The organism is Vibrio sp. C8 (assembly GCF_054051265.1).
In genome coordinates this window covers 1-56,853 of the sequence record NZ_JBPAOE010000016.1, presented here as the reverse complement: position 1 = coordinate 56,853, position 56,853 = coordinate 1, and the positions used below count along the sequence as shown (strand labels likewise).

57 protein-coding genes are annotated in these 56,853 nt (G+C 41.7%); 38 read left to right on the top strand and 19 right to left on the bottom strand.

Features of this window, described 5'->3' with window-relative positions; translation table 11 throughout:
* Positions 1–286 precede the first annotated feature (286 nt).
* A complete protein-coding gene (locus ACRQQK_RS10630; RefSeq protein WP_457511350.1) occupies positions 287–763 on the top strand; it encodes a LabA-like NYN domain-containing protein in 477 nt (158 codons plus the stop codon).
* On the opposite strand, the gene ACRQQK_RS10625 is transcribed toward ACRQQK_RS10630, so the two are convergent.
* Positions 752–925, bottom strand: coding sequence for a DUF2986 domain-containing protein (locus ACRQQK_RS10625; protein ID WP_081878729.1), 174 nt, complete (start codon positions 923–925; stop codon positions 752–754). The genes ACRQQK_RS10630 and ACRQQK_RS10625 overlap by 12 nt on opposite strands.
* Before the next feature lie 107 nt (positions 926–1,032).
* On the opposite strand from ACRQQK_RS10625, the gene ACRQQK_RS10620 reads away from it, so the two are divergent.
* A complete protein-coding gene (locus ACRQQK_RS10620) occupies positions 1,033–1,428 on the top strand; it encodes a nitrous oxide-stimulated promoter family protein (protein ID WP_457511352.1) in 396 nt (131 codons plus the stop codon).
* A 42-nt stretch (positions 1,429–1,470) separates the two neighbouring features.
* Here the strand turns inward: ACRQQK_RS10620 and ACRQQK_RS10615 are convergent, their stop codons facing one another.
* Both ACRQQK_RS10615 and trxC read right to left on the bottom strand, forming a co-directional pair.
* The gene (locus ACRQQK_RS10615; protein ID WP_457511349.1) at positions 1,471–2,631 is read right to left on the bottom strand and encodes an MFS transporter; all 1,161 of its coding nucleotides are present in this window, start codon (positions 2,629–2,631) and stop codon (positions 1,471–1,473) included.
* A 196-nt stretch (positions 2,632–2,827) separates the two neighbouring features.
* Positions 2,828–3,262, bottom strand: coding sequence for a thioredoxin TrxC (gene trxC / locus ACRQQK_RS10610; RefSeq protein WP_457511348.1), 435 nt, complete (start codon positions 3,260–3,262; stop codon positions 2,828–2,830).
* 213 nt (positions 3,263–3,475) lie between these two features.
* Here trxC and ACRQQK_RS10605 point away from each other — a divergent pair, with 213 nt between their 5' ends.
* From ACRQQK_RS10605 to ACRQQK_RS10550, 12 genes are all read left to right on the top strand, one after another.
* Positions 3,476–4,561, top strand: coding sequence for a beta-ketoacyl-ACP synthase 3 (locus ACRQQK_RS10605; protein WP_457511347.1), 1,086 nt, complete (start codon positions 3,476–3,478; stop codon positions 4,559–4,561).
* 451 nt (positions 4,562–5,012) lie between these two features.
* Positions 5,013–6,428 (top strand): undecaprenyl-phosphate glucose phosphotransferase, encoded by a 1,416-nt coding sequence (locus tag ACRQQK_RS10600; RefSeq protein ID WP_457511346.1) that lies wholly within the window; start codon positions 5,013–5,015, stop codon positions 6,426–6,428.
* Positions 6,412–7,710, top strand: coding sequence for a capsular biosynthesis protein (locus ACRQQK_RS10595; RefSeq protein ID WP_457511345.1), 1,299 nt, complete (start codon positions 6,412–6,414; stop codon positions 7,708–7,710). Before ACRQQK_RS10600 ends, ACRQQK_RS10595 begins: the two co-directional genes overlap by 17 nt.
* Entirely contained in the window at positions 7,711–8,310 is a 600-nt protein-coding gene (locus tag ACRQQK_RS10590; RefSeq protein ID WP_457511344.1) for a polysaccharide biosynthesis/export family protein, read from the top strand.
* A 1-nt stretch (position 8,311) separates the two neighbouring features.
* Positions 8,312–10,480, top strand: a complete 2,169-nt coding sequence (locus ACRQQK_RS10585) for a GumC family protein (protein WP_457511343.1) — start codon at positions 8,312–8,314, stop codon at positions 10,478–10,480.
* Between the two features lie 4 nt (positions 10,481–10,484).
* Positions 10,485–11,711: a lipopolysaccharide biosynthesis protein gene (locus tag ACRQQK_RS10580; protein WP_457511342.1), complete on the top strand. Its 1,227-nt coding sequence runs from the start codon at positions 10,485–10,487 to the stop codon at positions 11,709–11,711.
* Positions 11,708–13,099, top strand: a complete 1,392-nt coding sequence (locus tag ACRQQK_RS10575) for a capsular biosynthesis protein (RefSeq protein WP_457511341.1) — start codon at positions 11,708–11,710, stop codon at positions 13,097–13,099. Before ACRQQK_RS10580 ends, ACRQQK_RS10575 begins: the two co-directional genes overlap by 4 nt.
* Positions 13,092–14,090: a glycosyltransferase gene (locus tag ACRQQK_RS10570; RefSeq protein ID WP_457511340.1), complete on the top strand. Its 999-nt coding sequence runs from the start codon at positions 13,092–13,094 to the stop codon at positions 14,088–14,090. The genes ACRQQK_RS10575 and ACRQQK_RS10570 overlap by 8 nt, the downstream gene beginning before the upstream one ends.
* Positions 14,087–15,298 (top strand): glycosyltransferase family 4 protein, encoded by a 1,212-nt coding sequence (locus ACRQQK_RS10565; RefSeq protein ID WP_457511339.1) that lies wholly within the window; start codon positions 14,087–14,089, stop codon positions 15,296–15,298. The genes ACRQQK_RS10570 and ACRQQK_RS10565 overlap by 4 nt, the downstream gene beginning before the upstream one ends.
* Position 15,299: 1 nt before the next feature.
* On the top strand, positions 15,300–16,409 hold the full coding sequence (locus ACRQQK_RS10560) for a glycosyltransferase family 4 protein (RefSeq protein ID WP_457511338.1): 1,110 nt from the start codon (positions 15,300–15,302) through the stop codon (positions 16,407–16,409).
* Between the two features lie 18 nt (positions 16,410–16,427).
* Complete coding sequence (locus tag ACRQQK_RS10555; protein ID WP_457511337.1) at positions 16,428–16,832, top strand: hypothetical protein; 405 nt, start codon at positions 16,428–16,430, stop codon at positions 16,830–16,832.
* Between the two features lie 18 nt (positions 16,833–16,850).
* On the top strand, positions 16,851–18,359 hold the full coding sequence (locus ACRQQK_RS10550) for a DUF4832 domain-containing protein (protein ID WP_457511336.1): 1,509 nt from the start codon (positions 16,851–16,853) through the stop codon (positions 18,357–18,359).
* Between the two features lie 107 nt (positions 18,360–18,466).
* Here ACRQQK_RS10550 and ACRQQK_RS10545 read toward each other — a convergent pair whose 3' ends face one another.
* Both ACRQQK_RS10545 and ACRQQK_RS10540 read right to left on the bottom strand, forming a co-directional pair.
* Positions 18,467–18,727: a hypothetical protein gene (locus tag ACRQQK_RS10545; protein ID WP_457511335.1), complete on the bottom strand. Its 261-nt coding sequence runs from the start codon at positions 18,725–18,727 to the stop codon at positions 18,467–18,469.
* A 304-nt stretch (positions 18,728–19,031) separates the two neighbouring features.
* Positions 19,032–19,448: a VOC family protein gene (locus tag ACRQQK_RS10540; RefSeq protein WP_457511334.1), complete on the bottom strand. Its 417-nt coding sequence runs from the start codon at positions 19,446–19,448 to the stop codon at positions 19,032–19,034.
* Between the two features lie 287 nt (positions 19,449–19,735).
* On the opposite strand from ACRQQK_RS10540, the gene ACRQQK_RS10535 reads away from it, so the two are divergent.
* Positions 19,736–20,266, top strand: a complete 531-nt coding sequence (locus tag ACRQQK_RS10535; RefSeq protein ID WP_457511333.1) for a hypothetical protein — start codon at positions 19,736–19,738, stop codon at positions 20,264–20,266.
* Positions 20,267–20,545: 279 nt separating this feature from the next.
* Here ACRQQK_RS10535 and ACRQQK_RS10530 read toward each other — a convergent pair whose 3' ends face one another.
* Complete coding sequence (locus ACRQQK_RS10530; protein ID WP_042487222.1) at positions 20,546–20,863, bottom strand: DUF496 family protein; 318 nt, start codon at positions 20,861–20,863, stop codon at positions 20,546–20,548.
* 188 nt (positions 20,864–21,051) lie between these two features.
* On the opposite strand from ACRQQK_RS10530, the gene ACRQQK_RS10525 reads away from it, so the two are divergent.
* The 6 genes from ACRQQK_RS10525 to luxQ all read left to right on the top strand — a co-directional run bounded on the left by ACRQQK_RS10525 (position 21,052) and on the right by luxQ (position 27,497).
* Positions 21,052–21,249, top strand: coding sequence for a hypothetical protein (locus ACRQQK_RS10525; protein ID WP_102966905.1), 198 nt, complete (start codon positions 21,052–21,054; stop codon positions 21,247–21,249).
* Between the two features lie 45 nt (positions 21,250–21,294).
* A complete protein-coding gene (locus ACRQQK_RS10520; protein WP_457511332.1) occupies positions 21,295–21,945 on the top strand; it encodes a YceH family protein in 651 nt (216 codons plus the stop codon).
* The gene (locus ACRQQK_RS10515; RefSeq protein WP_457511331.1) at positions 21,945–22,244 is read left to right on the top strand and encodes a GIY-YIG nuclease family protein; all 300 of its coding nucleotides are present in this window, start codon (positions 21,945–21,947) and stop codon (positions 22,242–22,244) included. Before ACRQQK_RS10520 ends, ACRQQK_RS10515 begins: the two co-directional genes overlap by 1 nt.
* 150 nt (positions 22,245–22,394) lie before the next feature.
* Positions 22,395–23,546 carry a conjugal transfer protein TraF gene (locus ACRQQK_RS10510; protein ID WP_457511330.1) on the top strand — a complete coding sequence of 384 codons (1,152 nt, stop codon included), beginning with the start codon at positions 22,395–22,397 and terminating at the stop codon, positions 23,544–23,546.
* A gap of 295 nt (positions 23,547–23,841) precedes the next feature.
* Entirely contained in the window at positions 23,842–24,930 is a 1,089-nt protein-coding gene (locus ACRQQK_RS10505; protein WP_457511329.1) for an autoinducer 2-binding periplasmic protein LuxP, read from the top strand.
* Positions 24,931–24,944: 14 nt separating this feature from the next.
* Positions 24,945–27,497, top strand: a complete 2,553-nt coding sequence (gene luxQ / locus ACRQQK_RS10500; protein WP_457511328.1) for a quorum-sensing autoinducer 2 sensor kinase/phosphatase LuxQ — start codon at positions 24,945–24,947, stop codon at positions 27,495–27,497.
* A 31-nt stretch (positions 27,498–27,528) separates the two neighbouring features.
* On the opposite strand, the gene ACRQQK_RS10495 is transcribed toward luxQ, so the two are convergent.
* Positions 27,529–28,197 carry a PilZ domain-containing protein gene (locus tag ACRQQK_RS10495; protein ID WP_457511327.1) on the bottom strand — a complete coding sequence of 223 codons (669 nt, stop codon included), beginning with the start codon at positions 28,195–28,197 and terminating at the stop codon, positions 27,529–27,531.
* Positions 28,198–28,334: 137 nt separating this feature from the next.
* Entirely contained in the window at positions 28,335–28,859 is a 525-nt protein-coding gene (locus ACRQQK_RS10490; protein ID WP_457511326.1) for a hypothetical protein, read from the bottom strand.
* Between the two features lie 227 nt (positions 28,860–29,086).
* Here ACRQQK_RS10490 and ACRQQK_RS10485 point away from each other — a divergent pair, with 227 nt between their 5' ends.
* The 4 genes from ACRQQK_RS10485 to modC are packed head-to-tail and all read left to right on the top strand — an operon-like array spanning position 29,087 to position 33,158.
* Positions 29,087–30,562, top strand: coding sequence for a cobyric acid synthase (locus tag ACRQQK_RS10485; protein ID WP_457511325.1), 1,476 nt, complete (start codon positions 29,087–29,089; stop codon positions 30,560–30,562).
* 1 nt (position 30,563) lies between these two features.
* On the top strand, positions 30,564–31,337 hold the full coding sequence (modA, locus tag ACRQQK_RS10480) for a molybdate ABC transporter substrate-binding protein (protein WP_102963946.1): 774 nt from the start codon (positions 30,564–30,566) through the stop codon (positions 31,335–31,337).
* Between the two features lie 19 nt (positions 31,338–31,356).
* Positions 31,357–32,049 carry a molybdate ABC transporter permease subunit gene (gene modB, locus ACRQQK_RS10475; RefSeq protein WP_457511324.1) on the top strand — a complete coding sequence of 231 codons (693 nt, stop codon included), beginning with the start codon at positions 31,357–31,359 and terminating at the stop codon, positions 32,047–32,049.
* Entirely contained in the window at positions 32,046–33,158 is a 1,113-nt protein-coding gene (gene modC / locus ACRQQK_RS10470; protein WP_457511323.1) for a molybdenum ABC transporter ATP-binding protein ModC, read from the top strand. The genes modB and modC overlap by 4 nt, the downstream gene beginning before the upstream one ends.
* Before the next feature lie 14 nt (positions 33,159–33,172).
* Here modC and ACRQQK_RS10465 read toward each other — a convergent pair whose 3' ends face one another.
* Complete coding sequence (locus ACRQQK_RS10465) at positions 33,173–33,463, bottom strand: hypothetical protein (protein ID WP_457511322.1); 291 nt, start codon at positions 33,461–33,463, stop codon at positions 33,173–33,175.
* Positions 33,464–33,902: 439 nt separating this feature from the next.
* Positions 33,903–36,077, bottom strand: a complete 2,175-nt coding sequence (gene yccS, locus ACRQQK_RS10460; RefSeq protein WP_457511321.1) for a YccS family putative transporter — start codon at positions 36,075–36,077, stop codon at positions 33,903–33,905.
* Positions 36,078–36,263: 186 nt separating this feature from the next.
* On the opposite strand from yccS, the gene helD reads away from it, so the two are divergent.
* Together helD and pncA are read left to right on the top strand one after the other, a co-directional pair.
* Complete coding sequence (helD, locus tag ACRQQK_RS10455; RefSeq protein ID WP_457511351.1) at positions 36,264–38,327, top strand: DNA helicase IV; 2,064 nt, start codon at positions 36,264–36,266, stop codon at positions 38,325–38,327.
* An 11-nt stretch (positions 38,328–38,338) separates the two neighbouring features.
* Positions 38,339–38,956, top strand: coding sequence for a bifunctional nicotinamidase/pyrazinamidase (gene pncA, locus ACRQQK_RS10450; RefSeq protein ID WP_457511320.1), 618 nt, complete (start codon positions 38,339–38,341; stop codon positions 38,954–38,956).
* 80 nt (positions 38,957–39,036) lie between these two features.
* Here pncA and ACRQQK_RS10445 read toward each other — a convergent pair whose 3' ends face one another.
* From ACRQQK_RS10445 to ACRQQK_RS10435, 3 genes are all read right to left on the bottom strand, one after another.
* Positions 39,037–39,492 carry a methylglyoxal synthase gene (locus tag ACRQQK_RS10445; RefSeq protein WP_457511319.1) on the bottom strand — a complete coding sequence of 152 codons (456 nt, stop codon included), beginning with the start codon at positions 39,490–39,492 and terminating at the stop codon, positions 39,037–39,039.
* A gap of 278 nt (positions 39,493–39,770) precedes the next feature.
* Positions 39,771–41,024: a glucose-1-phosphate adenylyltransferase gene (glgC, locus tag ACRQQK_RS10440; RefSeq protein WP_457511318.1), complete on the bottom strand. Its 1,254-nt coding sequence runs from the start codon at positions 41,022–41,024 to the stop codon at positions 39,771–39,773.
* 230 nt (positions 41,025–41,254) lie between these two features.
* Positions 41,255–41,824 carry a hypothetical protein gene (locus tag ACRQQK_RS10435; RefSeq protein WP_457511317.1) on the bottom strand — a complete coding sequence of 190 codons (570 nt, stop codon included), beginning with the start codon at positions 41,822–41,824 and terminating at the stop codon, positions 41,255–41,257.
* A gap of 138 nt (positions 41,825–41,962) precedes the next feature.
* On the opposite strand from ACRQQK_RS10435, the gene ACRQQK_RS10430 reads away from it, so the two are divergent.
* The 5 genes from ACRQQK_RS10430 to ACRQQK_RS10410 all read left to right on the top strand — a co-directional run bounded on the left by ACRQQK_RS10430 (position 41,963) and on the right by ACRQQK_RS10410 (position 44,871).
* Positions 41,963–42,625 (top strand): hypothetical protein, encoded by a 663-nt coding sequence (locus tag ACRQQK_RS10430; RefSeq protein ID WP_457511316.1) that lies wholly within the window; start codon positions 41,963–41,965, stop codon positions 42,623–42,625.
* 235 nt (positions 42,626–42,860) lie between these two features.
* Positions 42,861–43,241: an STAS/SEC14 domain-containing protein gene (locus ACRQQK_RS10425; RefSeq protein ID WP_457511315.1), complete on the top strand. Its 381-nt coding sequence runs from the start codon at positions 42,861–42,863 to the stop codon at positions 43,239–43,241.
* A 69-nt stretch (positions 43,242–43,310) separates the two neighbouring features.
* Positions 43,311–43,742 (top strand): MazG nucleotide pyrophosphohydrolase domain-containing protein, encoded by a 432-nt coding sequence (locus tag ACRQQK_RS10420; protein WP_457511314.1) that lies wholly within the window; start codon positions 43,311–43,313, stop codon positions 43,740–43,742.
* A 73-nt stretch (positions 43,743–43,815) separates the two neighbouring features.
* Positions 43,816–44,283 carry an OsmC family protein gene (locus ACRQQK_RS10415; RefSeq protein WP_457511313.1) on the top strand — a complete coding sequence of 156 codons (468 nt, stop codon included), beginning with the start codon at positions 43,816–43,818 and terminating at the stop codon, positions 44,281–44,283.
* Between the two features lie 9 nt (positions 44,284–44,292).
* Positions 44,293–44,871 (top strand): DJ-1/PfpI family protein, encoded by a 579-nt coding sequence (locus ACRQQK_RS10410; RefSeq protein WP_457511312.1) that lies wholly within the window; start codon positions 44,293–44,295, stop codon positions 44,869–44,871.
* 31 nt (positions 44,872–44,902) lie between these two features.
* Here the strand turns inward: ACRQQK_RS10410 and ACRQQK_RS10405 are convergent, their stop codons facing one another.
* The 3 genes from ACRQQK_RS10405 to ACRQQK_RS10395 form a co-directional block, all read right to left on the bottom strand.
* The gene (locus ACRQQK_RS10405; RefSeq protein WP_457511311.1) at positions 44,903–45,739 is read right to left on the bottom strand and encodes an EAL domain-containing protein; all 837 of its coding nucleotides are present in this window, start codon (positions 45,737–45,739) and stop codon (positions 44,903–44,905) included.
* Between the two features lie 302 nt (positions 45,740–46,041).
* Entirely contained in the window at positions 46,042–46,830 is a 789-nt protein-coding gene (locus tag ACRQQK_RS10400; RefSeq protein WP_457511310.1) for a lipase family protein, read from the bottom strand.
* A 107-nt stretch (positions 46,831–46,937) separates the two neighbouring features.
* Positions 46,938–47,573, bottom strand: coding sequence for a hypothetical protein (locus tag ACRQQK_RS10395; protein WP_457511309.1), 636 nt, complete (start codon positions 47,571–47,573; stop codon positions 46,938–46,940).
* 201 nt (positions 47,574–47,774) lie between these two features.
* On the opposite strand from ACRQQK_RS10395, the gene ACRQQK_RS10390 reads away from it, so the two are divergent.
* The 3 genes from ACRQQK_RS10390 (at position 47,775) to ACRQQK_RS10380 (ending at position 49,301) form a co-directional block, all read left to right on the top strand.
* The gene (locus ACRQQK_RS10390; RefSeq protein WP_457511308.1) at positions 47,775–48,023 is read left to right on the top strand and encodes a DUF2164 domain-containing protein; all 249 of its coding nucleotides are present in this window, start codon (positions 47,775–47,777) and stop codon (positions 48,021–48,023) included.
* Between the two features lie 172 nt (positions 48,024–48,195).
* Positions 48,196–48,732, top strand: a complete 537-nt coding sequence (locus ACRQQK_RS10385; protein ID WP_457511307.1) for a cytochrome b — start codon at positions 48,196–48,198, stop codon at positions 48,730–48,732.
* Entirely contained in the window at positions 48,732–49,301 is a 570-nt protein-coding gene (locus tag ACRQQK_RS10380) for a YceI family protein (protein ID WP_457511306.1), read from the top strand. Before ACRQQK_RS10385 ends, ACRQQK_RS10380 begins: the two co-directional genes overlap by 1 nt.
* Positions 49,302–49,384: 83 nt before the next feature.
* On the opposite strand, the gene focA is transcribed toward ACRQQK_RS10380, so the two are convergent.
* Positions 49,385–50,836, bottom strand: a complete 1,452-nt coding sequence (focA, locus tag ACRQQK_RS10375) for a formate transporter FocA (protein WP_457511305.1) — start codon at positions 50,834–50,836, stop codon at positions 49,385–49,387.
* A 218-nt stretch (positions 50,837–51,054) separates the two neighbouring features.
* Between focA and ACRQQK_RS10370 the strand changes: the two genes are divergently transcribed.
* Both ACRQQK_RS10370 and ACRQQK_RS10365 read left to right on the top strand, forming a co-directional pair.
* Complete coding sequence (locus tag ACRQQK_RS10370) at positions 51,055–51,960, top strand: LysR substrate-binding domain-containing protein (protein WP_457511304.1); 906 nt, start codon at positions 51,055–51,057, stop codon at positions 51,958–51,960.
* Positions 51,961–52,194: 234 nt separating this feature from the next.
* Entirely contained in the window at positions 52,195–52,689 is a 495-nt protein-coding gene (locus tag ACRQQK_RS10365; RefSeq protein WP_457511303.1) for a DUF1097 domain-containing protein, read from the top strand.
* A 130-nt stretch (positions 52,690–52,819) separates the two neighbouring features.
* Here the strand turns inward: ACRQQK_RS10365 and ACRQQK_RS10360 are convergent, their stop codons facing one another.
* Positions 52,820–54,451 carry an ATP-dependent endonuclease gene (locus ACRQQK_RS10360; RefSeq protein WP_457511302.1) on the bottom strand — a complete coding sequence of 544 codons (1,632 nt, stop codon included), beginning with the start codon at positions 54,449–54,451 and terminating at the stop codon, positions 52,820–52,822.
* A gap of 249 nt (positions 54,452–54,700) precedes the next feature.
* On the opposite strand from ACRQQK_RS10360, the gene ACRQQK_RS10355 reads away from it, so the two are divergent.
* Positions 54,701–56,446 (top strand): bifunctional metallophosphatase/5'-nucleotidase, encoded by a 1,746-nt coding sequence (locus tag ACRQQK_RS10355; protein WP_457511301.1) that lies wholly within the window; start codon positions 54,701–54,703, stop codon positions 56,444–56,446.
* Between the two features lie 207 nt (positions 56,447–56,653).
* On the opposite strand, the gene ACRQQK_RS10350 is transcribed toward ACRQQK_RS10355, so the two are convergent.
* The coding region (locus ACRQQK_RS10350; protein ID WP_457511300.1) for a hypothetical protein at positions 56,654–56,853 on the bottom strand (200 nt) is incomplete at its 5' end.

The following is a 56,853-nucleotide window of genomic DNA, read 5'->3' as shown; positions in this document are numbered from 1 at the left end:
CGCGTTAGCAGAGTGGTTATGCACCGGATTGCAAATCCGTGTACATCGGTTCGATTCCGGTACGCGCCTCCATTTTCTCCTAGTTATCTCTCCACTATCTCTTAAGACTTTTCTTCCCTTAATCATTTGGATAAACGTCTTCGCAATGTCGTGACAGATTCTCAATAAACGATAATCGTGTAACTTTCAGCTTTAGCCTGTGGTATGGTTTCGTTTGTTTCTAGGCCACCATTTGGCCCTCATTTCGCGATCAAAAAGTACATTCTATAAAGGTACCAATATCAATATGGAAAAAATCGCCATTCTCGTAGATGTGCAGAATGTCTACTACACCTGCAAAGAGCGTTATCAACTTAACTTTAACTACAATCAGTTTTGGCAAAAAGTGACTCACGGTCGCACGGTAGTGAAAGCTAATGCCTACGCCATCGCCAGCAAAGACAACGGCCAACGTCAGTTTCACCATATACTGCGTGGTATTGGTTTTGAAGTGATGCTAAAGCCGTTTATTCAACGTCGTGATGGCAGTGCGAAAGGCGATTGGGATGTGGGTATTACGCTTGATGCCATTGAGCTGGCTGAAGAAGTAGATGTGGTTGTACTGGTTTCTGGTGATGGTGATTTTGACTTGCTCGCCAAACGCATTCAACAAAGGTTCGGCAAGCAAGTAGAAGTTTATGGTGTACCCGGTTTAACAGCGAACAGTCTAGTAGAAGCCGCCGACAGATACATTGCTATTGATGACGAGTTACTACTCTGGTGATTGAGTCTCACTTTGTTCAATAGCTTGTGAAGCTTCTTCTGCTTCCATTTTAGCGCGCTCTGCTTTAGATACGTAGCGAGGCTTGTTGCTTTTATTCAGCTTCGCATTTTGTTGCTTAATCTTCTTTTTTAAAATTTGGTTAATCTTCTTTTTGCGGTTCATGATTTTCACATCTGAGGAACATGAGGGTGGGGAGCTTAATGGTTTTAGACACTAAGCTCAATAGCATGTAAGAAATTAACCTAGCCACTATTCAGCAGGGTTTGATGATGACAAAAACCAGTTCAATTTTAATCGGTTCATTACAAACAGAATATAAGACTGTAGCTGCGATGGTGGACATCTATTGTCAAAACCATCACAACAGAAAGAATGGATTGTGTGAAACGTGCCAGGTACTGCTCGATTACGCGGAATTACGTTTAGACCGATGCCCTTACGGCCAAAATAAACCGACTTGCAATCGATGTCCAATCCACTGTTATAAGCCAGAACCAAAAGAAAATATGAGATTAGTGATGCGATATTCTGGCCCAAGAATGCTATTACCACATCCTATTCTTGCGGTTCGACATTTGTTACATGAGAGAAAAGAACCGCCCGTCAAAATAGAAAAAGACGCTTCAAATCGCCATCAACGACTTAAAGCGTCTAATAATCAGTAAACTCAATTTCTGAGCGTAGCAGGTGTATTCAGTGTAAACGGATTATTCACCCGCAACCCATTGGCGCTTGGTTTTAATACTTGCCAGTAGCATGTATAGACAAGTCGCCATTTGAACCACGAATAGATAGCCCAACAAACCTTGACCATTTTGTAAGAACCAGTCAGCAATGACAGGACCAATCACAGAACCTACGCTATAGCTGAATAGCATCACTTGAGTTGCAGAAACAATGTAGCTGGCATCGAGCTTATCGCATCCCAAATTGATAGCGATTGGGTAAAGTGCAAATGTCGCCATGCCCAATACAAACAAGCTGGTCGCAAGCACTGTTAAGCCAGATTCGAGGAATGGCAGCATAACAGCACCAGAACCGATCAAACAGAATAATGCCATCAATAGAGTTCGACCTAAATATTTCGAAAGCCAAGGGACGCTTGGTTGAATAGCCATTCCACCCAAAATAACTAGAGCGAGCAGCGCACCCATGTTGGAATGATCTAAACCTCTCTTTTCCAGCTCTACAGGCATCAAACCATAAATAGCTCCTAGGGTTAGACCTGATACGATGCATCCCATAATAGCGGCATGATTTAATTTGGTCATTTGACGCAAGGATAGACTAGCCGCTTGTTGTGAGGCTGGTTGTGTTGACTTACCAAAAATCAACACAACAGATGCAATTAGTAATAACGCTGAAATGGCTAAAAATGGAAGTGTACCATTAATGCCTATGTAGCTAATGCCTAGCTGGCCTATTGCGGATCCACCATATAACGCAGCCATATAAATGCCAAGTCGCTTTGCTCGACCTGATTCATCCCCATGCAGTAACCACGATTCAACGACAACGAATATACCTGCTACTGTAATGCCAGCGATAAAACGTGAAATCAACCATACGGTTGAATTCGCGATTAAAGGTAAGGTGACAATAGAGATCAGCAGAATCATCAAAAATGCAATGAAAGCATTTTTGTGACCAAGGCGGTTTACAACAGGATCGACGATCATTGCACCGATTAACAATCCTGCGTAAAACACACTCGCGAGCCAACTCGCTAAGCTGGTTTCCAACTGATAATGAGGCAACATAAGGGGGATCAGACTCATTAAGTAGCCCGATGCCACTGCATAGAAAGTTAACGCAATTACTGGAACAGAAATGCGTTGAGAAGAAGTTGATACCAACAAGCTGTCCAACGACGTCGCCTCAAAGTTTATAGGGGGAAAGAGAAAATTTGCGGCGAATATGGGACTTATGAGAGGAAAGGTAAAACTAAAATTTATAATCTTTACGATTAACAAATTTTATTAAATGACTAATCTACAAAATAGTAAGTTAAGTCGGCATTTTATCCTGATAATAGCCAACTTAACTAGAAATATTTTACATGGCTTATTTTGTTAAAGCTTGGTTCAACCATTGATTAAACTGAGACTTAGGAAGAGCGCCATTAATAACATCAACTCTTTGTCCGTGCTTGAACACCATAATGGTTGGAATGCTACGAATTTGGAACTTAGCAGCGAGGTTTTGCTGGCTTTCGGTGTCTATTTTTACGAAGCGAACCGAACCATTTCTTTCATTTGCTACATCTAAAAAAACAGGCGCGAAACCAACACATGGGTTACACCAAGGTGCCCAAAAATCGACCACAACTGGCTGAGAGCTTTGCAAGATAGCCTCAAAGTTAGCGTCGGTTCCTTCTATCGGAGAACCATCTAGTAATGGAGTTTGGCATTTTCCGCATTTAGGACTCTCTGATACTCGCTCATTGGGAACACGGTTTAATCCATGGCAAGAAGGGCAGCGTGTATTGAAGGTAGACATAGTTTTCCTCTCAAATCGTGATTTGTATTTATGGTCTTTACCGTTCTTTATGGCAAATAGCGCTATAGGGTAAATGAGCGTATAATCCGCCCTTATGCCTAATGTTGGGGCAATTGATATAAATACAATAGACAATATCGGTACAGAATTAATCATAGCCACAGGTTAATTCAACGCTGGTATTGGCATAACAATAATAGATTTGGAACGAGTATGACCAAGTTTTACGCTGAAATTACAGGTTGGGGTAAATGTTTGCCTCCAGCAACCCTGACAAACGAAGATCTGAGTACTTTTTTAGACACCAATGATGAGTGGATTCGTACCCGTACTGGTATCGAGAATCGTCGTATTAGCCACGTTAATACATCTGACTTAGCCACTGTTGCCGCTAAGCAAGCTTTGGCTTGTGCGGGATTAGAATCCAGTGATCTCGATTTGATTATTGTCGCCACCTGTTCTCCAGATACCTTGATTCCAAATATTGCCTCGAAAGTTCAACTGAATTTGGATAACAAAGGCGCGGCTGCGTTTGATATGAATGCAGCTTGTACTGGCTTCCTTTATGGGTTAGAAACCGCGACTCGTTTAATTCAAGCGGGTAACTACAAGCATGCTTTGGTGATTGGTGCTGAACGCCTTTCTTTCTACCTAGATTGGACCAAGCGTGATACTGCGGTTTTATTTGGCGATGGTGCTGGTGCAGCGATCTTAAGCCGCACTGAAGAGCCTCTCGGTTTACAAGATGCGCAAATCGGCTGTGATGCTGAAGGTCGTGACATCTTAGCTGTGCCTAAGTTTGGTACCGCTATGGATCGTTTCGCCGCTGACAATGGTCACTGGGATTTTAACTTCATCGGTAAAGACATCTTTAAACGCGCAGTGCGTGGTATGGGTGCAGCTTCTCAGCAAGTACTACAAAGAAGTGGATTATCCAATGACGATGTTGATGTTGTGATCCCTCACCAGGCAAATATTCGAATCATCCAAACCTTGTGTGATGTGTCTGGTATCAGCCAAGAGAAAGCCTTCGTCAATATTCACAAATACGGCAATACTTCTGCGGCGACGGTTCCAATTGCACTTTGTGAAGCGCTAGAACAAGGAAAGGTAAATCCAAACGACAATATTCTTGTTGCAGCATTTGGTGCGGGACTGACTTGGGGTGCAGGTCATATCCGATGGGGTCAACGTGTTACTCCTGTCAACACAAGTGACGCTGCTTTACCTGAATGCGATAAATCGGCATTAGAGCTACTGCATGACGCTATAGAGCATTGCAAAAGCAAAGTCGTGTAAATCCTCAACAAACAATCAAATCTGAATAGGAGCTCATCGAGCTCCTTTTTTGTCTCAAAAATGAATCATCATTCTTTTATCGCACATTTGTTTCAAATATAAGAAAAATCCTACCAGCGTCGGCGTGGCAATGTGGGGCTTAAATAGGGATAATCTCTGCAAACGATTGAATGCTCAGCGAAATATATCTATATTTATATGCAACTCATGGCAAATTGACTTTTGTAACTGTTACATTGAAGTCTCTAAACGAATAAATGATGGTTATAAGTTGTCTCATTGGATAAACACAAGCAATAAAAACAGTAATTTAGTCACGTTTAACCATTCTTCTTCTAGAATTACTTACAGTTGATGTAGAAGTTATTAATTTACTTTAAAACAATGAGATGGCGCCATCGTTGTGTCAAACATAGGGCAATAAATTTGTGACGGTAAAGGCGGTTGGAGTATGACACCAAGAAAAGTATTGAAGTTGGCAGATGACGGTTATGCGACGCTGTTAAAGATGGTTGATTTCCTTCTTATTAACCTCATGCTAACAAGCGTTATTGAATCGCTTGGTGATCATGAAACGGCAATAGACATACTGGCCGCATTCATTTTTTCAGTTATCTTTCTGCTCGTCGGTGAGTACTGCAAACTCTACAGCTATCGAACTTTGCGTCGAATTAGAGCTTCGTTTTTTCAATTGCTTGCAACGTTAATCATTTCGGTTTTAGCCATGGAAGTAGTGAAGTACTTCTTCAAGAATGTGGATGGTGTGACCATCACAAACCTAAACCCAACGGTCTTTGCTTTTTGGTATGTATTTGTATTTGCCGTACTAGTGGCAGCTAGGGTTTTGCCTATCGTCACGGTAAGAACCTTCCGTCAGAAAATGAACCAGAAGCAGCGTATAGCGATCATAGGTATGACCCCGGCTGGTATTGCCATTTCACGCTCGTTGCTCAATGACTACCATCTCAATGATATTGACCTCGCTTATTATGATGACCGAGGTGAGCAGCGATTCGGTTATCTGACCAAAATCCCTTACAAGGGCAAAGTTGATGTACTGTTGGAAAAAGCTCGCATAGGCGAGATTGATGAAGTGTATGTGGCTTTACCTATGGTGGCAAAAGACCGCATTCGTCACTATTTAGAGCAACTGTCTGACAGTACCGTAGATACCTATCTTGTTCCTGATTTGTATACCTACAACATCAGCATTTCGAAAGTGAAGTCTGTCAATGGTGTGCAGACTTTTAGTGTCTTTGGTTCACCCTTTGATGGTGTGGGTGCTGCGATCAAGCGTATCGAAGACATTATTATCGGTTCAATGATTACACTGATGATCTCTCCCGTTCTTCTGGCTGTTGCCATAGGCGTAAAAATGAGTTCGCCAGGCCCTGTGCTCTTTAAACAAGATCGCTATGGTTTGGGTGGTAAGAAAATCAAAGTGTGGAAGTTCCGCTCCATGAAAGTGATGGAAAACAGCGATGTTGTTACACAGGCGACCAAAAACGACCCTAGGGTCACTAAGTTCGGTGCCTTTATTCGCAAAACGTCATTAGACGAGTTGCCTCAGTTCATTAATGTGCTTCAAGGATCTATGTCGATTGTTGGTCCGAGGCCACATGCTGTTGCCCACAACGAAGAGTACAGAAAAATAGTCGATAACTACATGATTCGACACAAAATTAAGCCTGGTATTACTGGTTGGGCGCAGATAAACGGCTATCGTGGTGAAACAGAAACTGTCGATAAGATGGAAAAACGCATTCAATACGACATCCAATACATGCAGAACTGGACGTTGTGGCTTGATATTAAAATTATCTTTTTGACCATTTTCAAAGGCTTTGTGAGTGAAACGGCATACTAGCTTATTACTGTGTGTTGGCACGTTATTGATTAGCGCTTCTGTTTATGCAGATTTGAAACCCAAATCGCATATTGGAATAGCAGGTATCGATTTTCAGAGTCGGGTTGGTACTGCTTATGGCGTTGATGACAACGTCACGTTTCAAGTCGATGATGAAGACAAAATAGAGTCTAACTATTTGACTGTTTCGCCTGAGTTGAAAGCTATCGGACAAAGAGGAGAAGACCAGTATCTCCTAATGTATAAGGGCGACTACAACCGTTATCAAGATTCCCATGAAGATGACTCTGACAGCCACTTCATGATGTTCGATGGATACTGGCGCTACGGGCTAAGACACGGGCTAAAGTGGAATATCCAACAGGGTTATGGAGAAGAGAAAAGAGGGCTTGGTTTAACTGAAGGATTCGATGAGTCTCAGATGGAACAATATGGCTTTGGTGACTCTGGTCTGGACTATTCACAATTTAATACCAGTCTTCGCTATAGCTACGGTGCGCCAAAAGGGCGTGGAAAACTGGATGTCATGCTACAGACTAAGTCTTTTAGTTATGATGACAAAGACCATATTCAAGGCGCAGATAATGATTTTTATCAATATGTTTTGGAACAAGAGTGGGAAGAAACCACAGCTCTGATTGAGTTATTTGACCAATACAGTGACGACAGTCGATTTCGCTACAGTTTGATTACCAATCGTCGCCACTATCATGCCAACAAGCGCAAGGACAGTAACGAATATTATCTGTTGTTTGGCATTAAAAGTGTTAGAAGCGGTAAAACGACCATAGAAGCGGATATTGCCGCTTTGTACAAAGCGTTTCCCGAAAATGACCGCTCTGAAAGTTTCACGGGCGCCAACTGGAATATCGCGTTGGAGTGGAAGCCACTAAAGCAAGATATTTGGTCTCTGCACACATCTCAACGTGTTAAAGACCCAAGGCAAGAAGGTGGTTATATCCTAGATGGTATTTACGGTATTTCTTGGCAACATTTTTGGTGGGTAGATCGTTTTTCTACCACCATAAGCTATGAATATGAGACGGAAGATTATCGTGTTGAAGACAACAATCGATACGACAAGACCAAAACGGCGAAGTTCGCGATTGGTTATGATTTCAGACCGTCGATTCGTTTCGAAATGAACTACCAGTGGAAAAAGTTCAGCTCAAATGAAGATATAGATGTACTAAACATCGGTGAATTTGAACAGTATTCGATTATCAGACGATTAGGCTATGACCAATCGTATGTTGAGTTGCAGTTAAAGGTGCAAATATAGATGCGTAAATGGTTGGTATTTCTTCTTACTTTGGTTATGTCTTTGTCTTCAATGGCTGAGGAAACTGTGCTGCAGGGCTCAGGTGCAGAAAATGAACAGCAGGCATCTTCACAACAAGTGAATCCTCAAGTGCAAGAAAATTTGGATGATTACTTATTGGGTACCGGCGACAGAATCGAAATCATCGTTTACGGTGAACCTGACATGTCTATGAAGTTTAAGGTCAGTAAGTCGGGTATGGTTAACTTTCCATATATAGGTGAAGTGGTCATCGCTGGTCGTACACCAAGTGCCATTGAAACTGAAATAGAAGAACGTTTACGAGGTGATTATCTGTTGAACCCGATGGTTACTATCAACATGGAATCTTTCCGTCTTTTTTATATATTTGGTGAGGTGACGTCACCCAACGGTTATGAGTTCCAACCAAGATTAACAGTAGAGCAGGCGATTGCAATTGCTGGTGGTTTTACTGACCGTGCAGACCGTGGCGACATCAGCATTCGTTCGGGTACGACAAATGAAGTAATTGAAGACGTTGAGCTCACTCATCCTGTGCAGCCTGGCGATACCGTAATCGTAGAGCAGAGTTTTTTCTAGTATGGCAGTAGGCATGATTGAAAATGGTCAAAAGATGGAAAGTAGCATCGATTTTGCACCATTTATAAAAGCATTAAAGAAACACTGGTGGAAGATTCTGCTCTTTACTGTTGTGGTGACGGGAGCTTGCTTTCCGCTGATTTCTGGTATGAGTTCGAAGTATGTTTCCACCGCAACGGTATTAATCAAAGCACAGGAAGATAATGCAACGCCAATTGAAAATGTGGACGGATACGATTCAACTCGAGCGCCATACTACGTTACACAACTTAATCTGATGCAATCCCGTGTTGTACTGGAAAAGGCCATCAAAGATCTCAAACTCAATGAGGATCCTCGATACAACGGTGGCGTAACAGTCGACGATAGCATTCGAGAATTGCCAATGACTGAAGCTGATTTAATGAAAGCTACGGTTAAATACATTCGTAAGCACCTCTCTTTTTCAGAAGTGCGCTTAACGCAACTTGTGCATGTTTCCTTTGAAGCGGAAGATGCAGAAGAAGCTGCACGAATCGCCGATGGTATTGCCCAAGCATTCATTGATTACACCATCGACAAAAAAGTAGAGAAAACCTTAGCTGCTCAACAGTGGAATGAGCAGCAGATGGAAGAACTGCGTAAGCAAGTGGCAAGTAAGAAAAAGGAAATGGAGCAGTTTCTCAACAAAGAAGGCTTGATTACCTTTAAAGGCATTGATGGTTTTGAAACTCAACAACTCAGCATTATGACGGAGCGTTTAGCCAACGCTACTGAACGTCGAATGCTTGCTCAATCTCACTATGAGCTGGTGGTGCAGAACTTAGATGCTCCGCTGGAAGACCTTGCAGCGATTCCCGAAATTTCCAGCCATCCTCAATTGCAGGATTTGCGTATCGCAATGATTCAGGCGAAGCGAACGTTGTTTGATCTGCAGAATCGCTACGGACCAAAACATAACAAGATCCTTGAAGCAGAAGCGCAGATCAGAGCGATAGAGCTTCAATTCCGCCGTCTTTTGGTCGAGTTGAAGTTAGGCTTGTACAAAGAGTATCAAGCCCAATTGGCAAAAGAGAATCGTTATAAAGCGCTGTTGAATGAGCAGAAGAATGGCTTCAAATCATTAGTGGCGAAACGTGATATTTACGAAAGTATGCAGACTGATTTGCAAAAAACGGAAGACCTCTATAAAGACATGTTCTTACGTAGCAAAGAGCAAGAGCTTTCTTCTACTTATCGTGAACCGGATGCTGTTTTATACGACCCAGCCGCAGTTGCCAAAACACCAGCAAAACCGAACAAATTGTTGCTGTTGGCAATGGTGTTCATTATGTCATTCGCGCTATCCACCTTGTACGTGATTATTCGCGCAGCTATGGATCAAAAGATCTACAACCTGACACAAGTCTTGAAAAAACTAGGTTTGAAACCGTTAGCTGATTTACCGGAAATGGGGCAAACAGAGGATAGAAGCGAACTCGTTAATCTGATTCGCAGTAATCCTTATGCGATGGAATCATTTCACGGCATAAAAACAGCGATTCAGCTAGCATCACCGTCAGCTTATTGCTTAGGTGTTGTCTCCAGTACGGAAAAAGAAGGGGCGACGCTAGTTTCGCAGTTGCTTGCTGACAGTTTAAGCCGCAACCATAAGACGCTTTTGTTGGATCTCGATTTTCGCAGTGAAACCGGCTTATCAATGTTGCCTGAATTTCTTCCACAAGCGGACGAGGCGATGAACGGAGCCTCAGAAGCTAAATGTGCAGCTCAATGGACTGGAGCTAATGACAATCACAAGCCATTGTTTATCTCACTCAATGAAAAGCTCGATTTCTTGCCGCGTGGGGTTCTTGAACAGTCACCTTTAGTGTATTTCTCTAGTGAGCAATTTTTGCACATGATGCAAGAGCTGCCTGAGCTTTACGAACGAATCGTTGTGAATCTGCCAAGCCTTACGGCCAACAAAGATACCCAGTTAGCCGCCAAAACACTAGATGGAGTCGTTGTGGTGATGCAAGCGGCTTCTCGCTCAGTTCCAACTATTCGCCAAGATATCGAGAAGTTGAATCAGCTGGATATCAATACTATTGGTGCGGTACTGAACCGAGTGCTAGCAGATAACTTACAAAGTGAAGAAAGTAAGCAGTTTATTGCTCAAGGCAGTTTTTCAGCGCTGCTAGCTGAGGATTAATCGCATGGGGCTGATCAAAAGTATCTCGACGATTGCCAGCTCTTCGATGCTAACCCAAGTGATAGGGGCATCATCCATCTGGTTCGTATCAAACCGTTATGGCATGAACGAAGTCGGTATTTATGCCATGGTGTACAGTATTGTGCTGATTGGTGCACAGATATGTACTTTTGCTTCGCAGCTTTTGATCCCAAAACAGCAAGATGAACATTTGGCGCAAAACATCGTGTTTTGCCTTATTCAGACCGTGGTATTAGCCATTCCGTTTACCGCAGTTATTGTTTGGTTATTCAATAAACCATTTGCACTCTACTATCTGCTGACTCTTGCTCATGCTTGGATTTTGATCTCTGAAAACCTGCTATTACGTGATGAAAAAATGAAGCTGTTAGCGTTTCAGCGTCTGCTTGCTTCGGGCCTAGTTTTAGTTTGTGTGTTGATGACGCCAACAGCAGAGTTACTTTACTGGAGCTGGGCTATTGCGCTGATCGTTATCGTTTTTCTATGGTTACTTTACTCGATGCCATTTCGACGTATGGCATGGAATCAATGGGGCTGGTCATCCAACAGAGAGTTCCTTAAGCGTAATAAACAACATATTGTCAGTATCGGTAGTGCCGAAGTGTTGGCTATGGCAAACAGTAATTTGCCGACAGTTCTCATCAACTATTGGTTTTCTGCGGTAACGGCAGGCTATTTTGCGATTGTTAGCCGATTCTGTTTATCGCCAGTCGTGATTGTCGGTAATGCGGTACGCAATTCTATCTTCTCTAAATGGTCGTTAGATTTTCGCAATCAGCGTTTCAATTACCCAGAATTCATAAAGGTACGCAAACTTCTTTTCGTCCTTGGTTTAATCGCTACAGCTGGTGTCTTTATCTTCTATCCAGTCGTGATGGAATTCGCTGCGGCCAAAAACTGGATCACTCATGAATGGGTCGAATCGATTCCAACTTCACGTTATATGCTTCCGTATCTGTTCCCTGCATTGGCTATTTGCCCGTTGACGGTTATTGAACTGGTGTTTGGATCTCCCAAGTATTTTCTGCGTATTCAACTTGAGCAGTTGGCGGTGGTTGTTATGGCGTTTGTCATCCTGCCTTATTTTTACAACGACTACGCGTATTCAGTGATCACTTATGCGGTACTTTCTGCTGTTCGTTATGGATTCATTTATTTGAAAGTGAATCAACGGGCTCGTTCTATGCGAGAAGGAATGGAGGCCAAGTGAACCTTAGTTTAAACAGCGGGCTTTACCTCCAAGTTGTTACATTAACCACACTGATATTTTGTGGAGTCGTGCAGTATTTCACAGGGATTGGCGCGGTTCTTTGGCTGCCATTTTTGATGACCTGTTTAATGGTACTGCTGTTACCAATGCAAACTCGTTACAGTGTCTTTTATCTTGACAACAAAGAACGAGTTTTATTGGTGTTGTTCGTGAGTTTATTTGCCTTGGCAACCGTATCGACGATATTGCAAAGCGGCATCAAAGTAACGATTGTCGGCATGAAAAACGAGTTAGCAATATCGCTGATTATGTTTTGTCTGTTACTGGGCTTTGTGCGCGAGTCGCAGATTTATCGGATTACCAAAGCGCTCTATTGGGTGTTCTATATTCAGTTTCCCGTCATTTTGTACCAAATCCTGATTATTGTTCCCAAACGCGTTGCCTTCCGTGGCGAGTATGAAAAGTGGGATGCGGTCGTAGGCACTTTTGGTGGTGACCCAATGAAAGGCGGGAACACTGCCGCCATGGGATTGTTCTGTTTACTGATCATGCTGCTTAAGCTTTCTGAATATAAACATGGCCTGGCAACGAAATTAAACACCGGTCTGCACATCATTGCGGCATTTATCTTGTGTATTTTGGGCGAGGTGAAATTCGTAATTCTAATTTCACCGTTCTTGCTGGCGTTCGTCTGGTTTTCTCCAAGCTATCTGACGGGAATGAAACGACTCGACCTTAAAACAGCATTGATGATCATTGGCGGTATATTCGGCCTTATTTCTCTTGCCATCATGATACTGGCGGCATCTTATTCCTCCGCCTTTGCGGGTAGTTCAGATAAAGGTGCTTTGGACATCTTTATCGACTCTTTGTCTTACGCATTTGACCCAAACTACATACTGGAAGAAACGGGCGAACTAGGCAGGATGACAACAATGTTTTTCTGGGGAAAACACAGTGACTTGTGGGGATTACCAAGCCAGCTGTTTGGTTATGGTCTTAATGCCACTAACCGAGGAAGTACTGTTGCCCCAGGATTTTTGAACGTCATTTTTAATGTGTTTTTGGATTCAACATCATTGAGCATGTTGCTTTGGGAAATGGGTTTGGTTGGAACCTTACTGTTCTTTGGCGTCATAGGTTATACCCTACGGATTGTGATGCCAAAGCCGCTGATTCCGAGAGACCGAGTTACGCAGGAAGACGTGCGTTTGCTTTCTTTCCAACCGGCGTTTATTGCCTTTGGTATCGCTGGTCTTTTGAGTCTCCCTTACAGCCAAACATTGATGATCGTGCCTATGTTGCAATATCTGTTCTATTTTTCATTAGGTGCCGCGTTAGTTATTCGCAAGTCAGTATTAACAATAAGTGAGCCTTCCTATGGGTGAAGATATTAAAATCAGTGTCATTATCAAAACGTATAATGAACAGGCTGGGATCGCGAAAACTATTACCAGCATTCGCGAGAATTTATCCAACTACTCTCATGAGATTATCGTCGCCGACAGCCTGTCGTCAGACGATACCCAAGCGATAGCTCTGGAACATGGAGCCAAGGTCGCCACATTGGTTAATGGTGATGAACGCTGTTGTGGTGTAGGGCATCAACTAGGCTATCTTCATGCACAAGGAGAGTTTCTTCTTCTTATGGATGGAGATATGGAACTGGCGCCCGGCTTTATCGAACAGGGGATTGCTTATTTAGATACTCACCGCGATTATGCTGGCGTAGCTGGTATGGTGGAAATGGATGACGCACAAAGCTACGAGTTCAAGTCCCGTAAGCAGCGTATTCACAAGATCTATCCTGTAGGCGATACCTCCCATCTTGGTGGAGGCGGCTTATATCGACGTTCTGCTATCGAAAAAATCGGTTATTTAACCAATCGTAATCTTCATGCGTATGAAGAAGCAGAACTGGGTATGCGATTAAAGCATGCGGGTTACAAGCTGCATCGACTGGCTGTTCCATACTTCTCTCACACTTCTTATGACATGTCTTCGATCGAACTAATGAAGTATCGCTGGAGAAGTGGCTATTTGTTTGCTTCTGGTGAACTGTTAAAAAGTGCTTGGGGAAAGCCGCATTTTAAAGATGCGCTGCTCGTAGTTAAGAACGAGGCGATCTTTACCCTTTATTTGTTCTTACTGGCGATATCCATTCTGACTTTCCATATGAAAATTATCTCGATTGCGCTACTGCCGATGGTGGCTTTCTTTGTGCTGAAAGCAATTAAGAACCGATCATTAAGAGATGCTCTACAAAGTGTGGTGAATCTGAGTGTGTTTTCTGCAGGGCTTATTCGAGGGTTGAGCTGTCGTCTGAAAGATCCCAATCAAGCGCCGGATAATCGACTGATTAAGGGAGAACAACAATGAAAATACTTTTAGTAAACAAGTTCTTCTTTATGAAAGGCGGAGCTGAAACCGTGTTTTTTCAGGAGCGCGAGATGTTAGCGCGTTCAGGAGCAACGATCTTAGACTTCTCGATGCAGCATGAGAAAAACATTGAGTCGGCTTTTAGTGACTATTTTGTCTCTAATGTTGATTACCATGACGGCAAGAAGAACTTGTTAGGCAGCGTGAAAACGGCGATCAATTTTATTCACAACAGTGAAGCTTGTGAGAAGCTAAAAGCCTTAATTAACAAAGAACGCCCTGAAATTGTTCACTTTCACAATATCTATCATCAGCTTACGCCATCAATCATTAAAGTCGCCAAGTCATTAGGCTGCAAAACGGTGCTGACAGCTCACGACACAAAAATAGCATGCCCTAGTTACACCATGTATCGAGATGGACATACCTGCGAAGCATGCTTGAAAGGCTCGGTATGGAACGCGTTTAAGTATCGTTGTCAGGAAGGTTCGCTGTTTAAGAGTGCGTTATTATCGCTTGAGGCTACTTATCAATCATTGGCTAAGAACTACCAAGCTGTGGATGTGATCGTTTCGCCTAGTGAGTTTCTCGCCAACATTATTCGCCAAAAATTACCCCATAATCGTATTGAAGTGGTTGTGAATGGCATTGATGAGCATGTTGAGCGAAATGGTGTAAAAGACGGGCGATACTTCCTCTATTTGGGACGCTTAAGTGTTGAAAAAGGCGTAGCGACTTTAGCTGAAGCTTATCAACGCTCTAAGCAGGAGATGCCATTAAAAGTGGTTGGCGACGGGCCTTTGTACAATGAGTTGGTCACTAATTACGACAATATCGATTTTCTCGGTTTCCAAAGCGGCGATGCTTTACACACGTTGATAAAAGAGTGCAGCGCAGTCATTGTTCCTTCTGAATGTTATGAAAATTGTTCTATGTCGGTTATTGAAGCCATGGCTTATGGTAAGCCGATCGTCGGCGCTAATATTGGTGGCATTCCAGAGCAAGTAAGAGAAGGAGTAGAAGGGCGTCTGTTTGAATCTGGGAATCCAGATTCTTTAGCACAAGTGATGGATGATTTCGCCCAGCACCCAGAACTGGTTGTAGAGTTCGGAAATCGCGCTCGCCATCGCTTAGAGAACAAGTACTCTCTGGCTCGTCATGAAAATACGCTTATGAATTTGTACCAAGAATTAATGGGTGAGAAATAATATGACTATGAAGATCACTGTGCTAGGTACGCGAGGAATTCCGGATGTGCTTGGTGGCGTTGAAACCCATTGTCAGCACTTGTATCCGGAAATAGTGCGACAAACAGGTGCGGAGGTGTGTGTGATTGCGCGATCCCCTTACGTTCCTTATCAGCATTCTGAATACCAAGGTGTAAAAACCAAGGCTATTTGGGCACCAAAGAAGAAATCACTGGAAGCGATTGTCCACTCGACTCTAGCTGCATTCTCGACTTTAACTGATGGTTCGGATGTAGTGCACGTACATGCCATTGGCCCGGGTTTGGTGGTGCCGCTGCTGCGTCTACTCGGTAAGAAAGTCGTGTTTACTCACCATGGCCCTGACTATGATCGTCAGAAGTGGGGAGGTTTCGCTAAGAAAATTCTGCAATTGGGTGAAAGATTCGCTGCAAAGTGGGCAAGCGAAGTGATTGTGATATCCGATGTGATCAATACTATTATCAAAGACAAGTACCAGCGCTTTGATGCCAATTTAATCTATAACGGCGTGCTCAAAGCGCAGCCGCTGGATAATGCCGTTATTGATAAATATTTAGCCAATCATGAGTTGTCCGCTAAAGGTTATCTTGTGGCGGTTGGTCGATTTGTTGAAGAAAAAGGCTTTCATGATCTGATTGATGCTTACGCAAAATCAGGACTATCTCTGCCATTAGTTTTGGTTGGTGATACTGACCACGAAACGGTATATAGCTCAGAATTGAAAGCCAAAGCGCGTAATACGAAGGGTGTGAAATTAACAGGTTTTGTAAAAGGGGATGAACTGAAAGTGCTGTTCTCTCAAGCAAAAGTGTTTGTTATGCCTTCTTATCATGAAGGTCTACCCATTGCACTTTTAGAAGCCATGTCATTCTCACTTCCAGCGATTGTCAGCGATATACCTGCAAATACCGAAGTTGGGTTAAATGAGCAAAGTTATTTTCCGGTTGGTGATGTGAATTCATTGGCAAGTAAACTAGCGAATCTTCCAGAACAGACTGAAGTGGATTATGCCACTTACATGGAAAAGTATGACTGGGAGAAGATAGCCGCTCAAACTGTTGAAGTGTATAAAAAAGCGCTAAGTTCAAAGTAACTAACGGGTATTAAACAAGTGTCGTCTAACAACCGAGCAGACAAAGTTATTAAACAGTTTTATCACTCTTTAGATAGTGACATTGCTGAGACGTTAAATGACGAGCAAAGGCATGCCTTAGAACACGCGGTCAAATCGATGGGGTTGGTCGCAAGGCATTCCATTGATATTAGAGAAACTGTTCCTTGGTTCGGTAAACGTTTCTATTTTGTATTTCTGTGTGGCAGAGATCATCGAAAACAGGTGCGTGAGCGTTCAAAGTTGGTTCACTTTGTTCTTACGTTATTAATCCTAGTAGGAGTGGTATCAATCAGCCTTTTGGCAATGCTGGCTCTGTACTTAATAAAGTCAGCACTTGGTATTGATATTTTTAAGGGATTTTCATTCGGAATTTGGGATTGGTTTAAAGGATTATCATTGTAAATTAACCCCGAGGTTTTTATGAAAATACAGCCTTACAAAGCTGTTGTATTGGCAATGCTGACAATGTTGCCTCTTAGTTCTGGACTAGCAAAAAAGCCAGATAACCGCCCACCAAATAATAAGCACGATCAAGGTTCTGAAACCGAGAGTAATACTGGCGGTGGCGAAAGCGAGTTGGTGGATCTGAACAATCAAACTTTCATTACCGTCTATCCTACAGTGCTTACTGGCCCTGTTACTAACCCGGGGATGGGCGTTGAAACCTTTCACGATAATTGGGGCTCGACATTAAGCTCTAGCGAATATCCGGATGCTGGCATTGATTACTACCGATTCTACTGGAATGAATTAGAGCCAGAAGAAGGTAAGTATGCCTTTGATAAGTTGGATAAAATTCTCAGTGAAAACCGCCATGAAACGCCACCTAAAATGGTAGCGATTCGCTTTATGACAGCGGAAGAACCGGAAAGCGGCAGCAAAGTACCACAATGGCTAATTAACAAAGGCATTAGCGGTTATTGGACTGAAGATCATAAAACCTTCGTCCCAAACCTAGATGACAGCTTGTACCTTTACTACGGTGAAAAACTGCTAAAAGCGTTCGGTAAGCGTTACGATGGCAACTCCAACTTGAGTCATATTGATATTGGTATGGTCGGCTCTTGGGGCGAATGGCATAACAGTAACTTTTCCGGTTTAGAGCCGTTACATCAAAAATACAGCGATGCAGACCTGAACAAGTGGGTTGATCTGCATTTTGAAGCATTCCCTAAAACACCGAAAGTGATGTTAATTAGTGGCGCTAACAGTTTAGCTTACGCGGCTGAAAAAGGAGCTGGATGGCGAGCGGATTGTTGGGGAGACTGGCACCATTTCTCAACCACTTGGAGCCACATGAGAGATGATTACCCATATCGTATTCAGCAAGCTCAATATGACAATCCAAACTTTGATACCAGTTGGCAACGTGGACCTATCAGTCTTGAAACCTGTGGAACTATGCAAGGTTGGGAATCAACTCAAGGCTATAGCCATGAAGAAGTGAAAGCCAGTTTGGATTGGGCAATTGAGCATCACGCGTCGACGTTGAATTTGAAATCAAAGCCGATCCCGACTCAATATCGTGGGCTACTTGATGATGCACTGCTTAAGATTGGCTACCGAATTCGTTTAGAGAAACTCAATCACCAAGTTGAACTCAAAGCTGGTGGTGTGTTGAACGTGAACGCATTGTTTGTCAACGAAGGTGTCGCTCCACCTTATCAACATCGTTATTTGGCTTACAGATTGATTGATGCCAATGGTAATACCGCTTTCTTTGGTAGTTCTAGTTACGATGTTCGTTCATGGTTACCGGGTGAACACGAAACGCACAGTAGCCTTACGCTACCAAGTACGCTTGAAGTAGGGCATTACTATCTTGAGCTTGCTCTGGTTGATAGTCATGGTGATGCGCGCTTAAATTTCGCTAATGTTGGCAAGCAAGATTCTGGTTGGTATCGTTTTTCAGATTTAACGATTTTTTAAGAGTGACAACGTAGCGTTACTCCTTGCGCTATTACATTAACGATATGAAAAAGCCCAAGTGATACACTTGGGCTTTCCTTTTTAATCAGTTTTTAAGCAATCATGACTTAAGCTGGGTTTTGAACAGCTTCTGTTTCAACGGCTTTCTTTTCTTGGTACATCTTCACTAGGAAGTATACGTTCACAACAGCGATGAAAGTGTTTGTTGCTACAACTGGCAGCGCATCGATCATAAGACCGTAAGCTGAGAATAGCGTACAACCGATAAAGTTCAGAATACGAAGCTTTACGATGTCTTTCATAGTTAGAGAAATAGCAACCATGATTGACGCTGCGTAACCCATGATTTCAATTGTTTGCATATCCATAATATAGACCCTCTTTATTTGCCGGACTTGGTATCGCCGGTACCAATCTTCTCGTCGTGAGATAAATGAGGGAGCTCCATGCCTCGAATGGTCTAAGTTGATTAACTGGCGCTAATATACCAATAGTCAAAGTGTGATGAAAGCCTCAATATTTAGGAAATAGAAGGTTAGCGATTACGCAAACGTTTTACGTAGCAATCTACTGAAATTAATTTGGTGAGCGAGTGAATAATTCTTCCTCGCGACTAAACAACTAATGTTTTCGACTTATCAAATCAAAACCTTTTTAGACAGAAAATAGAGTTTATCGCTTGGCAATAGGGTGGTCAGAATTGAGTTGCAAGAGATCCCACAAATTCCCATAGAGATCTTCAAACACAGCAACAGTACCGTAGTCTTGTTGTTGAGGAGCTCGGATGAACTTGATACCAATTGACTTCATATATTCGTAATCTCGCCAAAAATCATCAGTATTTAAAAAGAGAAACACTCGCCCACCAGCCTGATTGCCGATAAAGTCATGTTGTTCAGGCTTTGAAGCTCTCGCCAACAACAAGCTAACGCCATGAGAATTTGGTGGAGCAACCACCACCCACCGCTTATCCTGTTCAGGCTGGTAGGTATCATCAATAAGCTCAAACTTAAGTTTGTTCACATAGAAATCAATCGCTTCGTCATAATCTCTGATGACTAATGCAATATGTACAATGTTTTGTTTCATGGTTAAGGGTCTCAATTAATAGGTGTTTAAATCAGTTAGTTGATGGCTTTAAACTAAACGAAATTGTGATTCTATGCTCAGTCTAAGTCGAACGACTCTTGAATGGTATGTCGTTAGTTTAAGGTATATTTACATCCATCAATAAAAGCCAAATTAGGCTAACAACACATAGCGATAGGTTTTGTATCTATATTATTGATTTAGCTCAATTATGTATCGGTATTCACTTTACAGATTTTATCATTGGTTTCTTAATGGCTCCTTCAATATAAAAAAGGAAAATCCCTATGAAACGCAAGTGGTTAATGTCTATTCCTGTACTTATGGCAACCTTACTTTTAAGTGGTTGTGGCAGCACTTCAAAAGGTAAAGAAGTAACGGCCCAGTTCCACATCGATAAAATTAACGTTCAGGTTACTCAGTTTCATGAACCTGCCATTGAGTATCACAGTAAAGAAGAGCTATCTAAAATGGTGGAGAGTCTAGTACTTACCAAACTAGCTGATAAAGGTATGCTTTCAGATGCTCCGGGAATGGATACGATTACGATAAACATCGACTACAACAGACGATTTGTAGGTGACGCAACACCAATTCCATCTGACTCACTTGGATATCCAGAATTTAACTTTAACGTGCAACGTGCAGGTGATGAGCCAACTAAACCACTCATTAATCGCAGTAACCTAGTTTACAAAGGTAGTTTCGCACAGAATCTTCAGGTGATAGCGGGAGCTTTAAGAGACAAATCTGTTGAGAATGATTTCGTTGAGGCGATTGCTAATACTGTTGTTAATGACATCGAAGAACTCAACTAAATCCAATAGAGCGTCATATATAGGTTTCATTCAGCTCTGAAATACAGTTTTGAAAAACAAAGAGCAGGTTATTAAGCCTGCTCTTTCTGTTTATTCGTTTCGTAACCCGAAATCTCCAACATCCAGATTCAAGTCTGTTCATTTCTTACTTTTCGCTCTATCCACTGTTACTGGCTTATCAATGGCAGGTATTGGCTTTAGGGTTTTTGGCGAAGAGAAGCTATTGTTATTGGTAATAAAAAACCCGTCAAAGGACGGGTTTTATCAACTAGTTCAACCTTATTTTTTAGGTTGGTGCGCTTGCTTGTCTTGCTCTGTTAGCTCGCGGATACGACGGCTGATGTCGCGGCGCTCTTTTGAAATTTCTGCGCTTTTGATGATGTGGTCATCAACACGATCTTCGTAGTCTGCTTTCATGTTCTTAACGATAGTCATGATCTCTTCTTGAGTCATTTCTGGTTTGATGTAATCAACCAAGTTTTCAAGCAAGTCTACACGTTTGCGGTTATCACGAACTTTCTTTTCGTTATCAAGAAGTTCACGTTTCAGTTTGTTTTTGCGACGAGCTAAGCTCACGATTTCAAATACGCTGTTCATAGGTCCCTTTTCCTATCTCAATGCAACTAACAGTGATTAAAGCACATCGTTGCAACTCATAACAGACTTAAGATCAAACCTTACAACAACTTGTCCATTTATTCGCCAGTTAGCGCTTGGCTTGATTGTACTTCACTCAATAAGCGCTATATCATGTGCGCAGTTAAACTTTAAGTACCGAAATGATCATGCTGTCCTCTGAAATTGTTGTCTCTAAAGCCGATATCGCACCAGTTGAAGATCAACACAACGTTAAACTCCGTCAAGCCTACCTTCGCGAGCGTAAAGTCATGGAACATATTGATATTGAGTTGAACCGAGCAAAAATCGTTATCATGGACGAGAACGGCAATATATTGAAGTTTGCAATGACTCTCGAACACTAAACTGTTCTTTAGTTGCGGTCATTTCTCCACAGAAGGAAATAAAAAATGAATATAGAATTGAGTCCTTTAGAAGCGCGAGTCATTGGCTGTTTGATTGAAAAGGAAGTCACAACGCCAGATTATTACCCGCTAACCTTAAATAGTTTGACTGCCGCTGTTAACCAAAAAAGCAATCGTGAGCCCGTTTTGTCGCTGAGTGATGCAGAAATTCAAGATGTTGTGTCTGAACTTATCTCTCGACGTTTAGTAAGTGATGAAAGCGGTTTTAATAGCCGTGCGAGTAAGTACCAGCATAGATTTTGTAATACCGAGTTCGGCGACTTAAAGCTGAATGAGCAAGAACTAGGCATTATCTGTTGCCTGTTGCTACGAGGCCCTCAAACTCCGGGTGAACTAAGAACCAGAACCAATCGTTTATGTTCTTTTAACGATGTCAAAGAGACAGAAGCAGTATTAGAGCGTTTAGCAGCACGAGAATCTGGCGCATTAGTGGTGAAATTGCCACGTGAACCGGGTAAACGCGAGTCGCGTTACCAACATCTCTTTTCCGGAGAAGTAGACTTGGAAGCTCTAGCCGTTGAGTCGTCTTCGGTAAGCAATTTTTCAAGCAACAAAATGGAAATGCTTGAAGCTGAAGTCGCTGAACTACGAGAAGAGGTTGCCGAACTCAGAACCATGGTAGAAAAGCTACTTTAATGACAACGTTAAGCAACAAAGATAAATCGTGGTGGGTGTACTTTGTACGCACACCACAAAATTCCCTCTACTGCGGAATTACTACAGATGTTGACCGTCGTTTTGGTCAACACTGCTCAGGTACAGGTGCAAAAGCTTTAAGAGGAAAGATGCCTTTAGAGTTGGTTTGGTCACATCATGTTGGGGACAAGAAAGGCGATGCCCTTCGACTTGAATATCGAATCAAACGTCTGTCTAAGATTCAAAAAGAAAAGCTCATTCTACAGCCATCACTACTCAGCTTGTACGTTCCTAGTTAACTATTTTCCTTACGGGGTATTTAGCTTTTTCCCATCCAAATCTTTATCAATAATATCTGTTTTCTGAGACAACGATCGTACGGTTTCCTGTAAATATTGATTATGTGTATTAATCTTGAAAAGGGACAAATACAAAAGGTTGATATGGACATGAATAATTCAAAGAAAGTACTTTCTATAGCAGTGTGTGGATTAGTCGCAACCTCAGTTAATGCAGCGAATACGGTTGCTGATGCTCGTGGTAACGGCATGGGCAATACTGGTGTGACAACTGCCGACTATCTTCTCGCTCCTTTTTACAACCCAGCATTAGGGGCGATATATCGAGACAGTGATACCTTTGGTATCTTACTGCCCGCAATCGGAGCAACGGCTCGTGACCCCGATGAGTCATTAACAACGATTGACGATTTGCAAGACAGTATTAAAGCCTTTGAAGACTCAGTTACACCGACGCAAGAAAACATCAATCAGATAAACAACTACCTTGATCAACTATCTGACGACAAACCTTTGGGTGTTTCTGCTGGTGCAGGTATGGCTGTAGCTGTACCTCTAGAGGCTGTTTCAGTGAACTTTATCGCTCGCGGATATGCAGAAGTATTGGTCAGGACTGATATTTCTGCATCGACGGGGAATGCGGAAGCTGATGCCAGAAACCGTTACGAAAATTCAAGTGTGGATTTATTGGCTTTTGGATACACAGAGTACGGTCTGTCGTTTGCGAAAACAGTAGCAATCCAAGGGCAAGGGTTTGCGTTTGGTGTTACTCCTAAGTTCCAACAACTGCGCACATATAAACAAGTTGTCACGGTAGAAAACTTTGATTTGGATGATTATGACAAGAGCGAAGTGAAAGACAATGCGTTCAACTTAGACTTGGGGGCAGTATGGATGCTCGACAACTATCGGGCGGGTGTTGCTGTTAAAGATCTCTTTTCACAAGAGCTTAAAACCTATGATGGTGTTAACACCTACAAGTTGGATACTCAGGTCACTGTTTCAGGTGGATACGTAACTGAGTTGTTTACTGCCTCTGTGGATATTGATTTAACCAAGCAAGAAAGATTCTCAGGGTATAAAGACAATACTCAGTATGTTCGGTTTGGTGTTGAAGGTAATGCATGGGGATGGGCTCAGTTGAGAGCGGGCTATGAGATTGATATTGAAGATACATTGGATGATGCAGTTACCCTCGGTATTGGGATTAGCCCTGGAGATCTAGTCAGCTTTGACTTGGCTGGTAATTACGCGGGAGATGGGCAGTTTGGGGTATCAACCAATTTAGCTTTCACTTTCTAACCCCTAAAGCTGAACAATACTTAATCGAACGCAGGCACCTATCGGAAATTTTAGGTGCCTATACTATCAATTCGGCAATATATGCATAATAATCCTTGTATACTCGCTAAGCTTATAGCTGCTATGTTATTGAAAATATTCATTTGAATAGCTGCTGTTTCAAGTTGCATCCTTTCAACTTCTTAGCATTCAGTGTAGGTATTTTCTATCTGTGTAATGCACTGATACTAAGGCAAACTTAAGGGCTTACTGGGTGAATAATCAATTAACAGCCTACAAAATGAATACGAATAGAATGAAAAGAGCTTTATTGCTTTCACTTATTTTTAGTGCCACACCTACATTGTCGGCTCAAGTTCTAGATGGTTATTGGCACTATAAAGAGTTTTTAACTATCAACCCAACTGAGAAAGAGCGGACTCTTTTGCTTGCGGAAACTGTGCGCAACAAACCTGTTCCAATTTCAGTTACTCAAGACAAACCCGTCACGATTTCGGTTGTTTATCCCGGCCAACAGATTTCTGACTATTGGGTTCGCAATATCAAAGCATTTGAGAAACGAATGGAAGAGTTGGGTATTAAATATCAACTAAACCAAGTGTTTACTAGGCCAAACGTGGATATGAGGCAACAAAGTTTGTCTCTGATGGAAGCGATAAAGAATAACACTGGCTACTTAATTTTTACTCTAGACACAACACGCCACAGAAAATTTATTGAACACGTGTTGAATTCCTCAGATACCAAACTCATTCTGCAAAACATCACTACACCAGTACAAGGCTGGGAAGAACGACAGCCTATGATGTATGTCGGTTTCGACCATGAATTAGGTGCAAACCAAATTGCAGATTATTACAAGCAATCTATACCGGATGGTAGTAAGTATTCTGTGCTGTATTTTTCTGAGGGCTATATCAGTGACGCTCGCGGTAGTAGCTTCATTCAAATGATGGAAGAAAACAACAGCTACAAACTTTCTTCCTCTTTTTACACCAAAACGACTGAGCAGAGTGGTTACGATTCGACATTAAAGATCATAGAAAAGGATCCTGATATCAAGTTCATCTACGCCTGTTCAACCGACGTCGCATTGGGTGCGGCGAAAGCGTTGAAGGAATTAAATCGTCAGGATATAAAAATCAATGGATGGGGAGGCGGTTCTGCTGAGCTGGACGCTATCGTGAAAGGTGATTTGGATGTTACTGTGATGCGAATGAACGATGATACCGGTATTGCAATGGCGGAAGCCATTAAATGGGACATCGAAAACAAAACCGTACCACTTGTGTATTCAGGTGATCTAGCAGTTGTCACTAAAGACGACTCTAAAGAAACAATAGATAAACTCAAACAACGCGCTTTCCGATATTCAGATAATTAGTAGGCAGATAAGCAGTGGTGAAAAGTATCAAACCGATTAAGCAGAAGAAAAATATTGCATCTTTTATAAGCCATGCAATTGTTGTTGCGCTTGGTACTTTAATCATCATGGTGTTGTTCCAGAGTTATCAAATCAGTAGTCGTTTAATTGCTCAAGAAGTGATGAGAACGTCAAAACAGACGTCGAGCTTAATTCAAAGTTTGTTTGATTTTCGTCTCGCTACACTTCAGATACATCAAGACAGTAGTGCAAAGAACGCAACACTGGTTCAGGCTATCCACAGTGGTAAAGAAGAAGAGTTGGATCAGTACTTTCTTACTGTTGACCAACTTGAGCTTTCTAATACACCTGACATTCATTTTATCACCAATCAGAAAGAAATGCTTTGGGATGATGGCAACTCCCAGTTCTATGGTATTGAAACCAAAGAGCTTGGGAAAATAGTCCGTAGAGTGTCAATAAGCAGCAACTGGCATCTTATTAAGAGCCCTTCGTTACTTGGCCCTACTTACCTTTTGGTAAGAAGGTCTTCAATAGTCGACCCTGCAACGGGTGAAGTGCTTGGGTTTCTCTATGTATCTATTGTCCTCAACGATAACTACGCATTAATTGAAACGATTAAAGATAACAGCAACGCGCAAAATCTGGTGCTTGCAGTTGATGAAAATATTTTGTCTTCGACTCTGAACGGCAATGATCTTTACAATGAACAAGATATTATCCGAAGCGTTACCGGTGAAGCACTGGATGAAAAAAATATCGTCAGCAAAACCATGTTGGAACTCGAAGGAGTGCCTACCTATCTGGCGGTATTTTCAGTACAAAGTAACCAAAATGCATTGAAATTAAGAGACAGCTATTATTTTTGGATTGTGTTTGCGTTGATCGCTTTGTTGGGTGTAACCATTGTTACTCGTTGGTGGTTACATAAACGTATTAAACACGAAATCGACCAGTTGATGTCTTATACCCACAAAGTGGCTGTGCAGGGCAAAGAGTACTTCTTTCCGGGGTCCGCGATTTATGAGTTTGATCATTTTGGACGCACGCTTGAGAACACTTTCCAACGTTTAGCCGAACAAGAAAAGCAGTTCGAAGATCTTTTTAATTTCTCACTCTCGCCAATTATTCTTTGGTCTACGGAAGGGTACATTATTCGTATGAATCCAGCGGCTCAGAAGGAGTTTATTGGTGAGAAGGGTGAAAGTAAGAGGTCGTTCAGGGCACTAGAAAAACAACTTTTACCAGACATCCAATCCGCAGCAACTGGCGAACTTTCGAAAGAGGTGATGACGGAAATCGATAAGAAAGTGTTCCGCTGGAGTATCTCGCCGATAGTTATCGAAAATAAAATTGAGTCGATTATCACTCAGGGGCAAGACGTAACTAGTTTCGCGGAAGCAGAAAAACAAAGTCGTTTAGCGCGAAAAGAAGCGGAAGAATCGGCCAGAGTTCGAGCAGACTTTTTAGCCAAGATGAGCCATGAGTTACGAACACCATTAAACGGAATCTTAGGGGTATCACAATTATTAAAACGCTCCGTATCAATTCCTGAGCAAATTGAACAGCTCAATGTACTGTGCAGCAGTGGAGAACATTTACTTGCAGTACTTAACGATATTCTCGATTTTTCTAAGATTGAGCAGGGGCAGTTCCGTATTGCATCTTCAGACTTCCCGTTAATTAACGTTGTTTCTGCCATAGAACAAATTTACAAACCAATGTGCCAAGAGAAGAACTTAGCGTTTGAAATTGAAACTGACATTAACGAAGGCGTAGTCGTTAACAGCAATCAGGTGCGTTTAAATCAGATCTTATACAACATTATTAATAACGCTCTCAAGTTTACGAATGAAGGTTCGATTTATGTTCGTATTTCTATGCAATATGGCGACACCGACCAGTTATACGTCACTGTGAGGGATACTGGTATTGGTATTAAAGAATCTGATCTAAAAATCATTTTTGAGCCATTTATGCAAGCAGAACCGACAACAACTCGAGAGTATGGCGGTAGTGGATTAGGACTAGCTATTGTACACAGCCTTGTTGAAATGCTTGGTGGGTCTATTCAAGTGAAATCTGAATTTGGTAACGGAACTGAGTTTGCAGTTATATTGCCAATGGAAGTCGTTTCTCGGAAAAGCATTTCGGACGAGAAACAAGAAGAAACCAAACGCTATGCCTTATTTGATAAATCTTTGAAAGTATTATTGGTTGAGGACAATCATACCAACGCGTTTATTGCTCGAGCATTCTGTGAAAAATATGGGATGGATGTGGATTGGGTCAAAGATGGCTTGCAAGCAATAGAGAAAGCGAAAACACAGCAATACGACATCATTTTTATGGATAATCAATTGCCTTTCCTTGACGGTGTTGATGCAACGAAAGTCCTCAAGAAAGAGATGCAACTGAGCACACCTGTCTTCGCTTGTACTGCCGATGGTATGGAGTCTACCCAACAGGCATTTATGGCTGCTGGAGCCGAGTATGTGATTGTTAAACCAATCCGAGAAGAGAGCCTGTATCAAGCTTTGCTCCATTACAAGCAAACTAATTGTTAGCGATATAGAGCTGTCCTTTCTAGATATTGCTCTATATCGATCCAGCGTTGAAGGCATGTTCCAGCACTTCTTTTCTCATTTCGTCTGACATATTGATGGTTTCATCGAACTTAATACCTATCAAATGTCCTTTGGACTCTCTACTAATTTTTACAATGTGACAGCCAAGGTTCTCCGGTAGCGAAGTTATCAATTCGCAACGGATATCCACTTTGCTGCCAGTTTGTAATTCGTTTTCTCCAGCCACAAAAATTCCACAGCCAGAAACGGACATATCCGCCATGACGCCTGATACTTCACTGTTTATTGTGTTAATACTAGCAGGCAGTGAGATTGCGTAACGCTCATGTTCACGAATGGTTTTTGTCGCAAAATGTTTTGGTGGACGTAAAAAAAGAAGGTTAAAAGGTCTTCTAATCGATTGATAAGTTGAAGTCTTAAAGGCAACAATATGCCCGTAGTCTTTGTTGCAGATCCCTCGCACCACAGTTTGTACATTGGAAAGCTTACGCATGACCAATAATTCCAAGGCTTTTATTGGAAGATCGAGGATCAAATACTGTTGGGTCTTATGTCCGACGAGTGTTGTGGTGAAATCGTAATTGTCGTTTGGGCCGAATTGAAAACTGACGGACAGTTTCATGCCATTCTGAAGGTATTTTTCGAGTTCAGAGATGTTATTGGAACTTGATGTCGACATATCTATTTTAACCCTGCCGTGTCGTTTTTATTATTGAGTACGGTATAAGGTTGAGTATATTACAAAACTCTTCGAATTTTAGTCGAATCTAAATTAAATATGACGACATCATTTTGAGAAGGCGATCTAGCGCTCAACTAGTAATTGAAGCGCACACCCATCGCGATTTGAGGTCCCCAGATCCCTGCATTTCTTGCTTCAGCACTCAAAGATAACTGGTCTGTTGAATGGAAACGGGCGCCACCAATAAACACACCTTTTTCATCAGCACGACCAATCTTAGCGTGAACTTCTAGTTGGTTAGTCAACCATACGCGGCCACCAACATTCAATTCGTAGATGAACTCTGAATCATCACCTTCTTCTTGGGTGTAATTGACATGATGCAGCAACATTTGTCCGTATACATCCATGAACTGGTTAATAGGGCCATTGAAACCTATACCGCCAGCCATATCCCAATCCTTATCAAAGCGAGTGTCTGCGCGAAGAATAAAGTGAGAGTTGTCTGTAAAATTGGTACTAAACTCACCGCCAAACGACTCAGGGCTAATAGCAGTTCTAACTTCAAGAAAATTGTAGCTAAAGTTGTTCGCCATAGCGGTGTTTGGTGCTGCGAAAGCAAAACCAATTAAGCTTAATAGACCTGCCTTTTTTAACATAAGTGTATTCGTCCTGAGTGAATTGAAAAATAAAGATACATTATTTATAAGCAAATTACAGGCCATTGTATATTAACTAATATAAGGTGATTCAAAAATTTGATGAATGTAAGGTTTGTTTGCTTTTTATCTGCTCTATTTTTTCATCATTCGTGTTGATATTCAGGACATTAGTTCAAATTTGGGTATAGTATGTTTAAAAAATTAGTACAAGAAATACGATCAAAATGAAGACTCAAGCTTTAATGGTACAAGGTACCACTTCAGATGCTGGCAAAAGTGTTTTAGTGGCAGGTATATGCCGAGTGTTGGCAAGACGAGGCTGCAAAGTCGCGCCATTTAAGCCGCAAAATATGGCCTTGAACAGCGCAGTGACAGCAGATGGTGGTGAAATCGGCCGAGCACAAGCTGTTCAGGCTCTCGCTTGTGGCATTGAAGCTTCAGTACACATGAATCCTGTCTTACTTAAACCTAATTCGGATACGGGTGCGCAAGTTATTTTGCAAGGTAGGGCACTCTCTAATATGGAAGCGCAAAGCTATCACGACTATAAAAAGGTTGCGATGGAGACGGTTCTAGATTCATTTGGCCAACTTCAACAACAGTATGAGTATATTGTGATAGAAGGTGCAGGCAGCCCAGCAGAAGTGAATCTAAGAGAGAACGATATTGCCAACATGGGTTTTGCCGAGGCGGCAGATGTACCCGTGATTATAATTGCCGATATTGATAGAGGCGGTGTTTTTGCCCATCTTTACGGAACGTTAGCTCTATTATCTGAGTCCGAGCAAGCCAGAGTTAAAGGTTTTGTTATTAACCGTTTTAGAGGCGATATTGCTCTTTTACAGTCAGGGCTGGATTGGCTAGAAGAAAAAACAGGCAAGCCTGTACTTGGCGTACTTCCTTATTTGCACGGTTTTGATTTAGAAGCGGAAGACGCTATTACTGCTAATCAAGTTAAGTCTGAGCAAACCAAACTTAAAGTCGTTGTTCCGGTTTTTACCCGTATTAGCAACCATACCGATTTTGATGCGTTGCGGTTAAATCCTGATATTGACCTGCGCTATGTTGGCAAAGGAGAGAAACTTCAACATGCTGACCTGATCATTTTGCCTGGTAGCAAATCAACACGCGCTGATATGGAATATTTGCGCTCACAAGGTTGGGATAAAGACATACAGCGTCATGTTCGTCTTGGCGGTAAGGTTATGGGAATATGTGGTGGTTATCAGATGCTTGGTCACTGGATACATGATCCAGAGGGTGTAGAAGGCAAAGCGGGCAGCTCAAAAGGTCTTGGTTTGTTGGATATGGAAACCACGTTAACGTCGCAAAAACAGCTAACGAATGTCAAAGGTACGCTCCATCTCAACAACGAAAGTGCTCTTGTTTCTGGTTATGAAATTCATGTTGGGGTATCTGAGTCCGCCAAGGATGCGCAATCAACCTCTCTAATCAACCTTGATAATGGCAGTAAAGATGGGCTAGTGAGCCCTTGTGGTCAGATCCTTGGTACTTATCTGCATGGTGTGTTTGATGAGTTTGAGACAGCGAGTCTAATTTGTCGTTGGGCTGGAGCAGAAGAACTACAAGCATATGATCATGTGGCGACTAAAGAGTTGGCAATCAATAGAATTGCCGACGCAATAGAAGAGCATATGAATTGGGGTTCCTTATGGGACGACTCACTCAAGGTTAAATAAGATGAAGCAGATCATATTATGCCTAGGATTACTCCTTTCTAGTCATTCAGTTTTAGCCAAAGAAACCGTTACAATCTATGCCGCATCTTCAATGACCAACGCGGTCGGTGATCTAGTTGAAGCATACAATCAACAACATGACAGTCATGTCGTAACGGTATTCGGTGGTTCTTCCTCATTAGCTCGTCAGATCGAAAGCGGGGCTCCTGCGGATATTTTCCTTTCGGCGAATGAAAAATGGGTAAGTTACCTCGTTGATAAGAAACTGGCAGAAGTCGATAAGGTATCACTGATTGCCGGTAACCAATTAGTGTTGATTAAGCCTGCGAGTTCACCGATTCAGTCTTTCAAATTGGATCAAAAAGAAGAGTGGAATAGAGTGCTTGATGGCTCTCGAATCGCAGTAGGGAATACAGATTCTGTACCTGTTGGCATTTACGCCAAAGAGGCTCTCACTCACTTAGGTGTCTGGAGTGATGTTAAATCCAAATTGGCTCAGACCAATAACGTTCGTAGCGCGTTAGCATTGGTTGAGCGTGGAGAATCGGCATTAGGCATCGTCTATAAAACAGATGCTTTACTTACTGACAAAGTAGAAGTTGTAAAGTCATTTGAGCCGACGTTACACGGTGCAATTCACTATCCACTGGTGCAACTTAACGACAAGTTAAGCAGTAAAGAACTGGCAGATTTTATACACTCTGATGAAGCCAAAACCATATTAAATAGATACGGATTCCGTACAGACATGGGAAACGAGAAATTTGCTCAGTGACTATTTACTTAGTGAATATATGCTCAGTGATTATGAGTTAACCGCACTGCTATTAAGTATAAAAGTAGCCGCATACGCTGTTGTGTGGCTGCTGCCTGTTGGGGTAATACTTGGCTGGGTACTCGCACGTAAAGAGTTTGTCGGTAAGAGCGTGTTGGATAGCCTTATCCATTTGCCTTTAGTGCTTCCACCTGTGGTAATCGGCTATTTGTTGTTGATTTCGATGGGTAGGAGAGGCGTTATTGGCAGTTGGCTCTATGACTGGTTTGGCGTTTCTTTCAGCTTTAGTTGGCGTGGCGCAGTTTTGGCTTGTGTGGTTGTGTCACTTCCTTTGATGGTGCGAGCGATTCGTTTAAGCGTAGAAAGTATTGATATTAAACTTGAACAAGCTGCAAAGACACTTGGCGCTTCACCGATAAAAGTTTTCTTTACCATTACGCTACCTTTAACACTGCCAGGTGTTATCACTGGAGTCATGCTTGCCTTTGCAAGAAGTTTAGGAGAGTTTGGCGCCACAATCAGTTTTGTTTCAAATATCCCCGCAGAGACTCAAACCATTCCGTTGGCTATGTTTACCTTCCTTGAAACACCGGGAGAAGAGATGGCAGCTGCACGCCTATGTATTATTTCAATCGTCATCGCGCTGTTATCACTTTTGATTTCTGAATGGGTAAGTCGACGAGTTAGACGCCGTTTAGGAGTGAGCCAATGAGCCAAGGCGTTAAGGTTGCTTTCCGAAAGCATCTAGAAAACGTTGATATGGACGTGGATTTCATTGCACCAAGCCACGGTATCACCGCAATTTTCGGACGTTCTGGTGCCGGAAAAACCTCGATAGTGAATGCCGTAAGTGGTTTGTTAAATCCCGATTCAGGTAAGATAGTCGTTAATGGACGAACCGTATTTGATAGTACACAGGGCACAAATATTGCGGTTGAAAAACGCAATCTCGGTTATGTGTTTCAAGAACCAAGGCTTTTTCCTCATTACACGGTTCAGGGGAATTTAAATTATGGCGCCAGAGAAAAAGACGGTGAGTATTTCAATTCCATCGTTGAGTTGTTAGCTCTAAAGCCTTTGCTGTCTCGTTATCCCAAAGGGCTTTCTGGTGGTGAAAAACAGCGCGTTGCGATAGGCAGAGCATTGCTGTCGAAACCAGATTTATTACTAATGGATGAACCATTAGCCTCATTAGATTTGCCTCGTAAACGAGAAGTTATGCCTTTCTTAGAAACGCTATCGAAGAAGGTGAAAATTCCTATTTTCTATGTGTCGCACAGCTTAAGCGAAATTCTAAGACTCGCGGATCACCTCATCGTGATTGATCAAGGCAAGGTTGTATCTGATGGCAAAATAGAAGACGTTTGGTCGTCAAAAGTGATGCGCCCTTGGCAATCTTTTAGTGAGCAAAGCACCTTATTTTCCGCGACAGTTAACCAGCACAATCTGGAATATGGTTTGACTCAATTACAATTTGTGGAAGGTTTAACATTTTGGGTTCAACAGGTTGACGCCAAACTAGGATCTACTGTTCGTCTGCAAATTAGAGCAAATGACGTTTCAATTGCTCTGGATAAAAATGAAAAATCGTCCATTCGAAATATCTTACCTGCTCGTATCGCTGGCATTGAATATCAGCATTACGGTGATAACAAGAAGAGTGTTTCAATAAAACTGGACTTGAATCAGGGGTTCTATCTATGGGCAACAATCACTAAGTGGGCGTTGGACGATCTAAAGTTAGAGGAAGGCATGCAGGTTTTCGCACAGATCAAAGGTGTTAGTGTTTCACAAAGAGATATTGCGATATCGAATCTTTAAAGTTGGTGAGATGACTAGATATGGATATCGAGCAGACTGCCGATCATATCTTGTTCACGTTGAATCACATTGGTTCCAACGCGATTATATTGAGCCGCTTGGTTAAGCTTCATCATTGGTTCAATATCGTTTTTTGAATGGTGGTGGACTTTTTTGTGTTCAATAGCATTGAATTTGAGCGCGTCATTGTCCGAAAAGTCATTCTTGAATGAATTGGACTCTTGAATCTCTCTTGCTGCTTCGTCAGCCATTTTATATGACTGCTGAACAATAGGGTAACCAGACTGTAGAGATGAAATTGACATACGCTAATCCTTCTTAGTGATAAAAGCTTATGCCTTGTTCATTTATTATGCAAGTTAATGGCGTACAACCACAGTTACGAAAACAACTTAGAGATAAGTTCTAACTCTTCAGAAGTCACTAGTTCTGATCTTTCCCCTTCAAGAGAATGAGAAATTTCACCTTGCAAAGCTCGCAGCTGCTGAGGTGTCAACTGTTGTAACTGTGATTTGAAATTATCAAACTGAACGCTGTTCATTCTAATGTCCCGTAATAACCTATTTTCACGTCTCGCCATGGTCTTGTAGTTCATGGGCACTTAAACCTTACTGTGTAAGATAAGACTGACATTCATGTTAGTATTCGTGCTGATGCTTATGTCCGAAAAGTGTCAGGTTATACGCCTGTTAATGTAAAAAAACGCATGTTGGTGCCATTTACTCAATGGCACCAACAGTGGTTCTATAAGGACAGTTGCTTGCTAGGAGGGACACGTACAGCGAATTTAGCTGCCAGTGAATGTAGCTCAGGTAGCATTCGGTAGATCAAATGGAGTTGTTGAAGCACTAAGCGAGCAGAACTGCTATCTTCTTCACGCCATTCACTTAGACGTTCTTTTAACCCTGAATCATCAATATTGATCGCGTCAGATTCAGTACAGTGATTGTACAATTGCTGATAGAGCGCATCTAAGTGCTGATGAATCACTCTATGAGACTCCAAGACCAATTGGTGAACCGTTTCATCATCAATTCGCGTTCGGTGAGCACCTAGTGCAGAGGTGTAGCTCAGCAGGGCATGGTTAAGAGTGAGGAAACGAAAACTCTCATCTGTAGCGGCTCTGTATTTACCCGGTTCTGCAAGCATATTACTTACTGCTACGGCTAAAGCCGCATCTTGGTTATGAGCCTGGCGTCTTGCAATTCGGTAACTCAGGTTGTCTTTCTTGCCAATTCGATATTGACCGATGATCTGATCTAAATACTGCTTGTTTGCATCTACAGCATCGGCCATTACTTTGTGTAAACGCTTTGACTGCCAATCTGGAAGAATAAAGTAAACGGCAAACACTGCCAGCGCACAACCGGTTAACGTATCCGCAAGGCGAGGGAATACCACGGCATAGCCTTCGCCAAGTTGGTTAAAGCAAAACAGTACGAGCACGGTAATAAATCCGGTCGCATAACCATAATTGTTAATACGGAAGGCGAAAAACATCACGCCAGAGAAGACGATAAACACCAGCTGGCTTTCAAGCGATGGAAATAAAGTTAATAGCGGTACGCCGATCAACAGACCTGCAATTGTGCCAATGATCCTCGCTTTCAGTTTTTGACGTGTTGAGGCAAAGTTTGGTTGGCAGACAAATAAAGTCGTTAGCAGAATCCAGTAACCACGCTCAATCCCTAAGCCTTGAATGATCCCATACCCAGCCGTCAATGCGAGAGACATTCGAACGGCATGTCGAAACAGTAATGAATCAGTTGTCAGATTAGATTTAATTCTTAACCACGCCGTTTTTAATGTATGTGCTTCAGTATCTTGTAAGATGCCATCTTCAAGTTTTGTCGTGTCGGGATTGCTCACGTTACATAACTGTTTTTCTACCGTCGCGAGGTTATTGAACAGATACCCAAGCTGAGCAAGTGAGACTTTCCACTCTTTATTCTCTTGTTGTTGAAGATGATTAAGGGATAGCTGAAGTTCATCAAGCGCGATGATCGAATCACTATCATGGGTATAAGGCAAACCTAACTGAATAGAGTGCGCGACTTGATGACAAGCTTGAGCTTGTTTCTGCAACAAGTGTTTGAGCCTAAATAAAACGTCTGAACGCTCGAACTGGCCAGAAAGTTCCTGATAACGATAGTGGGTTGAACTGACTCTTTCATGAATATCCTGTGCCAGAAAATAGATATTAAGAAAGCGGTCACTGGCACTGTCCACGTGGCCTCTTTTTGAGCGAGTAAGAAATACTGCCTTACACTGATTGAGTGCAGAAACTGTGGCTGAATTTAAGTTGGCTTCTGTAATACGGTATGGTTGAGGTGATAAACCTGATACAGGGTGGAACAGTTCCGCTTTAGCATCGAGGTACTGACCAAGTTGAACAAAGACATTAGCAAGGCTTTGTTGCACCGGTTGAAGCGGCCAGAGAACATGCCAGATCATCGAAAGGAGGTAATACCAAGCACAGCCTGTTAATAATAGTAGCGGCTGGAACCAGATATTCGTGCTGTGATGAGCGCCTAACATGGTGTAGATAGCAATAAGCAAAGAACCGAAGGCAATACTAGCGTAACGACTACCAATAGCGCCGAGCATGATGAAGCCAAAAGTCGACGTAAACAGCCCGATGGCGAAAAATATCGGCGTTTTAAACAAGATTTCGATTGAGAAGGCAGCAAGAGCAAAACAGAAAAATGTCAGGGTGATGGCTTTTAATCGACCTGTAAAGCTGTCGTCTCGCTCGGCAAGTGCCGCAGCGATAACACCCAGTATTAGAGGTGTCACCCAAGTATTCAGACTGTAATACCAAGTCGGCACAACAACACCGAGTAGTGCAATGAAAATCAGCACACTGTAGTTGATGGTTTTATTAGCCCAGAGAACACGAAGTCGTTTTAGCAAATACACGATGGCCCATCACTATTAAAAATAAAAATTGAGTGTATCAGACTGTGTTGATAACTTTTTGATCAAATTACATAAATAATCTCATGCGAGCACAAAGTAAACATCAAACATTATTGACATTGTTTTGGCTTCACGTTAAGTGGTTAGGGTATGATGGTTGGCAACGAATTCAAAGAGCAAATATCAATGCAGCTGAGAGCAAATAAGACTGCACAGTTTTTTATTTCTAGTGAATACAATCAAGTTGAGCTTGGTGATGAATGTGTCATTCTCTCATCGTTAATGAGTGAAGAGCATATTCCTTTTAACGTGTGGAATGGAAAAGTAAAAATTCAACGTGGTGCCATTTGGGGCTCACTTCAATTCTTCGCACATGAAGAGCAAGGTAAACAGAGAACTTGGTTAGTTCAGGGTTTACCCTGGCCTGAATGTCGCCAATTTGCACACAAAGCTGTCGCTATTTATCAAAATTGGCACAATCAACAATGTGCTCAGTTGAGTCAGTATCTTCCACAATGGCAGCAAGAGCTGACGCGTCTAAATCGGCTACCTTCATTCTTACCGCATTCGCTCGTCGACAGCTGGGTTAATCGTGTATACGACGATTTGACAACGATGGGTATGTCATTAGAAGAAGCACATAAGCGTTTGCCCGAGCACATTGCCAGTTTATCTCCTTGGATACTCAATACTTCTGACCAACTTTTAGAAAGGAACAGTCGTTGGATTGAAAATGAGAGATTGAACTGGGAAGTTTTATTCAATCAGGTTGAATCTTCACCACTGAATATTTCTCAGCAGCATGCCGTGTTACTTAATGATGATCACAACCTCGTCTTGGCTGGAGCAGGTTCGGGGAAAACAAGCGTGCTCACAGCGAGAGTTGCCTATCTTTTACAAAGTCATTTAGCCCAAGCCGAAGATATCTTGTTGGTCGCTTTTGGCCGTGAGGCTGCGGGTGAAATGGAGCAGAGACTAAAGAACAAAATCGGCCTAGCGGCAGAGAAGATCCAGGTGAACACTTTCCATCAACTTGGCTTGAGTATTCTAAATAAGGTTGATGGTGGTAATGCTGTTATCTCGCCAATTGCCTTAGATGAAAAACTCAAGAAGGCATGGTGTATTGACTGGCTTAAGCGCCATTGGATGACTCCGACAAACTTTAAGCGTTGGCAAAAGCATTTATCACAGTGGCCAATTGCTTATCTGGCCGGTGATGATGAACTCGGCAGCCATGTTGAGAACCCCAAATTGATTGCTTGGCTTGAGAAGCAGTTGGATCAACTGGCTTTGCTCGGTATATCGAAAAAATCGGTTCAAGAGCGTTTGGTTGAGCATCCTGATTATCCTCGCCTCAACAGTGAACTCTCTTTATGTTGGCCTTGCTACCAAGCTTGGCAAGAGATGCTCAAAGAAAACAACCACATTGATTTCAACATCATGATTAGTCGAGCCACCGACTACGTAACAAAGAGAAAGTTTGCCGCTCCTTGGAAGTTCATTATGATCGATGAGTATCAGGATATCTCGCCACAACGTTTGGATCTGATTCAAGCATTGTGTGAACAGAATCCGAATCAATGTAATCTGTTTGCGGTTGGAGACGATTGGCAGTCGATATACCAATTCGCGGGATCCGATGTCGACCTCACCACCGATTTCGAATCACGCATGCCATATTCGACAGTGCACCATCTAGACACAACCTATCGTTTTAACGATAAGTTGGGTGAAGTGGCCAATCGTTTTGTTCAGCAGAACCCACAGCAACGTGAAAAAACACTCAACAGTGTGAAAACACAAAATAGTAAAGCGGTAGTGTTGTCGCCGAGTACTAGCGTTGAGAAAATTTTGGATGGTTTAAACCGCAAATCATCAGGGGTAAAAACGGTGCTGCTACTTGGTCGCAATCATTATCACAAACCGGAACTGTTACGAGATTGGCAGAACCGTTTCTTATCTCTTAAGTTAGACTTTATGACCTGCCATGCCAGTAAAGGTAAAGAAGCCGATTATGTGATTATTCTTTCTGTGGATGAAGGGCAGTTCCCTGCGAGAGTTAAAGCATTACACCTTGATGGGGCATTAAGTGCCTCTATTGACGATTTTGCATTTGCAGAAGAAAGACGACTATTTTATGTAGCAATGACTCGTGCACGCGAGAAAGTTTGGATTACTTATACAGGAAGTGGTTCAGTATTTGTGCAGGAGTTATTGAATGGCGATTATCCAGTGACTAAGAAAAGTTAAAAGGATTTCATATGACCCAAGCATTGTTATTAGTGGATGTACAAAATGATTTTTCCCCATCAGGCGCTCTACCTGTTGCGGATGGCGACCAAATCGTTCCCGTAATTAATCGGCTAATTCCTCATTTCAAACACATAGTGGCAACTAAAGACTGGCATCCAACCGGACATTCAAGCTTTGCTTCTTCCAATGAACAAAACGTTGGGGAAGTGATCGTGTTGGATGGGATACCGCAAATCATGTGGCCAGATCACTGTGTTCAGGACAGCGAAGGCGCAGAGTTTATTTCTGGCCTCAATGTTGAGGCAATTACAAAGGTCATTTACAAAGGAACCAACCCTAAGATTGATAGCTACAGTGGCTTTTTTGACAACCAAAGGCTTCAAGCGACGGGATTGGCAGACTATTTACATTCAAAAGGAATTAAAGAGTTAGTGATCGTTGGGCTTGCGACGGATTACTGTGTGAAGTTTACGGCTTTAGATGCGGTTTCTCTTGGATTTAAAACGACAGTTGTCCAAGATGCTTGCAGAGGCGTAGAAATGGCGCAAGGCGATGTGGAAAGTGCTTGGAAGCAAATGAAGCAGGCAGGGTGCAATCTTATTCAATCGGATGATATTACGGGTTAGTTACCTTACCTTCGTCGCTATCTAGAAAATTGTTTGTTATTTAGAAAAAATCCCCTGAGAAGGGGATTTTGCATATTCGGTTACAGACGTTCTGCTAAGTAAGCTTGGTAGTCGGGGATCTCGATACTTACCTCTTTATCCATAAATTCTGAGCTAAATAGGAATTTAGCCGTTGCTCGGTTCGTCGCAACAGGAATGTTCCAGACTCCAGCAATACGCAGCAGTGCTTTCACATCAGGGTCATGTGGAACAGCATTAAGTGGATCCCAGAAGAAAATCAGTACATCAATCTTACCTTCGGAAATCAGTGCACCTAACTGTTGGTCACCGCCCATTGGGCCGCTAATAAGACTTTTGATTGGTAGACCAGTTTCTTTGTTCAACATGTTGCCAGTGGTACCTGTTGCGTATAAGAAGTGACCCTGTAGCTTTTCTTTGTTCTCTTTTACCCAGCGTAGAAGTTCTGGTTTACAGTTGTCATGTGCAACGAGCGCTACGTGTTTTGACGCAGCCATTGTGCGAGTTGTTACCTTCATTTATTTGTTCCCAACAATTGGATTTGTTACTTAAATAACGAAATACCCGTGGTTATTCAATCCCTTTTATTGAAAATGTTGTTATTTCGTCAATTCGTTCCTTAAAAGCATGATACAGGTTTTAAACGGTGAAATTGTGACAATCTCTGGTTGCATGTGTTTCATTGATAAATCTTATTAAGTAGCAGAGTTTTGAATGGAAAAATCATGAGGATTAATCACAAAACTAGCTAGATATTGTGTCTAACAGCCAGCTAGTTTTGTAGAGATGGGAAAAGTTAACGGTTACTAAACTTGTAACTCTCAGGGACGACAACGATGCCTTTCTCTGAAATTTTGAAGTGTTTGGCATCTTCCTTATGATCTAATCCAATCTGTGTATTGGGCGGGATTTTCACGTGCTTATCAATAATGCAGTTTACAAGCTGACATCCTTCTCCAACTTCTACATCATCAAATAAGATACTATCGACAACAGTGGCACTGTCATTGATAACAACACTTCCCGAAATAATTGAGTGATGAACTGAACCACCCGAATTGATCACTCCATTAGAAATGATGGAGTTGATGAAAATACCCTCATTGCCCGTTGCCGAAGAGACGGTTCTCGCTGGTGGAAGTTGTGGCTCATAAGTCCTAATCGCCCAGTTCTTTTGATAAAGGTTCATCGGAGGAATCGGCTCTAGAAGATCCATATTAGCCTCATAAAAAGAATCTATTGTACCCACGTCTCTCCAATAACAATCTCGATCAACACGTCCTTTCTCGTTACAGAATTCATACGCATAGACGCTGTGCCCTTCAATGAGTTTGGGAATGATATCTTTACCAAAGTCGTGCGTAGAAGCTTCGACTTCTGAGTCTTCATGCAGCGCTTGTTTAAGTACATCCATAGAGAAAATGTATATCCCCATAGAAACAAGACTAGAATTGGGGCTATTTGGCATTGAAGGTGGATCGTTGGGTTTTTCGACAAACGAAGTGATGTGGTTCTCGTCATCAACGCTCATGACACCAAATGCTGACGCTTGTTCTCTTGGAACTTCCATGCAAGCAATGGTCAGTTTCGCGCCCTTAGCCTTATGTTCTTCAAGCATGGCTGCATAGTCCATACGATAGATATGATCGCCAGAAAGCACGACGACGTGTTCAGCGTCGCTACGTGAAAGTAACCACATGTTGTGGAATAGAGCGTCCGCTGTACCTTCATACCATTTTCCACCCTTTCGCATTTGTGGGGGAACAACCGTGATAAATTCACCCAATTCAGGATTGAAAATAGACCAGCCATCTCTCAAATGCTTTTGTAAGGAATGGGACTTGTATTGAGTCAATACTAGGATTCGACGCAGTCCGGAATGTAGGCAGTTGGTTAAGGTAAAATCAATAATTCGATACTTGCCGCCAAAAGGTACTGCGGGTTTGGCACGATCGTCAGTAAGGGGGGATAAACGTGAACCCATACCGCCAGCTAGTATTACCGCTAAGGTGTCTTGCATCTTATTTCTCCCTAAATATGTGCAATTCATTTTCACTTTTTAGAGAGTAGTACAAGTTTCGAGCCAAAGTTGAATACCCTGTCTTTTCTTGGGTTATTTATATGAGAAAACACTAATGCACTAAAGTGATGCAAAGGATGTGATTATTTAGCCTTTAAATGGTGCAATTTATAGCCTATAAAAAGTTCACTATTGTCGCTATTAACTAAGTCCCTAATAGATAGTTGAGTTTACAATGTAAATCTTATGTATGGCAGTGCTTATGGTGATATAGGGAGCGTTATATTTTGCAAGACTAAAATTTCTCTATCGTAGTAATCCCTCATCGTGTTCAGTTGCTGTTTAAAGTTAGTTAACTCCTGTGTTAGGCGTTTATTCGACTGCATGTAGTGTTGAGCTGCCACTTCATTTGTTATTAACCTATCTATTTCACAGTCTTGGCCGATTCTATTCCATGCAGAAATCTGCTCAGCTACATCTTCATTGATCTCGTCTAAGTATGGGGTTAGAGAACTGATCATCTGCCGTGATTCCAAAGCAGCTTCGATCTGTCTATCGATCTTGTCTCGAAAATGATTTGCGTTTTTAGCCCATAGATAAGTGAGTTCTTCGTTCGAAAACTCTAGATGGAGAAAAATAGACTGATGAAAACTAGGTAACCACATGTTGTATTTAGACGCTAACAAATTGTACTTACGATCTAATTCTTGTTGAGAAACAAGCGCTTTGTTCCATTCTTGCTCATTACACTGGCTCGCTTGGGTAAGCCAAGATAAAGTTATCAAGAAAATGGTCGTTATAGAGATCAAGTGCGTTTTAGATAGTTTCATTGTTGAATGCTAATGTACTCACTAGAGTGGTAATCCTAGCGGTGGTTAAATAATCACCATGACTAGTATTATTGTAGTTAAAGAAAAGAAAGTATTGAGAATCCTCTAGGTTCAAACCATAAGGTATGGCGTATACAAATGAAAAAATTGCTGATGGTTGTTTTTTTGCTTATAGGAATTGCTGGTGCCGGTGCAGGTTACTACCTGTTTTACTACAAACCTCAACAGGAACTGGCTAACCAAACGGCTACCGTCGATGACAAAGCAGATAAAACAGAGGAAGTGAAACCTCAAAGCATTGCGGATTTAAAGCCAGAGAATATGGAATTCTATGTTGACGTTGAAAAGCTTGGAATTCGAGAAGCGGCAAATTTAGATGCCTTTGTTCAACGTTATCTCTACAAAGGTGAAAAAGTTCGTCTATTGGAAAAGAAAAACGGTTGGGGTCGTGTGTCCGCATACTTTGTTTATGAACAGGGTGGGCCAGAAATCGCAGAGTGGATTCCTTTGGATGGACTCGTAGAACAAGCACCAGTCATTACTGCTGAAGAACGGAAGAAGACAATTCAAGGCTACATCGCCGCTTCAGATGATCTTGTACAGTTCGAAGAAATGTTCTTAAAGACAACAGACAAACTACTCAATGATGGAAGCTGCTCACCCGCTGACTTTGAAGAGCTTGGCGGATGGGTAAAGTCGACCAAATATGCTGATCGCGATGTCTATTTCATTTACTGTGGCGGACTTAAGTTAGCAGACAAGATTTACCTGGATGTTCGTACTGGCGAAGTATTCTATTGAGTTGTTAAGTAAGTATTATCAACCTTTCCAATCTTGATGTCTGCAATCAATTTGCCGCAGTGACAATCTTGCCTGAGCGTTAATCTCAATTGATGTAAAACAACTGTTTGTTCAAAAAGTGATTAACGCTCAACTCATTCCTTCGATTGTTAACTAATCTATTAAATGACTATGTGTTGAATATTGCTTAGTGATATTTAACGCTTATTCCTAGATTAAATGTTTAGGAGGACTTATGAGTATTGAAAGACATGGTTTATCGATAGGGCTAGACAGAATTGGTAATGAGTTTTTTGTTTCGATCAAGGCTGTTGGTCGTTTAACTCATGACGATTATCAAGTTATCTCACCAATGATTGATGCTGCGTTGATCAAAGTGAACCAACCCAAAGTAAAAGTACTTTTCGATGCCACAGAGCTCAAAGGGTGGGAGTTAAGAGCTGCTTGGGATGATTTTAAACTTGGATTAAAACATGGCTCTGATTTTGACAAGATCGCCTTGTATGGCAATCGAGATTGGCAGGAAGTCTCGGCAAAAATTGGTAACTGGTTTGTTTCTGGTGAAATTAAATATTTCGAAAGTTATAGCGATGCGGTAACGTGGCTGAAAAACTAATGAACAAGAATTAGTTTAGTCAGAAATCAAGTTGAGGAAGGATCCTCAATTACAGTCAATAGGGAAATGATGGATAAACTAACGCCGATGACGTCTATGTACGTTGAGCAGTTGCTGAGTATTGCAAGGCGTAAAAGTGTCATTGATACCTCCAGTGATTGGTTCAACGGATCTAAGACATATTTAAACGAGATGCGTACTGAACTTGATGAAGTATTGGAAGAAATCCCTCTTAATCGTCGCTGCTATTTAGAGCAAGAGCTGGGGGATTTGCTTTGGGACTATCTAAACCTTCTCCTCGCATTAGAATCTGAGACTGAAATTCAATTAGAAAGTATTCTTGAAAGAGCATGTATTAAGTTCGAGCAGAGAGTTAACGGGCTAGAAAATGGCATTTCATGGAGCGATATTAAAGCCAGACAAAAGGTCTCCTTAACTGAAGAGCAGCAAAAATGGGAATTGAAAAGCTGCGTCCCGCCTTGTGGTGATTTAAGTAAATAATTGAATTTAAAGCTATGTTTGAGGTTTTTTGCTGACCTCTAGTTTTACTATTTATCGATAAAAGGGAGTATTTATGTCGAAGCATACTACTAAAGTTTCGTGGTTTCGTAGGGATGGCGAAGTGTTTAGCGACAATAAATATAGCCGCGCACACGTGTGGGAATTTGATGGTGGTGTCACCGTTCCTGCGTCTCCTTCGCCAAGTGTTGTTCCTTTGCCTTATTCGGTGGAAGCAAATGTTGATCCAGAAGAGGCCTTTGTCGCTGCATTATCAAGCTGCCATATGCTTGTTTTCCTTTCTATTGCCGCCAAAAAACGTTACGTCATCGATGAGTATATTGATGATGCAGAAGGTGTGCTTGAGCTTAATGAACACAACAAAGAATCTATGACAAAAGTAATTCTGCGTCCAAAGGTCACTTTTGTTGGTGACAATATCCCAAGTCATGAAGTACTAGAAAAAATGCACCATCAGGCACATGACAACTGCTTCATTGCTAACTCTGTGAAAACTGAAGTCGTCACGCAGATTGTTTACTAAGGAATGAGAATGAACATAGGGATATACATTTATGATGATGCCGAAGTCTTGGATTTTTCCGGACCGTTTGAGGTGTTTAGCACGGCTAAGAGATTAGCGAACAACGATTGGAATGTGTTTTTGTTTGCAGAAAAGTCGAACTTGGTGAAAGTTCGTGGAGGCTTTGAGGTCAATCCTCATTTCTCGTTTGACACGGTTCCAAATATAGATCTTCTTATCGTTGTCGGTGGTGTTCATACTGAAGAGCTGAGAAAACCAAATGTTATCAACTGGATTAAGCAGTATGCAGCAGAGTCAAAAATCGTTGCTTCTGTCTGTACTGGTGCATTTTTATTGGCAAAAGCGGGTGTGACGGTTGACCATTCAGTAACCACTCATTGGGAGGATATCGCGGATCTAAGGCGTGAGTTTCCAGAACTGGATGTGCAGGAAAATGTGCGTTGGGTGAAGCATGGCAACATGGTTGCATCTGCTGGTATTTCGGCAGGTATCGATATGAGTTTGTTCTTGGTGTCGGAACTAGCGTCAATGGACTTAGCTGTGAAGACTGCGCGACAAATGGACTATGACTGGCAGAAAACCGCTTAGGCAGTAGTGGCTACGCTAAATAACACTGTGTTTAGCCACACGCTAGTTGTACTCTTGGCATCACACGTTCTGGGGTGCCAAGGAAATAACCCTGATACATATTAAGATTCAGGGCTTTCATCGCTTCAAACTGCTGTTCGGTTTCAATTCCTTCCACTACAGTTTTCGCGTTGGCATTCTGCGCGACTTTAATAGCATCAAGCAGTGGTGATGTATCACCGATCATATATTTCTTCAGAAGAGTGCGATCAAATTTGATGATATCAGGCGAAATAAGATCAACTCGTTCAGAGTTAGAAGCTTGTGAGCCGTAGTCATCGACAGCAATGTGAAAACCATAATTGGATAAGGTTTGAGTCGCTTCTTTTAACAGTTCATTATCATCTGAGTGTTGTTCAACAATTTCCATTACTATCTGTGGGCGTCGGAGATTGAGATCATTAATACGATTTGATAATCGGCAGGAGAAGCTTTCATTTTGAACAAGATATTGGCCAACAGAAGGTAATAGATTTAGAAATAACCTGATATTTTTGAAAGGAGAGTTTGCAAAATTTCTTATGTGAATTGCTCTGCTCAATAATTCGACGTTAATTTGATCGACTTGGTTATATTGATCCGAATAAAAAAATAAGTCAGGGCGAATTTGTCTGTGACCATTTGTATATATTCTAACCAAGGCTTCAACACCAACGATTCTTTTCTCTCTAGAAAATATCGGTTGAAATACACTCCGTAGCATCATGTTTTTATAATGAGCTACATATTGTCCCGTGTTATCGAAACGAATGTATTTATCGTATTGGTGTTTATTAATAAGAATCATAGAATCCGCTATATCCCAAAAAATAATATTTAATCTACGCATCCATGCGTCAAATTGTTTTGATTCACGTCATAGTATTGACGATATTCATATTCTGTCAATCTTTAATATTACGATCATAAATAGCGAAAGATCTAAATAAAGATCCTATGAACGATCATCCTTTCTGGCAGATGGCTAAGAAAAAGTCGAATCTCTTTGGTGTACTGTCTTAGCATGACCTTTGTACTAGATTACCTTCAATACTGACGTATTTAAGAGCTATATTCTGAAGCTTTCTTTATGATCTAAATTTTATTGGAATTTTAAAATGATCTTAAAAAATCAGTGTTTATTTAATATTTTTAACGATCATCAAAAAAGTCTTTATTGCGAATATATCGACTCATTAAATGATATGAAAATGGTCTTATAGCCCACGACACAATACTTTTCCCTAATCTTATTAACGTCGGTGTATTTTCATAAACTCTTTCGTTGTGTAGCCACAATAATTTCCCTACGTGCCAATAGTAAAATGGCAAGGGTGGTAAAAATGTGACGATATCGAGGTCGCAACATACACGGTATGTTTTGTGAGAGAGAGAGTATTGTTTTTTAAATTGATAACCACCAATTGCGGGTTGACCAAATGTCACTACTCTTTTTATTGATTTTGGATATTTCTTCTCAACTAAGTCTGCCAGAACAGTACCTATGGCTCCACCTGAAGAATGGCCAGTGAAGGTAACTTTTTTCCCTAGCTCTATCAGAGGCACAATATAGCTTAACAATCGTTCGTAAACGGAAGCGCCGAGCTTATCGGTGTTATAGCCAGGTCGACTCTCTTGCAATATCAAGTATGAGTAGCCGGCGTGAATAGGGTAATTGGTGCGAAGTGTCTTAGATGTAATTTGCCACATTCCCAAGTTCAACAACCAATCCCAAAGCGAGTGTGATCCTTTGATGACGACGATGACTTCTTCGCTTTTCTTACTCCAAAGCACCCTCATCATGACTTTGCCAAAACGGTTGTAGACAATACGTTGTCCGTTTGGGTCAAACCCGTAGTTGGTCTGTTTGAATATTCTTGGATAAGCGAGATTACATAGCACTGCATATCTTTCGTACTGGTAGCGCTTTAGGCTTTTCACAATAAACTTAACAGTTAGGTTTTGATTTACTATGAGTCAGAAATATGTAGAAAAAGTGACAGCGGGAGAAATATTGAAAGGTTAGGTTTAAGACAAATGGGGAAGCACTATCCCCATTGCAGTACGGCGTATAGTTGTATGTATTTTCTTACGAGTTGCTGATTTTTGGAATGTTTTAAAGGGTGTCCAAACTTAATGTAGCAAGGGCTGATCTGATATCGAGCTTCTAACGCTTGAGTTAAAAGTGAATCGCTCTCGTAAAGTGTGATGCCTTGCGCACTGTATTCATCAATTTCGTCAGGTAACTGTCCAGTCCACCAGTGAAGCAGCTCGCGACTTTTTTGGCTTTTACTAATCCAATGGTCCGTTAGAAGAATAAGAAGATCGTTGGGTTGAATTGCATAAGCATATTCTTGCTTCCACTGCGAAATGTCCCTCATTAGCTTGTCTCGGCATGTCTTACCAGCACTGACCAAATGATGAGTAAGTATCCAAACCGTTCCCATTTCACAGGTTACACTGAAGTGGTGGGGCATATCGGTATGGTGAGTGGATTCAATCGAATCATAATCGCAGGCGTGACCATATTCCGTTAATGTGCGCGACAAACGACGAGCGAAAGCCAAACCTAAATGGTGCTCACTCATTCCCTTGTTGTGAATAGTAGGATAGTGCTTCTCACACAATCTCAAGCAATCAGTTTGAAATTCATTGACGCTTTGTGTGACCAGGTCCAGTAACAATTACTTATTCTCCATAATTTAAGCTCAGTTAGATTATCACAGTTACATCTTGTCACTAATGATAAAAGATGGTTTTACATCACCAAATTTTGAAAATTATCTTTCTCTGATTGCCTACTTTTCTACAACAACGCTGTTGCCGTGAAAATCATGATTCTAGTTGGGTATAATAAGCGCCTAATTTCATTTCGGGAGATAAAAATGAGTGATATTGAATTTACTCAACAACAGAAAGAGGGCCTCACCGAAGCTCTACAAAAATACTGTGCGGATGAATTGAATATTGAACTAGAGCAGTTTGATGCTTGGTTCTTGTTAGAGTTTGTTACAAATAAGATCGGTCCAGTTTATTACAATAAAGGCTTGTCAGATGCTCAATCTGTTGTTGAAAGAAAGATGTTTGATATCGCTGATGAGCTCTATCAGATTGAAAAAATTAGCGAATATTAAACGTTTCTAGTTATTCTGGTTTTTTTAATTATTCAATTTTTTTGAACAAGTTCTTCAATCTGCATGGCTAGCGGCAAGGTAAATATTGGTAAATACTCTGTTAACGCTATGTATCCAGTGCTACCGTTTTATTGGATGATGCTATCAACAATAGTAATGAGAGAAAGTAGGTATGAGTTCCGAAGTTACACACTACAACGCGGTGACGCGATTTATCCACTGGATTTCTGCGGTGGTGATTATTGGAATGTTTGCTGTCGGTCTTTGGATGACGGATCTTTCTTACTACAGTACTTGGTATAGAACAGCGCCTCACTGGCATAAGTCTGTTGGATTGCTGCTAGCAGGACTCACATTGTTTCGTGTAGTTTGGAAGATTGTGACGGTGTCACCAGGGGTGGAAGGTTCACCACTAGAAAAATTGGTGGCTAAAGTTGCCCATTTATTTATCTATTTTGATCTGTTGGTTCTGTTTGTATCTGGATACTTAATTTCAACCGAAGATGGTCGCGGTATTGACGTTTTTAATTGGTTTACCGTGCCGGGAGCGGGCGCTCTTTTTGAGGGGCAGGCTGACTTAGCAGGTTTAGTACATCTCTACGCAGCTTGGGCCTTAATAGTCGTTGCTGTGCTACATGCACTTGCAGCATTTAAACACCACTTTATTAGTAAAGATAATACGCTACGCAAAATGATAGGAGTATCGTAATGAAGAAAACGTTATTAGCAGTTGGATTAGCTGCAAGCATGATTGCATCTTTTGGTGCAAGCGCAGCGGATTATGTGATTGATTCAAAGGGAGCTCATGCTTCTATCAGTTTCAAAGTGAGCCACCTAGGTTATAGCTTTATCAAAGGACGCTTTAATAAGTTTGATGGAGAATTCTCTTTTGACCCAAAAAACATTAACGCATCTTCTGTTCAGGTGAATGTTGATACTACAAGCTTGGATTCAAACCACGCGGAGCGTGACAAGCATATCCGCAGTGCAGACTTCATCGATGCGGCAAAATTTAGCACTGCTACATTTAAGAGCACTAAGGTTGTCGACAAAGGCGAAGGTAAATTGGATGTAGTGGGTGACTTGACGTTACATGGTCACACTAAGAGCATTACTATTGATGCTGAGTTCATCGGTGCTGGTCAAGATCCGTGGGGCGGTGAAAGAGCTGGTTTTGAAGGTTCTACACGTCTTGAACTCAAAGACTTCGATATCGCTGTGATGGGCCCTTCAAGCTACGTAGATATGGAACTCCATATTGAAGGTGTTAAGAAGTAATTTGTTTATCTGATTGAATGAAGCCCCTGTTTTCAGGGGCTTTGTTTTTATACCAACTGAAGTTTTTGTTATGTTATTTGCTGTTAAGCTCGTTCTAGCTGCTTCTCTTCAACAACCGTTAGTCGCTCACCATATACTGGACGAAGAGCTTGTAACACGTGGTGACGATTAACCATTCCAACAAAATGTCCATTATCGAGTACGGGTAGTTGGTGTGGCTTTTGTACTTTCATGCTCTTAGCTCTTTCTTCAACTGACAAAGTCGTTAGACGTGTCGCAATACCCATGCTTGTTGTTGGATAAAGCTGTTCTCTGTCGATGCAAAGAAACTCTGCAACATCAACCAGTTTGTCATTGACATCTATGGCGATAACATCACGCGACATTAGGTCGACGACTTTTTGATCCTTGGCTGGAATGTAATTCTGACACCAAAGTTCAACCATCACATCATGAGCAGAGAAAATACCCACTAAACGGTTATCCAAATTAACCACAGCCGCTACATTTACTTGATGATCTAGCAGATTATCGATAGCTGCCTGAACAGGCATGTCTGCACTGATAACTAGAGGATTTGGATCCATAATATCTTTCATAGTAATTGTAGTTTTCATGGCTGTATCCTTAACTGATGAAATGGGTGTTGTTTGTGTAATTGATGAAACTTGAGCTGAAATGAGTTTTGGTCGGCTATAAATAGACCAGTTCGCTAATCCAACTAAAACTGCGCCGCCAACGATGTTGCCCAGAGTAACGGGGATTAAGTTAGCCGTTACAAAATGCAGTATGTTGAGATCGGCATACGCAGCGGAACTAACGCCGACTTGTTGCCAAAATGAATCGGGAGCGAAGTTTTGTATCACTATGCCTAATGGAACCATGAACATGTTAGCAACACAGTGCTCAAAGCCACTCGATACAAACATTGCGACAGGCATAATGGTCATCGCGGCTTTGGTCATCGCATTTGCCGAACTGAAGGTTAACCATATAGCTAGGCAAACGAGTAGGTTACACAAAACACCTAGAGAAAAAGCTTGCAGGGTTGTATGGTGCAGTTTGTGTTGGGCAATGTTGAGGGCGTTCAAACCCCATTGACCATGGTCTAGTTGATATAGACCTGCTGCCGAAACTAATAGAAGCAAAAACATTGCACCTATAAAGTTCCCAATGTAAACCTTTCCCCAAACAGCAAGCATTTTGCTGAAGCTAATCTGTCTGTTAGCCCACGAGATGCTAGATAACACAGAGCTGGTAAACAGTTCACCACCGCAGATAACAATCAGTATTAAACCCATACTGAATGCTAATCCGCCAACAAAGCGGTTAAGTCCCCATTCAGCGTTTGCATTACCTGTGGTTACAGTGATGTAAAACAAGAATGCTAGCCCAATAAAAGCTCCCGCCATAATGGCAAGACTTATGGTCATCCCGCTTGATTTTTGAGCTTTACCTAATGCAAATTTCTCAGCTTCCGCCATCATTTCTTTCGGCGAAAAATAATGTTGATTGTAAGACTCAGTGACTGCCATATCTGGTCTCCCAATAGATATCCATCGTGATACTCCTTATTAAAAAACAACACCTTATGTGCTGATTCATAACTAGGTTAGCGTTCTGACTTTCACTAAGTAAAATTGATAATATTAAAAGCCTCTATCAATTATGTTGATATGCTGTGTTTAGTCGGTAGAATGCAACCGTATGCTCATAGAAGAGCCGAGGATTTGGTAAAAGGAGAAAGAGTGCGATGAGATATTCACTGAAACAGTTGGCTGTATTTGATGCTGTTGCTGACACTGGCAGTGTCAGTGTTGCTGCAGAGAAATTGGCTTTAACTCAGTCTGCAACAAGTATGTCATTGGCACAGCTGGAAAAAATGCTTGGTCGTCCGCTCTTTGAACGTCAAGGCAAACAGATGGCTTTAACACACTGGGGGATGTGGCTTCGCCCTAAGGCTAAGCGTTTGTTGCAAGATGCTCAGCAGATTGAAATGGGCTTTTACGATCAGCAATTAGTCAGCGGTGAGATTTCTATCGGAGCCAGTCAAACACCCGCAGAACACTTGGTACCAGATCTCATCAGTATTATTGATAACGACTTTCCAGAGATCCGAATTGATCTGAGTGTAAAAAGTACCCGAGCCGTTATTGAAGGCGTATTGGACTACAAATTTGATTTAGGCATCATTGAAGGACGCAGTGATGATAACCGCATTCATCAGGAAGAGTGGTGTAGGGATCACCTAACCGTCATCGCTTCTTCGCACCATCCTTTCGCAAAGCGCGCCACTGTAAGTCTAGCTCAACTGGAACAAGCTAAATGGGTTCTGCGAGAAAGAGGTTCAGGCACTAGAAAAACTTTTGATAGTTCTATTCACCATTTGGTAGAAGATCTGGATGTGTGGCGAGAATATGAACATGTGCCAGTTCTTCGTAGTCTCGTTGCTAATGGTCCTTATCTTACCTGTCTGCCTTATTTGGATGTAGAACGATACATTGAAATGGGCAAACTGGTTGCGTTAAATGTGCCTGAGCTAAATATGGAGAGAACACTTTCATTTATTTGGCGAGCAGACATGGCTGAAAATCCTTTAGCAGAATGCATAATGCGCGAAGGCTTTAGAATGATGAAAGGGCGATCGCTTTACCTATAAAAGACTCAATTTTTAGGCCATGCCTTATCTCTGAAACGCGATGCTATCAGCTATAAGAATGTTTATAACTGTTTGCGTTGATTTATCGTTTGCGTCACTAAATATGTGTAACGATATTAAAATGTACATTTTAAATGTGATTTAAATCACTTTAAGGTGGTGCAACTACCTTTAACATCTATGCTCAATTCACTGATGCGGTTAACACGCAAAAACCGCTTCTTAGAGGGTATGATGAGCACACTTCTAGCAATCGCAATCACTACAGGTATCCTTTCTGGCATATGGGGATGGGTAGCCGTTTCATTCGGTTTACTCTCTTGGGCTGGATTTCTAGGCTGCACGAGTTACTTCGCTGCACCTAAAGACGGTGTTCGCGGCTTACTGGAAAGTTATGCTACGAACCTAACAGGTGTATTCTGGGCGATGGTCATTATCAGTGGCGCTCAGTATATGTCTATCGAAATTCTGGGGTACGTATTGACTGGCATCGTGTCATTCTTGATGTGTATTCAAGCGAAAAAACAGTGGCTTAGTTATATCCCCGGAACATTTATTGGCTGTTGTGCCACGTTTGCAGCAAATGGTGAATGGCAAATAGTGATCCCATCATTATTGCTTGGTGGTGCGTTTGGCTTTTCAATGAAAGCAAGTGGCTTATGGCTACACAAGCGTGCATCAGCAGAGAAATCCCTTCAGCAATCAGTGATAAATGAACATGCTCAATAAATGATATTTAATATCAATATTTCTTATATTTATCTTCAATTGTCATTTGAATAATTTATTAATAGCAAAAAAGGCATACCTCACAGTATGCCTTTTTTGCTGATGTTCAGTTGTGCCAAGAAATAGAGCGTCAGGTATTACCATTGGCCATGGTAATTACGCGCTTTAACGTCCAACGAAGAAGCACTGGGATACATTCCACGCCACCAGCTTCACAATGAGAAACAATGGCTAGTGCTAGATCCGGTTTAGCGTGTTTCTTGAGCACTCTTGTGACCACTTTCTTTGCAGGAATAGGTTGATCATGCGGGATCTTTACCATGTCTTTAAAGAAAAATTCAAAGCCGTGTGAGTAAAGAAAGTGTTCAATGTCTTTGTCTGGTAGCTCTGTTAAACGGTGCCTTTGTTGATCATGCCCTAGCATATTGATAACCGTTGCAGAGTACTTTTTCCCTGCTGAATCGCCATCAGTAACCACATGCCAATCTATACCAAATGATTTGGCAACCTTTATCAAAGACTTGAGCCCCGATTGTGCGAATTCAATAATCTGAACACCTTCAGCTGCTAAGTTATAACCGCATTGTCTTGCCAGTTCGCTGAACAACCAAACTTCTGTTTCACCTTCGACTAATAGCCAGCAACGAGCAAAAAGAGCGCCAGTACGATGGAAGCGGATATGGAAACCAATTCGTCTAAGTTCGTCTTGACCAAATCCTTTTATTGGCATTGAAGTGGCAATAGTTTTGTCAGATTTACGTACCAATCGGCGAATTGAATGAATGGGAACAGAACCTAATAGTTCACCACTATTGGTGGTTAATATTTTTTGCATTGGTAACAGTTCGAGTAAGCTCCATGCCCGAGCCAGATGTGTAGGGTGCAAACGGCCTTCTGGATCTTCGACGATCAATATAGGTCTTGCACAGCGCCGAATATCTTGTGGTCCTTTTGCTTGCAGGTAGGCATTGAGAAGCCCTAAGAATAACAGCCGTGTTTGTCTGTCTTTTGTTTCGCCGACAATTTGCTTCAAGCTTTTTCCGTTGGTCGGTGTTGAATAGACCAAACTGTCTCGCTCTAAGCGAGGGTTCTTTCGGCTCTGACTTTTAAAGGAAAAGTAGTGATCAACCAGAGCATTCATTGCGTTTAGACTGCTTCGCATTTCCCCTTTGTTCACGTGGCCGGGAATTGCCATTAGACGACGGCAGGTATTATCAATGCGTTTTTCTACCCGTTCATTTTCACTGTTGATTTTACCAAATGGTCGAATAAAACGGCGTGAGTCGCGAAGTCTAATGACAGGATGCAAGCTCATCAATTCGCGAGCCAGTTTCTCACTGTGGTGGACAGCAATTGGGTTGCCTTTTAAATCGAGAAAAGTATAAGTAGTGGTTATATCGTATTTAACTCGAGAAGCGCTAACGCGATAAATAATGCGATGTATACCTTCTTCGTCTTCACACCATATAGGTTTTAACTTTCTGTATCTACCCGCGCGGTATTCATTTTTGTCTGTAGTGGCAAAGCTCAGTACGATTTGTAAATTTTGAGTTTGTGGATGAGAGACCGAGTAATCTACATGAAAGTCTTGTAATTCGAACTGATAAAGCTCAGAAGAAGCGGGTAACATTACCGAAAGAGCGTCGAGTAAAGATGATTTACCCCATGTATTTTCACCAATCAAGGTCGTTAATTCATCAAATGAAAGAGATAAGCGACGAATACCTCGAAAACCAGAAATTTCGATACGTTCTAATAGCATCGGCTAACTCCTCATGCCTCGGTTACAAAAGAGGCTATTTATGATTTTTATTTAAGCATAATGTAAAACTGCAATATAAGCAGACGGTTACCTCACATAAACCCTATAAGCTGTTTAAGTGTTGATAAATCAAGCGATGTAGTCCATATCAAACTTCCCAACTTTCTTTGCATTATCGTTTCATTACTATCACGAATCTGTCATGATCTGTGCGCTAGGATTAGAGTGAAAGTAAAGAGAACACACAATATGAAAAATAGAAAAGACACGAAAAAAGTAACGTCAATCACTCTGGCACACATCAACGATACCCATTCTTATTTTGAACCTACGTCATTACAGTTAACTTTAGATATCAATGGTAAGACACTCACGCCTTTCGTTAGTGCTGGTGGATTTGCTCGTATTGCAACACGAGTGGAGCAATTGCGCGAAGATGCACGTCGTATGGAAAAAGGTTTTATCTTTTTGCATGCAGGAGACTGCTTTCAAGGCACGTTGTACTTTTCCTTATTTAAAGGAAAGGCGAACGCGGACATGCTGAACGCAATTGGTCTAGACGCGATGGCATTAGGTAACCATGAACTTGATATGGGGAATGAACCGGTCGCTATCTTTGCCAAACGTACCAACTTTCCTCTTCTGTGCGGAAACTGGGATCTTTCTAATGAGAGTTCAAACAAGCAACATCGCTTATCAGATAACGAATCGGTTAAATCGTTTGACCCAACATTGGGTTGTGCCAATTGGATTACCAAAAACGTAGATGGTAGCGACATCGCTATCTTTGGTCTTTCATTAGACAAAATGGTTGATATCGCAAACCCTGATAGCGATACGCCGTTTATGAATGCATTAGAAACAGCAAAGAATACGGTCGAACAAATACATAAGGCGGGTATAAACAAAATTATCCTGTTGAGCCACCTGGGATATGACTCAGACAAAGAACTTGCGCGACAAGTGAATGGTATTAGTGTCATTGTTGGTGGTCATAGCCATGTGCTGCAGGGGGACTTCAGCGCTTTAGGATTAGAAACTCAGGAAGAGTACGGCCAACGAATTAACAACACATATGTCGTTCAGTCTGGTTTGTATGCGTTAGCTCTGGGACATTGCCAAATTGATTTTGATGAACAAGGTAATGTGATTAGCTTCGAAGGTCGAAATGAATTGCTGCTAGGGCGTCGTCTGTTTATTGATGCAAGTATGAGTGAAGCAGGTAGTGATGGTACCCACCTAGAAGCTTGCGAATACGTAAACAATCATCCAAATGTGGTGGTCTGTAAAAAAGATCCTGATGTGCAGGGTATTTTGATCAACAAGTATATTCCTAGAGTCAGAGAGCTTCAGACTCAGATGATCGCGGAAGCTCATAACTCGTTGAGACATGTGCGTGTGCCCGATGAAAACGGCCCAAGTGAACTCGCGCCCTTAGTCGCGCAGTCATTTGTACATGCTATGCGTGAGCATGGACATAAGGTGCAATTTGCGATTCACAATGCAGGCGGTGTAAGAACTTCAATCCAACCGGGTAAACTCTCGGTTGCCGATATAGCAGGAAAGTTGTTGCCGTTTGCCGTGCCAATTGGTGTTTATTCTGTGAAAGGAAAAACAATCGCACTCACACTTGAAGGCGCTATTAATAACGCAATAAACAATGGTGTTGATGGTACTGGTTCGGGAAGCTATCCCTATACTCACAACTTAAGTTATCGTTATCACGCAGATAAACCTTTTGGTCAACGTATCAAAGATTTAAAGATTTTTATTGATGACCAATGGCAACGTGTTGAAAGTGAAACAGTTTATTGCGGAACTTCATCTGCCTATACCATGAAAGGTAAAGAAGGCTATGATGCGATAACTGCAATGAAGGGTGAGGGGTACGTAAGTAATGTTTCCATGGCTGACGCATTTATTGGCCTACTGTCTGCTCAGCCTGAGCTGCTTAATAACCGACCGCTGGAACAATTACATAGCCACAATGAATAATATGGCATAAAGCTTGCTGATTAAGTTTCAGTCTTTATTTCTCAAAATGTGAGAAGGAAAGGGGGAAACATGTGGTTTCAAGACTGGTTTGATATAGCAGTTGTTGTAGGTTGGATAGGTGCGTGGTCCGCTTTAGTGTACTTATTACCCATTGCTGGATTTTAAATTTTGCCTAGTTGTTGAAGGGCAATAAGAAAGAAGGAGCTATTAAAGGCTCCTTTTTTGATCCTCATATTCGACGCTAAAAGCGGTGAGGAATACACCACAATTGCCAACCTTACCATTTGCCACTTTTTGTTCTAGCTGCGAATGTTTTCGTATAACTTGAATTGGCTCTTCTCCGCTTTGATGAGTCTGATTCCCATGTACATCAATCTCTATCATACTGATTATTAATATATTTATAG

Coding starts and splice junctions, on each gene's coding strand:
- ACRQQK_RS10405 (WP_457511311.1), bottom strand. CDS start 45,739: ATGCGTAGATTAAATATTATTTTTTGGGATATAGCGGATTCTATGATT.
- ACRQQK_RS10630 (WP_457511350.1), top strand. CDS start 287: ATGGAAAAAATCGCCATTCTCGTAGATGTGCAGAATGTCTACTACACC.
- trxC (WP_457511348.1), bottom strand. CDS start 3,262: ATGTCTACCTTCAATACACGCTGCCCTTCTTGCCATGGATTAAACCGT.
- ACRQQK_RS10360 (WP_457511302.1), bottom strand. CDS start 54,451: ATGCTATTAGAACGTATCGAAATTTCTGGTTTTCGAGGTATTCGTCGC.
- ACRQQK_RS10515 (WP_457511331.1), top strand. CDS start 21,945: ATGACAACGTTAAGCAACAAAGATAAATCGTGGTGGGTGTACTTTGTA.
- modA (WP_102963946.1), top strand. CDS start 30,564: ATGAAGCAGATCATATTATGCCTAGGATTACTCCTTTCTAGTCATTCA.
- ACRQQK_RS10385 (WP_457511307.1), top strand. CDS start 48,196: ATGAGTTCCGAAGTTACACACTACAACGCGGTGACGCGATTTATCCAC.
- pncA (WP_457511320.1), top strand. CDS start 38,339: ATGACCCAAGCATTGTTATTAGTGGATGTACAAAATGATTTTTCCCCA.
- ACRQQK_RS10410 (WP_457511312.1), top strand. CDS start 44,293: ATGAACATAGGGATATACATTTATGATGATGCCGAAGTCTTGGATTTT.
- ACRQQK_RS10600 (WP_457511346.1), top strand. CDS start 5,013: ATGACACCAAGAAAAGTATTGAAGTTGGCAGATGACGGTTATGCGACG.
- ACRQQK_RS10520 (WP_457511332.1), top strand. CDS start 21,295: ATGAATATAGAATTGAGTCCTTTAGAAGCGCGAGTCATTGGCTGTTTG.
- ACRQQK_RS10545 (WP_457511335.1), bottom strand. CDS start 18,727: ATGGATATGCAAACAATTGAAATCATGGGTTACGCAGCGTCAATCATG.
- ACRQQK_RS10530 (WP_042487222.1), bottom strand. CDS start 20,863: ATGAACAGCGTATTTGAAATCGTGAGCTTAGCTCGTCGCAAAAACAAA.
- ACRQQK_RS10620 (WP_457511352.1), top strand. CDS start 1,033: ATGACAAAAACCAGTTCAATTTTAATCGGTTCATTACAAACAGAATAT.
- ACRQQK_RS10550 (WP_457511336.1), top strand. CDS start 16,851: ATGAAAATACAGCCTTACAAAGCTGTTGTATTGGCAATGCTGACAATG.
- ACRQQK_RS10390 (WP_457511308.1), top strand. CDS start 47,775: ATGAGTGATATTGAATTTACTCAACAACAGAAAGAGGGCCTCACCGAA.
- ACRQQK_RS10485 (WP_457511325.1), top strand. CDS start 29,087: ATGAAGACTCAAGCTTTAATGGTACAAGGTACCACTTCAGATGCTGGC.
- ACRQQK_RS10445 (WP_457511319.1), bottom strand. CDS start 39,492: ATGAAGGTAACAACTCGCACAATGGCTGCGTCAAAACACGTAGCGCTC.
- ACRQQK_RS10605 (WP_457511347.1), top strand. CDS start 3,476: ATGACCAAGTTTTACGCTGAAATTACAGGTTGGGGTAAATGTTTGCCT.
- focA (WP_457511305.1), bottom strand. CDS start 50,836: ATGGCAGTCACTGAGTCTTACAATCAACATTATTTTTCGCCGAAAGAA.
- ACRQQK_RS10425 (WP_457511315.1), top strand. CDS start 42,861: ATGAGTATTGAAAGACATGGTTTATCGATAGGGCTAGACAGAATTGGT.
- glgC (WP_457511318.1), bottom strand. CDS start 41,024: ATGAATTGCACATATTTAGGGAGAAATAAGATGCAAGACACCTTAGCG.
- helD (WP_457511351.1), top strand. CDS start 36,264: ATGCAGCTGAGAGCAAATAAGACTGCACAGTTTTTTATTTCTAGTGAA.
- modC (WP_457511323.1), top strand. CDS start 32,046: ATGAGCCAAGGCGTTAAGGTTGCTTTCCGAAAGCATCTAGAAAACGTT.
- ACRQQK_RS10505 (WP_457511329.1), top strand. CDS start 23,842: ATGAAAAGAGCTTTATTGCTTTCACTTATTTTTAGTGCCACACCTACA.
- ACRQQK_RS10570 (WP_457511340.1), top strand. CDS start 13,092: ATGGGTGAAGATATTAAAATCAGTGTCATTATCAAAACGTATAATGAA.
- ACRQQK_RS10560 (WP_457511338.1), top strand. CDS start 15,300: ATGACTATGAAGATCACTGTGCTAGGTACGCGAGGAATTCCGGATGTG.
- ACRQQK_RS10510 (WP_457511330.1), top strand. CDS start 22,395: ATGAATAATTCAAAGAAAGTACTTTCTATAGCAGTGTGTGGATTAGTC.
- ACRQQK_RS10535 (WP_457511333.1), top strand. CDS start 19,736: ATGAAACGCAAGTGGTTAATGTCTATTCCTGTACTTATGGCAACCTTA.
- ACRQQK_RS10380 (WP_457511306.1), top strand. CDS start 48,732: ATGAAGAAAACGTTATTAGCAGTTGGATTAGCTGCAAGCATGATTGCA.
- modB (WP_457511324.1), top strand. CDS start 31,357: ATGCTCAGTGATTATGAGTTAACCGCACTGCTATTAAGTATAAAAGTA.
- ACRQQK_RS10435 (WP_457511317.1), bottom strand. CDS start 41,824: ATGAAACTATCTAAAACGCACTTGATCTCTATAACGACCATTTTCTTG.
- ACRQQK_RS10365 (WP_457511303.1), top strand. CDS start 52,195: ATGAGCACACTTCTAGCAATCGCAATCACTACAGGTATCCTTTCTGGC.
- ACRQQK_RS10540 (WP_457511334.1), bottom strand. CDS start 19,448: ATGAAACAAAACATTGTACATATTGCATTAGTCATCAGAGATTATGAC.
- ACRQQK_RS10490 (WP_457511326.1), bottom strand. CDS start 28,859: ATGTTAAAAAAGGCAGGTCTATTAAGCTTAATTGGTTTTGCTTTCGCA.
- ACRQQK_RS10565 (WP_457511339.1), top strand. CDS start 14,087: ATGAAAATACTTTTAGTAAACAAGTTCTTCTTTATGAAAGGCGGAGCT.
- ACRQQK_RS10465 (WP_457511322.1), bottom strand. CDS start 33,463: ATGTCAATTTCATCTCTACAGTCTGGTTACCCTATTGTTCAGCAGTCA.
- ACRQQK_RS10430 (WP_457511316.1), top strand. CDS start 41,963: ATGAAAAAATTGCTGATGGTTGTTTTTTTGCTTATAGGAATTGCTGGT.
- ACRQQK_RS10355 (WP_457511301.1), top strand. CDS start 54,701: ATGAAAAATAGAAAAGACACGAAAAAAGTAACGTCAATCACTCTGGCA.
- ACRQQK_RS10525 (WP_102966905.1), top strand. CDS start 21,052: ATGCTGTCCTCTGAAATTGTTGTCTCTAAAGCCGATATCGCACCAGTT.
- ACRQQK_RS10370 (WP_457511304.1), top strand. CDS start 51,055: ATGAGATATTCACTGAAACAGTTGGCTGTATTTGATGCTGTTGCTGAC.
- ACRQQK_RS10580 (WP_457511342.1), top strand. CDS start 10,485: ATGGGGCTGATCAAAAGTATCTCGACGATTGCCAGCTCTTCGATGCTA.
- ACRQQK_RS10415 (WP_457511313.1), top strand. CDS start 43,816: ATGTCGAAGCATACTACTAAAGTTTCGTGGTTTCGTAGGGATGGCGAA.
- ACRQQK_RS10495 (WP_457511327.1), bottom strand. CDS start 28,197: ATGTCGACATCAAGTTCCAATAACATCTCTGAACTCGAAAAATACCTT.
- ACRQQK_RS10585 (WP_457511343.1), top strand. CDS start 8,312: ATGGCAGTAGGCATGATTGAAAATGGTCAAAAGATGGAAAGTAGCATC.
- ACRQQK_RS10420 (WP_457511314.1), top strand. CDS start 43,311: ATGGATAAACTAACGCCGATGACGTCTATGTACGTTGAGCAGTTGCTG.
- ACRQQK_RS10625 (WP_081878729.1), bottom strand. CDS start 925: ATGAACCGCAAAAAGAAGATTAACCAAATTTTAAAAAAGAAGATTAAG.
- ACRQQK_RS10590 (WP_457511344.1), top strand. CDS start 7,711: ATGCGTAAATGGTTGGTATTTCTTCTTACTTTGGTTATGTCTTTGTCT.